This window comes from Corynebacterium sp. HMSC070E08, assembly GCF_001808895.1.
Classification (GTDB): Bacteria; Actinomycetota; Actinomycetes; order Mycobacteriales; family Mycobacteriaceae; genus Corynebacterium; species Corynebacterium hiratae.
On the sequence record NZ_KV794788.1, the window covers coordinates 1 to 41,870 of the forward strand.

Consider the following 41,870-nt stretch of genomic DNA (forward strand, 5'->3'; position numbering starts at 1 on the left):
TTCTACCTCACCCCGCTACGCACCCCGAAACCGGAAGAGCCTCTTTGGGTCTAAAAACGCCATCTGCACTGAGTAAAAGGCGTTTTTGGCCGCGAAAACGCCTTATGACAGATGCCTTTTGTCAGACGCCCTTTGTCAGTTACCTCCCGCATGTCGATGGAGTCACGCAGACGTTGCGCGCTGCGAGGGGAGTGACGAAGGTACACGCCTAGGCGCAAAACTGCCCTAACTGACGATTTTCCCCACGATCATTCGCTGGAAGGCGCTGGTTTCGTCAACTAGGGCAGTTGGGGCCCCGACTTATCGGGGCCCCGGTGGTTTTATTTGACCACCAGGTTGACCATGCGGCCCGGAACGTAAATCTCCTTGACCACGTTCTTGCCAGCGGTGAGTTCCGCAATGCGCTCATCGTCCTTGGCAATGCCCACGACGGTGGCTTGGTCGGCGTCGGCAGGCACCATGACGCGGGCCTTGACCTTGCCGTTGATCTGCACCGGAACCTCGATCTCATCATCAACCAGGTACTTCTCGTCGAACTCCGGGAAGGCCTCATAGGTGATGGTCTCCTCATGGCCGAAGCGCTTCCACAGTTCCTCCGCGATGTGCGGGGCAACGGGGGAGACCAGCTGGGCCAACGGCTCCACGGCGGCGCGCGGCGCGCCCTTCGGGTAGGCCTTGGTCAGGTAGTTCACGTACTCGATGAGCTTGGCCACCACGGTGTTCAGGCGCAGGTTCTCGTAGTCATCGCGTACGCCGGCGATGGTGCGGTTGAGGTGCTTCAGGTCATCGTCGGAAAGCTCCGCGTCCGTCGTGCACAGCTCGCCGCTGTTCTCATCGATAGCCAGGCGCCACAGGCGCTGGAGGAAGCGCTGCGCACCGACGACGTCCTTTGTTGCCCACGGGCGGGAGGTATCCAGCGGGCCCATCGACATCTCGTAAACACGCAGGGTATCGGCACCGTACTCGTTGCAGATGTCATCCGGGGCCACGGCGTTCTTCAGGGACTTGCCCATCTTTCCGTACTCCTGGTTAACCTCTTCGCCGTTGTAGAAGAACTTGCCATCCTTCTCCTCAACCTCGGCGGCTGGGACGTAGACGCCACGGGAATCGGTGTAGGCGTAGGCCTGGATGTAGCCCTGGTTGTAGAGGCGGCGGTAGGGCTCCTTGGAGCTCACGTAGCCCAGATCGAAGAGGACCTTGTGCCAGAAGCGCGAGTAGAGCAGGTGCAGCACGGCGTGCTCAACGCCACCGACGTAGAGGTCAACGCCACCCGGGTCGTTGGCACCGTGCTCTTCTGTGCGCGGGCCCGTCCAGTAGCGCTCGTTCTCCAGATCGCAGAAGACTTCATCGTTCGTCGGATCGATGTAGCGCAGCTGGTACCAGGAAGAACCTGCCCACTGCGGCATGACGTTGGTGTCGCGGTAGTAGGTCTTCGGGCCATCGCCTAGGTCGAGCTCCACCTCAACCCACTCGCGGGCCTTGGCCAGCGGCGGCTGCGGGGAGGAATCGGCATCATCTGGGTCGAATGACACCGGCTTGTAGTCTTCTACCTCCGGCAGCTCAATGGGCAGCATCGACTCCGGCAGCGGGTAGGCCTGACCGGCTTCGTCGTAGACGATGGGGAAGGGCTCGCCCCAGTAGCGCTGGCGGGCAAACAGCCAGTCACGCAGCTTGTACTGGATCTTCTCGCGGCCCACGCCCTGCTCCTCCAGCCACGGGATGATGGCGGCGATGGCCTCGTCCTTGGACATACCGTTGATGTCCAGGGAATCGTTGGCGGAGTTCACGGCCTTGCCGGACTCGGTATAGGCCTCCTTGGTGATGTCGCCGCCAGCGACGACCTCCGTAATGGGCAGGCCAAAGACGGTGGCGAACTCGTAGTCACGGGTATCGTGCGCCGGGACCGCCATGATGGCGCCGGTGCCGTAGCCGGTCAGGACGTAGTCCGCGATGAAGATCGGGACCTGCTTGCCGTTGACCGGGTTGGTGGCATAGGTGCCCAGGAAGACGCCGGTCTTTTCCTTGTTCTCTTGGCGCTCCAGGTCAGACTTCGCGGCGATGGAAGCACGGTAGGCCTCCACAGCCTCCTTCGGATCATCGTGGCCGAAGGTCCAGCGCTCGTCGACATCATCCTCGTATGGGATGGGGGAGAGGAGGGCGTCGACAAGCTCGTGCTCCGGGGCCAGCACCACGTACTCCGCGCCGAACAGGGTATCCGGGCGGGTGGTGAAGACGTCGATGTCGTAGCCCTCAGCGTGGAAGGTGACCTCCGCGCCGCGGGAGCGGCCAATCCAGTTGCGCTGCATGGACTTGACCTTCTCCGGCCAATCCAGAAGCTCCAGGTCATCGAGCAGACGGTCGGAGTAGGCGGTAATGCGCATCATCCACTGGCGCAGGTTCTTGCGGAAGACCGGGAAATTACCGCGCTCGGACTTGCCCTCCGCGGTGACCTCCTCGTTGGCCAACACCGTGCCCAGGCCCGGGCACCAGTTCACGGTGGAGTTGGACAGGTAGACCAGACGGAACTCATCGAGCGCCTTGCGCTGCTCTTCCTTGCTCAGATCCGCGTAGTAGCGACCATCCTTGGTGGTGCGCTTGCCCACCTCAAGTTCCTTGATGAGCTCAGAAATCGGGCGTGCCTTCTGCTGCTCCTCATCAAACCAGGAGTTATAAATCTGCAGGAAAATCCACTGCGTCCACTTATAAAACTCCGGGTCAGTCGAAGCCACCGAGCGGCGCGGATCGTGGCCCAGCCCCAGCATGCCCAGCTGGCGGCGCATATTGTTGATATTCGCCTCCGTGGTGGTGCGCGGGTGCGTACCAGTCTGGATGGCGTACTGCTCAGCCGGCAGGCCAAAGGCGTCATAACCCAGCGTGTGCAGGACGTTCTTGCCCAGCATGCGGTTAAAGCGGGCATAAGTATCCGTGGCGATATAACCCAGCGGGTGGCCTACGTGCAGACCCGCGCCAGACGGGTAGGGGAACATGTCCTGGATGTTCATCTTCTCCGCGGGAAGTTCCTTACCGTCCTCTGCGAGCGGCCCAACTGGGTTCGGCGCATTAAAGGTGCCGTTATCCTTCCAGTACTGCTGCCAGGCACTTTCAATCTGCGCGGCGAGCTCCGGCGTGTAGCGGTGGGTGGTGTTATCGCTCGGGTTAGTCATGGTTAGACAGTGTAGTCACCGCACGGACATCTCCCCAGTTAGACCCAGCTAGGCCGCAATTCCGTTCCGCAGCGCGGCCACGCAACTGACGACGCCCCCCTTGTCCCCTCTAAGCTCTGCCACTAAAATCACCATTGTTCTACTGTTCTACATTTAACTTTTTACAGTCACCAGCCAATAAGGAAAGGCGGTTGGAGCAATGACCAACATTTCTTTGCGCGAACTCAACCAGCGTTCTGGCCACATCGTTCGCGAAGTTGCCGCTACAGGTCAAAGCGTGGTCATCACCGACCGCAATCGGCCCATTGCTCGCGTTGTTCCCATTTCATCTCTAGATAGCCCCGTGGAGCAGTTAGTAGCTGCCGGAATCCTGAGCCACAACCCGAAGCCTTACTCACAGCCAAGCACCACAGACTATCTGCCTTCCGGGACAGACGTTGTATCGCTACTGGATAGGGAAGACCGCTTGTGATGATCTACGTCGACACTTCGGCACTAGCGAAGTTGGCCTTGCCCGAGCGCGAAAGCTCCGAAGTCGCTGCACTCCTTGAAGGCCAGCAACTGTTTTCTTCTGCACTCATTGACATCGAGTTATCTAAAGTGTGGCAGCGCAGTGGCCTCACCGGCGCCGGTTACCGGAAGTTCACGGAGGGGGTCTCCAAAGTTGGCATCAGCGATGAGGTCATTCGTCGAGCTTGCTCGCTGACCGGCGTTCGCTCCCTGGATGCCATCCACCTGGCGAGCGCCTGTCTTCTCCGCGACGCTGGCCTCACCCTGACCTTTTTCACCTACGACAAACAGCTCCACGCCGCTGCCCAGTCTCAAGGTTTTGCTGTCTTTCCCTCGCCACAGTGACGACCACCAATACAAGTCTTGGGGGTACCTCTACGTCGTCTTCACTACCAACCCGACTTAGGCCAAATTGGTGCGGAACAACTCCACCCCGCCGTCGAAAAATGCAAGGTAGCAGCGTCAAGAGTGACGTTGCGGCACCTGCCCGATGACCTAAGTCGGGACACAACGACCGTTCCCGTAGAACACTGTACGCATCTTCGCGAAGCGGATTACCTTCTTTGCTCCCCTCGCAGCGCGCAACGTCTGCGCGCCTCCATCGACCTGCAGGAGGCGTCTGACAAAAGGCAGCGGTCTCAAGCAAGTCGGTGCTCACCCACCCCATGACCCAAGTCGGGACCAGTAAAAGTCCTGGGGTAGCCCTACATCGTCTTCACTACTAAACCTTCTTCACCACAGCAGGCTTCAGCTTCATCGCGCCAAAACCATCAATCCGGCAATCAATGTTGTGGTCTTCCTGGCCGGTGCCGGCGTCGAAGTTCAGGCGGATGCCGCGCACCTTCGTGCCGGCCTTCAGCGGCTGCTGCGCGCCCTTGACCTTAAGGGTTTTGGTGATGGTGACCGTGTCGCCGTCAGCAAGCGCGTTGCCCACGGAGTCGACGATGGTCGGTTCGCTTCCTTCCGAGGCCGAAGCATCAGCAGAGTCGGCGGAGAACTCGTGCGCACACTCCGGGCAGACGATAAGCGGCGGCATCTCGTAGGTGTACTCAGAGGAGCATTCGGGGCAGGGCGGCAGAGTTGCGGCCGAAGTATCAGACATAGGGGAGAGTTTAACCTGCGTAGCACGAAAAGATGATCCTTCTCTCATTCCATTGATAGATACCCGGGTGGGGTATAGGCTTGAGTAAACACAATCAGACCCATTCGGAAGACTTATGAAACGCCTCATCGCCCTCACCACTGCCTGCGCCGCAGCCATCACCCTGTCCTCTTGCTCTACTGACAGCCCCGTACCGAGTGAAGCCTCGAAAAGCGCCGCTTCCAGCACCGACATCCAACAGGTGCCTGCCGAGGAGATCCTCGCCGAGTTCGATCTCGAAGGGTTGGATGGCCAGGAAATCGTGGACAAGCTGGACCGCCAGTCCAAGGACGAGCGCAATAGCGATCTCCTCGCATCCGTGCGCCCGAACGAGCTCATCCTCGCTACTGAACAGGGTCAGGCCTCCCTGCCGCTGCCGGAGGACAAGTTCTACCTCTCTATTGCGCCGTACCTCTCCCGTACGCACGACTGCTTCAACCACTCCCTGACCACCTGCACCGGTGAGCTCAGCCAGGAAGACATCCACGTCACCATCACGGATGACGAAGGAAATGAGCTAGTCAACGAAGACACCACGACGTTCGACAACGGCTTCATTGGCTACTGGCTGCCGGCCGACAAGAAGGGCACCATCACCATCGAGCAGGACGGCAAGACCGGCGAGGTTCCCCTGGATACCTCTGACGAAGGCGGTACCTGCGTGACCACGCTGCAGATGGCATAATCTGCCCATTCACTCACCACGGTGAATCCCACCTCCTGGGGTTCACCGTTTGTCGTTTTTATGGTGTCCACGCAGTGCTTGCCGACGTCAACAGTGTTCTGGGCAAGTCCCCATACGGCCACTCCCTGAAGAAATCTCCGAGCAGGCAATTGACCACAACAAGTCCGCTGGTGTCGTCCACTCTGTTCCTTTTAGCCACGCCACCCCGTCGGCGCCGGCTTCTTGGGCGCAGGCGTTGTGGCTGCCCTGCTCGGCGCCATCGCCGCATTCCTGCAGTCTGTCGGCGTGGTCAAGGCTGACTTCTCCGCTCTGCAGAAGATGTTCCGCTAAGCACTACAGCACTATGCACTAAAGGATGCGCTGAGCATTCAGCCCCCACGTAGGCCCTCCGCTTCGGAAGCGGAGGGCCTACTGCGCTTACTGGGAGGACTCCTCTAGGCAGTCATACAGGAAGTCCATCAAGGTCGTAGCGTCATCGGATCGGAACAGTTCATCGAGGGCAAGGTTGAATTCCAGCCTTCTCGCATTAGGGATATTAAGTGCTGCGTAGCCATTGCTCATCAAGAGGCCTGACGCCACAAGCCGTGCGGTTCGCTTGTTTCCATCGAAGTAAAACTGGCTACGCGTGGCAGAGCAGAAATAGGCCAACGCTTGCTCGACTGGGTTTTCAAGCCCTTGAAGGGAGACCAGCAAATCGGCATGAGCTTCACCCAATTCATCAGCAGAGTCGAAAGGGATGAACCCGCCATCCATGAGCCGCACTCCACCGCCATCTCCCTCCACATGGCCTTCACCACGGAAAAGACCAGCGTCCAGGGCCTCGTTCCTTGCTAGCACGGCATGGAGTGCGTTACTGGTGGCTTTATCCACCGCACATTCCTCTTTGAGGACCAGCTCATGGAGCAGGTTGAAAGCTCCTGACAAGTCCAAGATCTGTTGCTGTTCAGCAAGCGCCTTTCCACCCACAGTGATGCCATCTAGCAGGGTTCGAACTTCCGGGAGAGTGAAAGTGTTTCCTTCCAGCGCGGCAGCGTTCCACACCAAGTCAGGAAGTTGCTTGGTTAATCGAAATAACGCACGGTTGGTCCCTAACTCCGAAACGTGCGGCCGCTCATGGTGCTCCCAGCTCACTCGGCTCGTTGCTCTTCTCATCACCTATGCCCCTCCGATGTAGTTTTCTGCGCACACATCAATGGCAAGCTGATGCGGTGATACGTAGTGTATTCCGGCTTCATTAGTTGCGCCGGTGAGCTCTTCACCAGCGACAGGCACGAGGGTGATTCCTCCGGATACGGGCTCAGCACTCGCACGAATCCGAGTGGGCAACGAGGGCACGATGTCTGCTGGATTTGTGCACCAAATCAATGTTGATCGAGGTTTTTCTCCTCCACTGGCACTATGCGCCGAGCTGCGTTGAGCTGCAAAAGCACCCGACATCGCCCACGGTTGCCCGCTCGCATCAACCGCTGAGGCAAGCGTTATGGGATTTGACGGTAAGAAGTGGAGAGCCCCGTGGCGGCCATATGGGTTGGAGGCCCACGCGGCCCGTTCCATGAGAGCCTGGTAGCTGCCACCGACGGCCGCAGCGTCACCCCACTGCACAAAGCGGTCAATCCAGGCTTTAACGTCTGGTTCTTCGCTGCTGAGCTCCCCCAGGAGAACTCGGGCGGCTGTCGCGGCGGCGGCATCGCTCATGCGGTGTACCTGTACGGAAACCTCGTATCCGAGCACGCGCATTACCTTGGCCAACCCGGCCAAACTCGGTTGAGCTGCCCCACGCAACCACAGATTGAGCGTATTTCGTGACACTCCCGAGCGCCGCGAGATTTCGCTAAGGCTCAGCGGGCTTTTCTTGAGGAGTTGTAATGGGTCCATAGCCCCACTATAGCCAGCTGTCCTATGCTTAGGACACCTGTCCTACCGTTAGGACAATCAAGCCCTCTACCAGCGACATGGCAACAGGACCCCGCCGTGTCCTATGATGAAGCAAATGAGCGCGGAGATTTATTCACTTCCCACAACGCCGTTGGTCACTACCGACATCGCCGAGCAGGGTCCCCGGATTTCACTGCGCCGGGGGAGCAACATCCTCATGCTGGAGCTGCCGGCTACCTACCCTGAAGCGGACCTGACGGACCCACGATGGGTAGTCAAGTCCCATTTCATCGATCGCCCCCACTCGGTGCGTGAATTCGCCACCGAAGAGCCGCTGGAAGTCGGCATCCCCGGGCCTTTTACCCGCATCGAGGTAACCCTGCGCGATGGCGATGAGGACCTCATCGAGACCGTCACCTTCACCGGCATCACCGATGAAGCACCCTTCATCGTCTATGACCGCACCACCCTCATCGCGCCGCAGGGCACGCTCGAGGATGCCGAGCCGCTGGGCATCTGGGCCGGCTGGGAAGTCGGCCCGCTGCCGGAGCAGGTCCGAGTGCCGCAGAGGGAACCGGTGGACGTCGCCAAGCACGGCGATTTTGAGTGGGACTTTGACGTCGCCATCCTGCCCAACGCCCGGAGCCTCGACAACGAGCCCGTGTTCACCAAATCGCCGCGCGTGCACCTCATTGCGGAAGGGGAGTGGCGCATCGATCTCACCTACGCGCCCCTCGGCGGCGAACAGGAGGAGATTTCGGAGCAGACCTTCGACGCGGGCATCGCCGAGCCTTTCCCGGGTGACCTCTACGAAGACCCGTGGATGGGCCGCTACAAGGTGTCGCTGTGGCACGACGAGGAGCTTGTCGACGTCCGCTTCATCTCCCTCGCCGAGGGCCTCCACATGCGCGCCACCAACGACGGTCCGCGCGGCATGGATTTCCGCATCATCGATGCTCTCGGCGCGCACTCGGCCTTCAGCTACACGTTGGCTTCCCCGCCGAAGAAGCCCATCGCGTTGGAGAAGGGCCTGCGCACCTTCGAGGACACCGAAGTCTCGCGCCGCGAGGTCGTGGCCAGCGAGGCCGGCTATGAACTGGAATTCGATGTCTGGCCCGAGGCCCTGTTCAGCCGCGTCAAGCGCATCGGCCTGGAGCCCACCGAGCACTCCGATAAGCCGGTGATTTTTGCCGGCCAGCTCGATCAGGACGACATGTTCACCGTCCACTCGCCGCGCCCGCTGCCGCTGGCGAAGTTCGTCACCATCGACGGCCGCCAGAAGATCAAGGAGCTGGCGCGCACCTCAAAGACGACGCAGGCGGTCACCAGCCTCGCCGTTCCCAACGCCGCGCTGGCCAACGCCGTGCGCAAGCAGCCCTCTGCCGAACTTTTCCTCATGTGGTCCACGCTGTCCTACGAGGACTACCTGGATTCGCTCCCGGCGGAGGAGCGCGCGGCCCACGAGGCCCGCAGCCTGGAGCGGCGCATCGTCGAGTACGAGGCTTCCGCATCCACCAGCTTGATCTATGCGGCGCTGGCCACCGTCCGCAAGTCCCCGTTCGTCAGCCGCGGTCTGCTCAACGGCGATGAGATTATCATCGAGCAGAATGCAGAACCCCAGGCAGATTTGGTGGGCTGGGCCTGGCCATTGGCCGAACCCACCGTGGCACCCACCCAACTCACGCCCACCGAAGAGGGGTTTGAGCTGCCCGCCGACCTTGCCGAGCAGGGCTCGCTGCTTGTCGACGTCCGCGAGCTCCGCGCCTCCTCCAACCTCGCCGCCCCCGCTCGCCCATCCAGCGCCTCCATCGTGATCACGCCGGAAGGCTCGCCGGCCGCCCTGGCTTCGAAGGACTGGACCCCGGAGCAGCTCTGGGGCACCTTCCGCGCGCTTCATGTGCTCTCGCAGCGCAGCCCCAACCCGAAACTGCAGGCGATGTTCGACAGCACGATTGACCGCCTACGCGCCCAACCGGAGGACGCACTCCATGCCCTGGCACGCACCGGCGTCAGCGTGAACCAACAAGCCCGCTCGCTCGCGCGCACGCGCTTGTTCCACTCGCCGCTGGAGCCCACCGCCGAGTCCAGCGCCGATAGCTACCTGGATCTTCTCCTCGATCCTTCAGCCAGCGAGAACCCAGAGCTCACCGCCGTGCGCGAGACCGGCGCCGATGGCCTGACCCGCCCGATGCTGCTCAATGCTGCGACCATTCACAGCCCCACACCGCCCGTCGATGATCTGATGGGGGAGGCCGGCCGCGTCGCCGCGCTGCGCGAGTGCTTTGCCAACAACGGCGCCCTCGATGCGCTGGGCACCATCGAGCACCTGCGCAAGGACGCCACGGCACTGGCCTCGCTGGTGCAAAACGCGGGCGTTGACATGTCCGTCAACCACACCCTCATCGCGTTGGGCGCCTTTGCCAGCGGAAACACCGCCGACGAGCTCAATGCAGCGGCCTGGATGCCCTATATTTCCTATGCCTTCGCCCTAGCCTCCCGCGCTGCGGCGAATGACATCATCATGGAAAGCCCCCTGCTCAAGGAGGACATGCCCATGCTTGCCGACGTCCTCCCCCTCGCCCCCCGCCTCTTCTTCTACGACCTCGTGACTGCGGAGGCGCTCTTCCACGATCGCGACATGTGAGCGCGTGAGGTGTGCCACAATAGGTGAGCATGAAGGTTATCTCCACGAACGTCGCTGTCCGCCGCCCCGAGCCGCACGGGCGGCACGAGTACACGGGCATCGATAAGCAGCCACGCCCCTTCCTGGATCTGGAAATACCCGGGCCCAACTACGGTGACGGCTCCGGCGTGGTGGGGGATTCCATCGGTGACCACGCCCACCACGGCGGCGCTGAGAAGGCCGTGTATGCGGTGGCCCGTGAGGAGCTCGATTACTGGGAGGGCACGCTTAACCGCGTGCTGCGTGATGGCTACTTCGGGGAGAACCTCACTACTGAGGGGATTTCCTGGCCGAATATGCTCATCAACCAGCGCATTCAGGTGGGGGAGTGCGTGCTCGAGGTCTCCATCCCGCGCACGCCCTGCGCCACCTTCTCCGGCTGGATGGACGAGCCCGGCTGGCTCAAGTCCTTCACGGAGCGCGGTGATTGCGGTTCCTACCTGCGCATCATCGAGCCTGGCCGCATCAAACCTGGCGATGAGATTACACTTATCGGCCGCCCCGACCACGACATCACCATGGGCATGGCCTTCGCAGCCAAGATGGGGGACAAAGAGCTAGCCCGGCGCGTCGTGGACGCCGGCTGCCTCGCCCCAGTCCACCACGACCAGCTGGTTAAGCGCCTGCAGCCCCGCGGTTAGCTAGCCATTCATAGGTTGTCGCTTGTGAACCGCGCGTGCCATCCATACGCACGAATCGTGCCTTCACCAGTGACTTCAGCGCATATCGGACCTGCGCTCGAGTAAGGTTTGTGGCTGTTTCTATTTCGCCGATAGACAGCGGTTGTGCCGCCGTACGCAGCGCCTCCGCTACGCGCGGGGCGTTAACACCCAGGCGTTCCAAGGTCACTGGTGCATCCACTCGTCGTTCCGGGCCGGTGCCTGATTCCTCCTTGCGTAGTGGCTCCCAGCTACGGGCCTCTCCACGAGTGTCCGGCCGCCACATCTTCACCGTAAATTGCACGCCAGAATCTATCAGGTCAGGCTCCGGTAGTCCTTGCTCTCGCGCGGCATCCAGCATGAGCTGCACGCCGCCGCCTTCGCCCTCAATAACAAAAGAGCCATCGTCTGCTTTGAGATATCGGCACAGTCTATAGAGCCGCTGGTTAATCTCCTGGCGCGCCAGATCTCTCGACTTGAGCTGTTCAACCGTCAGATCCCGTAGGCCTCCTGGACTGGAGATAACCATCTTGTCCGGTAATAGGCGGACATCAATCGATTTACCCGCACCCAACGTATTTGGCCCAAGATCACGGTGCACCAATGCATTAGCCACGGCCTCTCGAATGGCCGGAAGGGGAAGTTCAGGAACTTCCACCATTGATCCGTCCTCTCGATATCGCCGTACGGCGGCTAAACGTTGCCTTACCCATCCCATTACCGAGTTCAACAGCACCGGAACGGGCCCCTCAAAGGTCTCCAACCCCAACACTCGCCCGTGCTTCGAACCATTTGGTAGCCTTTGCGCCACCGTTACTGCTAAGGAGGGAAAATGCCCTTGGGGATAGAAACCCAGCGCATACAGGCCAGCAAGCGTCAGCTCTCCAGTCGCGGTCGTCACCGCTAGCGCCCGTAAGACGTCCTCATCTTGAGTAAGTCCCGATAGTCGCCGATTCTTTTTCCGCGCCTGAACCAAGAAATCTTGCACCACGTCGCTATCTAGGTCTGCAAGGCTCGTGCCTTCCACAATCGTCGTGTCATAGGACACTGCCTCTTCGGCATGCAGCTTTGCCACGTCCATCATGCGCAGCTCCGAGGCACTCATACGGTAGTCCCCATCAGCCATTCGAAGATACGCTTCTCCCCTGTAGATAGCAGGCTTATCAATAATCGGAAGACCCGTAACCTCCGCAATCACGACATGCGTGCCATCTATTGCCACACTGTCGGTATGCACTGTGACTGGAGGGGTGATGGCATGACGCGCCTGCGAGGCCAGAGCAGCCTCCATCTCCGAAGGATTCTCAATGCCAGTGACAATGAATCCTTCCTTCTCATTGACACCGAGAATGATAAGGCCGCCACTCGGCATGTTTGCGAACGCGCACAATGTCTGCGGTAGAGAGTCCGGAATGCCCCCTTGAGCGGTTTTGAACTCGACTGTTGTTGAATCACCGCCGCGCAACTCAAGCTCAGCCAATAGCTCTCTCAGCTGATTCTCGGACCAATTGTTCACGATGAATACCCGCCCTCAATGTTAACAATGACGGCTCAATGCTAACTTCATTCCTCTTCAATGACAAGAGTTCTCATTGATCTTCCCATTGAGGTGTCATTAACATTCTCATTGAGGCCAAATTATGGCCCTGAAACCCCGTATGTTTAAGCTTTATCTAGCGCATAAACCGCAATGAGTGGTTGGATAAGAGTTATCCAACCACTCATTTGCTGTCTGACGAATGGATAGCCTCTACAAGCCTCACTACGTTACCGAGAGCTGGATCCCCGAATCAGGCTCCGGCATTCCCCGGCGCGATAAGGCCGGAGGCCCTTTTTAGGTCTATGTCCCTGACCATTTTGTAAATAAGGCATGGAGTTTTCCCCAGAGCTCACCAGCCGGGCAGCACGTATCGAGCGAGAGATCTTGGATCGCAACCGTCATGCTGCTTCTGGCCAGTTGGAGTCTGTGGCCCGCTTACTCATGCGTTCTGAGACCATTTCTTCCTCACGCATTAAAGGTATTGCGCCCAACGTCGACAAGGTTGTCCTCGCGGAACTCGCCCAAAAGGAGGAAGTCCGCGGCTTTAAGGAAAGCGCGGAAGAGGTTGCGCGTAACCTCACCGTTCTGTGTTCCATTGAGAAGAGCTTTGCCACCGAACCAACATCTCCATCGGCCTTCTTGAAAAGCTCCAAAGAGAGTTGATGGGGGAGAAGGGCTCTATCCCCACTGGTCTTCGCACTATTCAGAACTGGATTGGTGGAAGTAACCACACACCCATTGGGGCCGAGTTCATCCCAGCGCCCCCAGGCCTAGTCCATGATCTCGTGGACGACTTATGTCTTTACCTCGATGGCGCTTCGCACGGTGCTCTCATCCAGGCCGCAATTGCTCACGCTCAGTTTGAAACGATTCATCCCTTTGCAGACGGCAACGGGCACGTTGGCCCTGCTCTCATTCATGGAATTCTTCTGCGCCGCGGGCTTACGAAGTACACCATTCTGCCGGTAAGCCTCCTCCTCGGTACGCGGTCCAAATCGAAAGCTACCTGCCTTTTCGCACCATCAAGCGTGGTAAATTCCTCACCATGGAGCGCACGTATAAGTGGGAGCATGTCGAGACTCCCCTCATCCGGAACGAGGCCGCAGTTCATTTTTTAGGAGCCGGTTTGACCGCTTCCGGAGTGCAATACGGCGATGGATACGAGGCCACGTGGGAGCTGCGCGCCGCGGAGAACTGGGTGACCGAACGTGTGACGGTGAACGTTGAAGGCGACGGATGGGGGCGAAGCCTCGAGCTGTTTAGGTCCGAGCAAGGCGTGTGGTCGGCGGAAACCAATGAAGAGGGTGCCCAGCCTGAAGATCTGCCCTCCCCCGGTATCGTCCAGTCAGCCGACCTGAAAGCCGCACTCGATTGCGATCTCGGTCTGTGCCCTCTCACCAACACAATGCCTATTCGTCGCTTGACGCTGCTTGAGACTCAGGTTCCGAAAACGCAACTGATCATGGCTTGGATTGATATGCCGTCCCTCCAGGTGATCGCATCAGACCAGTACTACAGCTCCGTCGATGCTGAAACTGTCCGATACGAAAGCGGAACACGGGGAGTCGACGTCGAGTTGGAGGTCGACGGTGACGGAGTGGTCGTACACTACCCTGATCTCGCACGGCGGGTCTGATCCGGAAGCAACTCTAACTAAGCTGGGCGGTATGAACGACCTGACCATCGCGCCTGGCCCAGGGATCCCCGGGGGTCTGGTCATCGTCGCCGCCGACCTGACGGAGCGGTTCGCGAAGTCGTCGGGACCAGGTGGCCAAGGCGTCAATACTACGGACAGCAAAGTGCAGCTTTCCGTCGATATCGCTACGTGCTCATCGCTTTCCGACGCCCAGCGTCGCCGCGTCCTTCACAACCTCGAACACCGCCTGGACGGCACAGTGCTCACCGTGAGCGCGTCGACGCAGCGCTCGCAGGTCCGTAACCGCACCGAGGCGCGAGAGCGCATGGCCGCCCTCTTGCGTGAGGCGCTCGCTCCGCTTCCTCCCCCGCGGCGCAGGACCAAGCCGACGCAGAGCTCGGTGCGACGCCGTCTCGAAGCGAAAAAGCGGCGCTCGGAACTCAAGTCCACGCGACGGCAGCCCCAAATTTCCTAGTTCGAACCATCCGCGTGCATATCCTCACGCTGACGGACCTGGTTCGGGTAACCGCTACGCTGAGACAGCTTGGACCGGTTGAATCCGCTCGATTTCCGAGAGGATCTTGTCTTCCGCCACGTCCAAGTCATATTGAGCCTGTAACCCGAGCCAGAACTGGGGGCTCATTCCGAAGAACTTAGCCAAGCGAAGAGCAGTGTCCGCGGTTACAGCCCGCTTTCCGTGGACAATCTCGTTGATCCGGCGGGGCGGAACGCCAATGGAGACGGCGAGCTTGTGCTGGGTGATCCCCATTTCCTTGAGAAAGTCCTCCATGAGGATCTCACCGGGGTGAACCGGAGGGAGCTTGTCAGTGGTAGTCAACGATCTCAACCTCCTCTGGCCCCGCGGCGGACCACCGAAAACAGATCCGCCACTGGTCGTTGATTCGAATGCTGAACTGACCCCGCCGATCACGTCGCTCCCGCGTTGGGTGGCAGCCGAACCACAAAGGATCAGTCATCTGCTATCCCATCGACTAATTCCTGCAGGTCGCAGGACCTTCGCGGAACCGTCAGTTCAGTGCATTTTGAATAGTTCAACACACGTTGTATTGTTCAGCACATGCTGACTATTGCTTCGCGCCTCGACGTCATGAACCGGCTCGGCCGGGCCATGGCTGATCCGACGCGTTCCCGAATCCTGATGACCCTACTCGACGGTCCGGGCTACCCGGCCGAGATTTCGCAAAGCTTGGATCTGACCCGCTCGAACGTCTCGAACCACCTGTCCTGCCTACGCGATTGTGGCATCGTCGTCGCTGAGCCGGAGGGCCGTAAGACCCGCTACGAAATTGCCGATCCGCACCTCGCGGCGGCGCTCGAAGCGCTGGTCAACGCGACGCTGGCCGTCGACGAGAATGCCCCCTGCATCGACACCGAGTGCTCGGTGCCCGGCTGCGGCGAGAAAGGAACGGACGCATGAGTTCAGCATGTGGATGCGAACACGAACCCGCCACGGAGATCGAAGAGCTCGATCGGCCATGGTGGAAGGACCCCGAGCTACTGCTACCGATCTTCTCCGGCGTAGCCCTCATTACAGGACTGGCGCTGGACTGGTCCGACTTGGAGACGCCCGCAACGGTACTGTATTGGCTTGGCCTGCTGTTGGGCGCTTACACGTTCGCACCTGGAGCGATCCGGAACCTTGTCACGAAGCGCAAGCTCGGCATTGGCTTGCTTATGACGATCAGCGCGGTCGGCGCGGTGATCCTTGGTTTCGTCGGAGAGGCCGCGGCGCTGGCGTTCCTGTACTCGATCGCCGAGGCGCTTGAAGACAAGGCGATGGACCGGGCCCAAGGCGGACTGCGGGCACTGTTGAAGCTGGTACCGCAAACCGCGACCGTGCTGCGCGACGGTACGACGGCCGAGGTCGCTGCGAAGGACCTTGAGGTTGGCGAGCTAATGGTCGTACGCCCCGGGGAGCGGATCGCCACGGACGGCATCATTCGGTCCGGACGCTCCAGCCTTGACACCTCAGCGATCACCGGAGAATCCATTCCGGAGGAGGTTGCGCCCGGCGACGAGGTACCCGCGGGAGCGATCAACTCCGCCGGTGTGCTGGAGGTCGAGACGACCGCAGCTGGAACGGACAACTCGCTGACCACACTCGTCGACCTCGTCGAGCAGGCGCAGGCGGAGAAGGGTGACCGCGCCCGGATCGCCGACCGAATTGCCCAACCCCTAGTGCCCGGGGTGATGATCCTGGCGGTGCTGGTCGGCGTGATCGGCTCGCTGTTGGGCGACCCCGAGACTTGGATCACCCGTGCGCTGGTGGTCCTGGTCGCAGCGTCGCCGTGCGCGCTGGCAATCTCCGTGCCGCTGACGGTCGTGGCCGCGATCGGCGCGGCCAGCCAGTTCGGAGTAGTCATCAAGTCCGGCGCGGCGTTCGAGCGACTCGGCGGCATCCGTCACCTAGCGGTAGACAAGACCGGAACCCTTACCCGCAACCAGCCCGAGGTTACCGGAGTGGTCCCGGCAGACGGATTCGATCGGGCGCAGGTGCTTTCCTTCGCGGCGGCGGTTGAGCAGCAATCGACGCACCCCCTCGCCGCGGCGATCGTGGCAGCGGAGCCCGAAGCGCCCACCGCCTTGGATATCAGCGAGGAAGCCGGTCATGGCATCGGCGGCACCGTCGAAGGCCGACGGGTGCTGGTCGGCAGCCCCCGATGGATCGACGCCGGGCCACTGAAGGCGGACGTTGAGCGCATGGAGTCCGAAGGCCAGACCTGCGTCCTAGTCACCGTCGATGACGCTCTCGCCGGGGCGATCGGGGTGCGCGACGAGTTGCGGCCCGAGGTGCCCGATGCCGTGCAGTCCCTGCACGACAACGACGTGGAAGTGAGCATGCTCACCGGCGATAACACTCGCACCGCCCGGGCGCTGGCTGAAATCGCCGGAATCGACGACGTGCGCGCCGAGCTGCGACCGGAGGACAAGGCAAGCATCGTCGCCGAACTCTCCTCCAAGACGCCGACGGCGATGATCGGCGACGGCATCAACGACGCGCCGGCACTGGCGGGCGCAACGGTGGGCATTGCGATGGGAGCAACCGGCTCTGACGCCGCGATCGAGTCCGCTGACGTCGCCTTCACTGGCCACGACCTCCGGCTGATCCCGCAGGCGCTGCAGCACGCCCGCCGAGGCAGCAGGATCATCAACCAAAACATCGTGCTGTCTCTGGCCATCATCATCGTGTTGATGCCACTGGCGATCAGCGGTGTACTGGGCTTGGCCGCCGTCGTGTTGGTACACGAAGTCGCCGAAGTCATCGTGATCTTGAACGGCCTGCGGGCTGCACGAGCGAAACGCTGAGGCTGTGACCGGCAAGTCTTATAAGGGTTAAACCACGCGCCGAGCGCACACACGTTGGACCAGGCGAGTCATTCGAGTTCACCACCTGGTCCTTCTCGATGCGTGCAGGCACGGGAACTGTGGGGGAACCTAATAGTTCAACGGTTCGATACCGCTTGCAGATTCTTCACACGAGGTAGCGGAATGGACCGAGGCCGAACGAAAACCCGAGTTAGAGACAGCGCTCTTCAACCTACCCCCAATAACGCGAAACGTCATTAACGCCTCGCGTTACACGTTGAACTTGAACTCGACGGAGTGTCGTCGATAAATAACCATTTGATGCGCGCGTGCGGAATTAACAACGAAATACCGCTAAAACAGACAACATATGGGGTGCACAGAAACACATATAAGTTCTGCGGAAAACCTATAGGGTGCGTCGCTAAAAACCGCTGTGCGCGAAAAACATAAAGGGTTTACGGACCCGGTCCCAGACCCCTCAATACTCTGAGCCGGAAGAATGGAAAGTGGAAGGTTGATGTATCCCCACTATTTATTTTTTCCGTTTTTCGGAGTACATCGGGAGCTACAACTGCGGACCAGCTCTGTGTGAACTAGATGAGAAGGCGCAGCAGCGAATCATCGACGCTGGACAGTTGGTGCTGCGGGCACGCGAGCGGCACCCCCAGCGGTCACTCGCGGAGCACTACAACCCGTTATCGATGGACCCAATTCTGCTCAAGGCTCACAACAACTTGGACCGGGAAGTCGATAAGGCTTTCGATGTGGCACGCAAACTCACCAACGAGCGCCAGCGCCAGGAGCTACTGTTCGCCAGCTACGGGGAGTTGGCGAGGGGCTATGTCTCCTCGCTTTCATCAAAATCGAAACCACCAGCAGGGTCGTTCCCCGTGCGGGTGATTTTGATCGGTCCCGCTGCTGGGTGTAGAACCCTGTCGCTGGCAACGCCGGGAACTATGACTGTGCCCGACGAGAACACGTCACTGCCATAACGCGGCTCACGGTAGACGAACATGGGTCGTTCACTACTACTGGTGGATTTCGGTTTTGGTGGTGGGGGGATTACCGCCGCCGGCCTCGATTTTTCCGTTGAGGAGGTCGTTGACTACTTCCCGATGGTGAAATGGGCCGATGGTGAGGTAGAGAGGAACCAGTCACCTGGAAGAGATCGATCCAGTCGCTGGTGTGCAATCTGGGAGGCAGGGTCGCGGGGTCGATTCCTCGCGAGCGCAACCATGATTGTGTCTCTGAACGTGATGAAAACAACCCTGCCCTTCGGAGAATTTCCCCTATCCCGCGTCCCCGGGCAGTGAAAACGGTGTGCACCATCGCCTGAAAGGCTTTGCGCTGCTCTATCGGAATCTTCGGGTCACCCACCCGGCGGATCACTAAGATCCCCCCCGTCAACGTTTGGCTGTGGCCGGAAAGCAGACCTTGGTACCCGAGAACCCAGGTGAAACGTGAACCATGGGGACCACTGAGCCGTCATCATCGTGCTTGCACCTACCCCGGCCCGGCGGCGAGCGACTTCCCACTGCATGAGGAGTACAGCGTCAGTCCATGCCGGCGCATGCAACAACTTTCGAAGAATGGCAGTGGTGAGGTGAAAGGGAATGTTTCCCACAATGACGCAGGGAGTGGCGGGTAACCGGAAGTTAAGGAAATCATCATGGACCACTTCGACCGCCGCCGAGGCGGTCTTTTTTGTGAGTTTGGCAGCTAGTTTTGCGTCTACCTCAACTGCCGTTATCGCCCTCCCCAAGTGGGCCATCGGGTGAGTGAGGGCACCGCTTCCTGGCCCGATCTCAATGATGGGGCCGGAGGTTTGTTTCACAAGATCGACGATGGAGTTGATGATCTTGTGGTCTGTGAGAAAATTTTGGCCATGCTCGTGACGGCCGTATCCGTATGCAGACATCAGGTGTGCTCCTTGGAGTTGAAACGGAGCCGGGCATGACAAATAGCCGCCCGGCTAAAGGACCGGAGCGGTTTCTAACCTGCGGGAGGGAGAAAACCGCCTTAGCGGCTGGTGAGCGGCCGCATGAAAACGGAACCTGAAATCAACATGGGCCTATCGTATCCAATTAATTTCGCAGGGTCCAATACGGTGAGAAAGAAGACAACCGCACCGCAACAGTGCAAGACCTCTCTGGATTGGAATTTGTCCTACCTTCGGCTCGTCGTACAGACGCCACTGGCGTATTTTGTCTCTGGGCAACGAGGGGGAGTTACCCCCACCTCCGGATGTTTTTAAGGTGCACCCCTTATTACGCTGTGGTGCGGGAGTAGTTTTGTCCGACTGATCGGACTACCCACCGACGTGGGGCGGGTAGTTCGAGGTCCCAGCAGATGATCGCGTCGATTTCGCCGCGTTCAAAGGATGCCACCATGGCGTCGTAGTCGGGGCGAGCCACATTCTTCTTTGACGCGGAAATGGACTGATCGACGTAGTTATGTCCTATGTCCAACGTCCAAGCCACGCTGCTTTGCAATGGCTTCACAGTCCTGACGCTGCCGGTCGATGGTGAGGCCATCCACGTCAGCGTCTCGCGAGATACGAAGGTAAATAGGAGCGCGTGTTGCCAAACGCTTTTAATAAGGCCCTTAGCTAACATTGAACTTAAACTCGACCACGTTCCGTAGCCGAATAACCTTTGGAGCCGCGCCGTCAGTTAGCAGAGATGTGGCACCGCAGCGCCTAGGCAAGAGGAGGCAGATGAGTATCGACGATATCGCGGACCACGTCGATGTCGACGCCGAAATACTGGTGCACCAGGATGTTGCGGAAATCCCGAATCTGAGGCCAGACGATCTCAGGGTGCGCGCCGGTGATCTCATCGGGAAGATGGTTCACGGCTTCGCCGGACTGCGACTCACAGCGGCACCGCCTCGGCGAGCGTCGAAGCGGATACCGGGTGCCTGAGCAACTGGGCAGGAAACACGTCGATGCCATCGCGCCCGAACAGAGCGCGACTCTCCTCGAGCAGACCAGACGCACGCATCAGGAGACGTCCCTCCGCAGGGTCCATCCCGACGAGGATGTCGATGTCCGATCCTGCAGACGCGGTGCCGCGCGCGACGGACCCGAACAACTTCGGGTTGGTCGCGCCGTACCGATCGATGAGCACCTGGAACTAGTCAAGACGCGCAACGAGAATCCCGCGTAGGGCAAGCGTCTCAGGCGTCATGACGGTCTCAGACATGCTTCCGGGGGAAACGGGCCCGGCAGCACGTCGACATGGAGCTTTGACATTGAAGCGGAACTCCACCGCGTTCTTAAGGGCCGACGACATTCTCCCGTCTCACCGCCGCACCAGGCGGCACTGACGCGCTGCCACCACTTACAGCCGGTCGTCTCGCCCGCCCGCCATGACGCACTCAACGAACGAGCGATAGAGCAGGCTTACACGCGTCTCGCACTAAACGACCGGGCAGCAGCGTCACGGAGGTTCCGAAGTAGCGGCTATCGCAGTGCACCTAAGGGTTTGGTGAGGGAACCAGCCATTCGGCAGCGGTACGGAACGTAGCCCTCAGTTGCGGGTGCTCCCGCACGATCTCTCGCTGCCGCTCCGCCGGCAACCCGAGCTCGTGCAAGACGTTGAGGATTACGACCGCGGTCGTCACCTCGACGACGGCGATCAGCTCCTCGATGGAATGGTTGGGCGTTCTGCCCTCGTGCGCGAGGTCATTGCGGGCGCGCGTCGTCCACTTCGCCCAATGGTCGACATCCGGTAAGAGCTGTGCGATCGCTTCCTGATCGGGTCGCGCGGCGAGGGCATGGAGCCGATCACGGAGGGTCGGGTCGTTGCGGATCGCCCCCTTGAACCTGTTTCGGTGCTCATCGGGAACCTGCGCCAGCATCGCCTCTCGCATCGCCCTGAACTCCGCGTTGGGGAACGGTTTCTCGTCGATGCGGAGGTTGCGGTGCAACACCTCGGCAGCATCGACTGCCGTCAGAAGATTGTTCTCAACAAAACGGGCCGGTGCGTAGCGCAAGCCCAAGATCATGTTTGTCGCTGCCTCCAGGCGGCCATGGGCCTCGCACCATCGGGGCATGACCTCCTCAAATGGGATCGAGCCGCAGGTGAAGAACATTCGGTGGTGATCGACGACTTTCGCGTCGTGTTTTCCAAGCGCGGCCGGTGAGTAGAGCACATCGGCACGTCGGCGCGGCAGCGGGCGGCCATCAGGGAAGTGCGACTCGGTCCCGGCAACTTCCAGTCGGAGCCAGATCACTCCGGCCGCGCGATGCGTCGCCAGGGAGATCAGGTCCTGCACCAGGCTCGCCTCCTGCAGAGCAACACTCAGAGAGAATGGTTCGGCTGGCACGACGCAGATGGACACCGTGTCCCGCATACGTCCGACGCTTCCTCCCTTGCGCTGGTCGAAGAATGGAAGCGTGTGCGTGTGCTGAAGGCGATACTCAGTGTCGTCGACCACGACCGATTGCGCCTCGACCGGCTTCACCGAGATACGCCCGGTCCCATCGATCTTGCCGTCGGGAGCCCCGAGGGATCCTTCGAACACAGAAGACGCCGCCCAGAGACTCAGATCCTCGACTGAGACTTCTGCCCTAGCGAACGCCGGATCCGCGTCACCGCTGACATGCGCGCCGATGATGGCGACCGTCGCGGTCACGGTCTGCTTATCAGGGCTCGCCACTCGCGCACCCATGGTCCTTCTGGTGCTCCTAGGAACACAGCCAAGCAGTGTGATCTCCCTGAGCTCGGCCACACCGTGCATGACTTCCCAGGTGCGGGTTCCTTCGTGAACAGCAGTCCATCCAGACGAGTCCGTCGTCAAGATCCGATCCTCGAAGGTGCCGATCAGCGACAGAGAGAGACCATCTTCCGGGTCGTACCGTAGGACACCCGGGACCTTCTCGCTAGGGGCTTCCGGCAGCCACCACACGCCAGCCCACTCGCCGGCCTTGTCGAGGTTGAGAGGATCATTAGGCATCGTACTCCCGGTCCCGGGCTCCTTCCTGTCTTGCGGCCAGATGTCAGGTCGAAAATCTTTACTCCACCACATGCCCCCCACGTAGGACAATCTACAGCGAGATCATGGTCAACTGAGATCGGATGCGGCGACTGGCACACAATCGCAGTTCGACGCGACGGCACAGCCCTCGCAACTGGCAACAATCAGCGAGGGCAGACCGACGTCGCCCGGTGGACACACGTGTCCGGGGTCTTTGCCGGCTACCTACACACCGTCGGCTTACACGAAGACGGCACCGTCGTCGCCGTCAGCGACGACAGCAGAGGCCAGTGCGATGTCCAGTCATGGACCGGCATCACAGCGATCGCAGCCGGAGCGAGACACTCGCTCGGGCTGCGGGCGACCACACCGAGCAGCAATGCAATGTCAACGCCTGGGCCGCTCGACCACAGATGAACTGAAGTCCAGCGTGCCCGATAATCGGCGGTCGATCACACGTTGAATCTAAACTCCACGCAGACGACATCCTCAGCCTGCTAGACCTCGCAGACCGCCAGCTCGCCAGCAGCCGCTTTGACACGAAGCTCTCACCGCCTACCGGGCGCGCAGTTCCACGGGCACAGCCTTAAAGCTTGCGGATAAGCTCTGCATCAGCCACGAGGTTTTGCGTGAGCTTCTCAGCTTCAAGCCCACTCAAGTCACAGCTGTCGAAACGGGCCAGCCAGTCGGCCCGAACAGCGGGGGAGTCGAACCAGGTTGCGCGCTCAGCCTCAATATCCTCGATGCCGCTCAAAGTACGGCCGTCGCGGGTGCGGATCTCGAGGTCGTCGACAAGCGGGGCAATCGCTTGAAGCCCTGGGACGATGGCCTTAAAGCCCGACGTATGGGAAACCTCATTGGTCCAGCGCGGGTAGCGGCTCACACGCTGCGCCTCCAGGTAGCGCTGGACGACACCGAGCCTGGAGACCTCCTGCGCCACCGCCAAGCCCACGACCCTCACGCGGAAACCCGCGGAGCGAAACTTGGCTATCTCTCCTGCGATGAATTCCGGGTTGGACAGCGTGTTCTCAATGATGAGAGAGTGCCCGTGCTGCCGGCCATACTCAATCAGCGAGGACATCCAATAGGGCACCGGTCCATTGGTGAGCACGTCCATGCGCAGGGGGTCGCGCTCCATGATCTCGTCGAGGGCGGGGTGCAGCTTCCGAACCTCATCGGAATCAAGGACCGCGTGACCATTCTTTACAGATTCAATAGCCGTTGATTTGCCTGACGCTGGCTGCCCCGCCACATAAATGACCTCTGGAACAGCCGGACCATGAGCATTCGACCGACCAAAATAGCTAGTTTGCAGAGTCTTTAGCCGTTGCTCCATGACCTGCGGATCAACGGGGAAGTCAGCGGCGGAAAGCATAGGCTATGCCGCTTTGTGCTCGGAGGAGAGGGCTTCAAGCCGCTGCGCAAAGAGAGCCGCAGCGGCGCGGATGGCTTCAATGTCGGTTGAATCAACACCACTGACTATGTCCTCTACCAGCCAATTCTGACGAATCCACCATTGTGATTCAACATCGTTGCCTGCTTCAGCGGCCCGAGTGAGGTAGGCAGCTTTCAGCGAGGACGCAACCTCCTTCATGGCGTCGAAGGCTGCGTACTCGATCTCCGGGACTTTGGCGGTGCTCATGGCGCTAAGAATAGCAGCGCCACAGCGGTTTTAGCCGTTGATGATCTGCGGGTAGGCCAGGCCCTTGAGGCCCTCGGTACCGAACTCCACACCGTAGCCGGAGGACTTGATGCCGCCGAACGGCACGCGCGGATCCACAGCACCGTGGCTGTTGATCCAGGTGGTGCCAGCCTCCAGCTGCGCAGCAACGTCCAGTGCACGCTCGCGGTTGGAGGACCACACGGAAGAGCCCAAGCCCACGTCAAGCTTGTTGGCCTGCTCGATGGCCCAATCCAGGTCTGTGTACTTCACAATCGGCAGTGCCGGGCCGAACTGCTCCTCGACGACCAACGCGTTATCCGGGTCGATGTCCGCCACCAGGGTGGTGGGGTAGAAGTAGCCCGGCGCGTCGTAGTCCGGGTCTCCACCCAGCAGCACGCGGGCGCCGGAATCCTTGGCGGCGGTGACGAGCTTGTCCACGATGTCGAACTGCTGCTTGTTCTGCAGCGGACCGAGCACGTTCTCCTCTTCCAAGCCCACGCCCATCGGGGAGGCCTTGGCCACCTCGACGAGGGCGTCGCAGACGGCGTCGTACAGCGACTCCGGCACATACACGCGCTTCATCGCCGCACAGGTCTGGCCGGTGTTGATGAATGCACCCCAGAAGAGATCGCCGGCGATCTCCTTCGGGTCGGCGTCGTCCAGCACGATGCCGGCATCGTTGCCGCCGAGCTCCAGCGTGAGGCGGGTGAGGTTGTCGGCGCTGGCCTCCACGATCTTCTTGCCGGTGGCGGTGGAACCGGTGAACATGATCTTGTCGACGCCCTCGTGGGTCGTCAGCGCCGCACCAACCTCACCGGCACCGCTGACGACCTGGAGAACACCCTCCGGAAGCACGGAGTTCACGACCTTGAGCAGGCCCAGTACGGAAAGCGGGGTGTACTCGGAGGGCTTGACGACGACCGCGTTACCCATACGCAGCGCCGGCGCAATCTGCCAGATGGTGATCATCATCGGCCAGTTCCACGGGCCAATAGCTCCAACGACGCCGAGTGGGCGGTAGTTAACGGTGGCGGTGATGTCATCATCAACGGCCGTGTAGTTGGGGTGCTCGAAGGAGGCGGTAGCATTCAGCCACGCAGAGCAGGCGCCGACCTCGAAGCGGGCGTTCGGGCCGTTGAGCGGCTTACCCTGCTCACGGGAGAGAAGCTCAACGAGGGCTTCAGCGTTGGCGTCGATGGCGGCGGCGGCCTTGGTGAGCAGCTCGCAGCGCTCTTCGTCGCTCAGCTTGGCAAAGTCCTTTTGTGCCGCGCGTGCGGTCTCAACTGCAGCGTTGAGGTCCTCTACGGTGTTTTCTGGGGCGCGGCCAACGACCTCACCTGTGGCGGGGTTGAGGATGTCGCGTCCATTCTCGTCCGTGATGGCGTTGAGCAGATCAGCGTACGTAGCGAACTGAGTCATGAGATCTCCTTCAAGGAAGTCGAGGGCCCCGCGAGCAAAGCCCAAAAGATACTTTTGTTTAGGATGTTACCTGCACCACACATGTCGTCTTGACTCTGCGTGCACACAATTTGTCCAAAAATGTGCCAGTTCTCACGATATGATTCCAGTTATGTCTTCCTCCGCCGTTGAACATTTCGATATCGCGTCGTGGCGCACCGCGTCATCCGATTCTTTTGGACAACTCGACGTGGACGCCGAAGACCCCTCTTCCTTTCACGCCACGCTGCGCTCAACGAAGGTGGGGGACATATCCCTCTTCGATATGCACACCTCCCCGCACACCGTGAACCGATACAAGGTTTCCACCGACGAAGTCCCTTTTTGCAAGCTCAGTCTGCAGATCACAGGCTCCTCAACCATGAGCCAGGACGGGCGAACCTGCGAGCTTCGCCCAGGGGACCTAGCGCTATACGTCACCCAGCGGCCCTACACCCTGCGCTATCCGAAGGAACAAAACACCCTCATTGTTCACTTCCCGCAGAGCTTCCTCGACATCTCACCCGCGCAGATCCAACGCCTCACCGCGAATCCGATCTCACGCTCACACGGCCTCGGCGCGGTGGCCGTGCCCCTCTTTGAACAGCTTGCCAAGAACCTGGACCTATTGAAGGGCCCGCATGCCACGGCCCTAGTCCGCTCGGCGCTGACCATGCTGGTGTCAGTCTTGGCCTCCGACGTCGCCGACGAACCCTCTGCAGGCACACTTCTGTTCAACCAGGCCACCGCCTACATCGAGAAGCACTTGGGCGACCCGGACCTAGGCCCCAGCACCATCGCCCAAGCACTCTTCGTATCAGTGCGCCACCTCCACGCCAAGTTCTCCGAACAGGGCCTCTCTGTAGGCAGCTACATCAGAACGAGGCGCCTAGAGCACATCCGCAGAGAACTCGTCGACCCGCGGCACTCCGGGGAATCAATCAGCCACATCAGCGCCCGCTATGGCCTGCACGATCCCTCGCACCTCTCACGCATCTTCAAGGCGGAGTTCCACAAGTCGCCGAGTGCGTACCGAGCGGCGGCCAGCGACTAACCACGCAGCTTATTGATGACCTCGCGTGCGGTGGAGATTCCGGTTTCGATGGCTCCATCAACAACCACTCCACGCCAACCGGAAGCCCAATCGGCTCCTGCGAAGTGCAACGAGGAAGTGGAAGTGCGGAAGTGGTGCCACCCCTCCGTGAACTGGCCTCGCCGCAGTGTGGCCCAGGCCTGGCCGGAGTACTCGTCGGCTACCCAGTCATGACCGGTGACACCAACAACCTCAAGATCTGGGCGCCACTGGTCAACGACCTTTTGGGCATCCTCAATGCTTTCCAGATCAATCTTCTCGTGATCGGAGCCGAAGGCGACACAAATGGTCGTGTCGTCATCTTCGAAGTACTCCGAACGCAGCACAGACACAACGGCCGGCTGAGGCGCGTAGCCGAAAATATTGTGGTGCCCCTTGATCTTGATCCACGCCTTGAAACCAGTTGAGTTCCATTTCTGCTCGACAGTCTTCTGCGCGCCCTCGGGCAGCCCTGGCGTAAACGTAATGTTCCCCAACGCACCGACCGGAACCGTGACAATCACCGCGTCTGCCGTTTCGGAAGTACCGTCCGCATATGTAACGGTGGCTGAGTCTTCTCCATGCTCAATCGCCGTCACCGCAGTGTTTAAACGAATTTCTCCGGTCAGATCTTTTGCAATGTTGCCGTAGATACCCCGCATGCCATTGACGAGCTTGTATCGCAGCGTTTGCTCATCCACCAAGGAAAGACGGTGATCGCACAAGGCTGCCCACTGCTTGGCCATCAAAGAGGAGCCCTGTTCTGGGTACCCGATGTACCCGGCCGACCAGTAAGCATTGCACAAGTCCTTTTCTTCTTGTGTGAAGTCACCGTCTTCTAATGCGTCGAGAACTCCAGCCTGATCTGCAGCGAGGAAAGCATCCTTTAGCTCTTGGGATGCACCGAATTTCTCATCCAGCACAAGCAGCGGCTTGTGCGGCTCTGGGAAGAATTCGCGAGAATTCTCGAATATCTTCTCCATTGGCCGAGCCAATTTGGCATCCATTTCTGCCTCCGTGCCAGACTTCAGCTCTCCGCCGGCATACCAGTAGGCGGTGTCTACAACGGGCGAAGCGATAATATCCTGGCCATAACGAGTGATTTCGGACCAGACATGCGGCTGATGCCAGTGCACCCAGGTTGCACCGATCTCCAACGGACGTCCGAGCCTGTCATCCGTCCACGCACGGCCACCAATGCGGTCGCGTGCTTCCACGATGTGATAGTCAATTCCAGCGGTTTGCAACTCGCGCGCTGCCGTTAGACCTGCGAATCCTGCACCAACGACGATTACACTCTTCTTTTCCATGATTGCCTTCCTCAAGTTTTAGATTTGGTCAAGATTGTCTTGAAGACCTGCGTAGATATGCGGCTTCTTATGTTTCAAGTATTCGCCCCAGACAAGGCCAAGGATTCCGGATGCGATGATGATTCCCGGCATTACCCACACGAGGGCATCCGGGCCGGTGTCGCCAATCATGAGCGGGAAATTCATCAGCACCAGTACGAAGACAGCTGAGAGTCCGCAAGCCGAGACGAGCGGTGCCATAACCCTTGTAAAGAGGCTGTAGCCTTTCTCTTCCTTGTTCAGCCAAACCATGATGGACACGCTGACCACCGCAAGCAGGAAGACCAAGCCAAATGCCGCCGCGTTAGTAAGCCACGTAAAGAGAGTAAGAACTGGGAACAGCTCGCCCATTTCACTCCCATTTCCAGCCACTGCGAAGCCAGCTACTACAACGACTGCAAGTGTTGTCTGGGTAAGAGACCCAGCTATAGGCGCGCCTTTAGCAGATGCTGTAGCGAACTTCTTAGGAAGAACGCGTGAGCGCCCGAGGGAGAAAAAGTATCGCGCTGCGGCGTTATGGAACGCCACGAGAGCAGCAATAAGCGAGGTTACAAACAAGCAGTTCGCTATGTTGGCAGCAAACACTGAATAGTCGCCCAACCACACGAAGACTAGGTCGGGACCAAGCTCAGTTGCCTTGTCGATGACGACGGACGGCCCCACTCCCTGAGCAAATGCCCATGCCGAAAAGGCGTAGAAAAGGGCAATAGTTCCAACAGCGATATACGTGGCCTTTGGAACCGTCCGCTCCGGATTTCGCGCTTCTTCCGAGTAGATCGCACCAGACTCGAAGCCCATGAAGGCCGCGATTCCGAAAGCAAGAAGCACGCCAATGCCGTTAGTGAAGAACTGGCCTGGACGCATCGTCTCCGCGGTGATTCCCTCGGGAGCAACGCCTAGCGACAACATAGAAACACCGGCAACGACGAGGAATTCAAGCGCTACCAAAACTCCCAAGACCTTGGCCGAGAAGTCGACGTTGCTGACTCCCATGACTGCTACCAAGACCCAGCCAACCAAGGCGGCCATCCACCACGAAATGCTCGTGCCGAACCAACCATTGATCAGATTGGCGAGGGAGAAACCGAAGATTCCGTACAGGCCAACCTGCATCATGTTATAAGAAACCAGCGCTAGAATCGCCGCTGCGATTCCTTGACGGTTGCCCAGCCCCTCAGACACATAGGCATAGAAGGCTCCTGAGTTCTGAATCTTCGAACTCATAATTCCGTACCCGACTGCAAAGAACACGAGGATGATCCCGAGCACTAAGTAGCTCCAAGGGACCCCCAACAATCCAGATACCGCAAAGTTGGTCGGTACGCCTCCCGCGAGCACAGTAAGGGGGGCGGACGCCGCAATAATCATAAAGACTAGCGACGTTGTCCCTAGGCGCCCGGCGCCCAGGCCGCCCTCTTGGTCGTTGGGAGCCCGGTGCCCGGGCTGTACGTTTCGAGCGGGTAGCACTGGTGACTGCGTCGATGTGTCCACGCCAACTCCTCCTTACTAACTATGTCGGCCCGAAATGCCTTGGAGCGAGCCCAACGCATCTCGGTGTGTAGTTAGTAATTGTGTCCCGTCGCACAGAGTTATTGTTGTTTGTGCGTGATCACGATTTGTCTATGAGTGCTGTCACACCACACCAGCGCGAATACTATGCGCAAAAGACAATGCTGGCACCTCCCACAAAGGAGATGCCAGCATCATTATCAGCGGATTTAATGCACTATTTATGCATTCGCGTACGGGTCACGCATAGCGATGTACTGCAGCGAGGTGTACTCGTCCAGGCCCTCAGCGCCGCCCTCGCGGCCCATGCCGGACTGCTTCACGCCACCAAATGGGGCAGCGGCGTTGGAGATGACACCAGCGTTGAAGCCCATGAGTCCGAACTCGAGGCCATCACCGATGCGCCACATGCGATCGGAATCCTCGGTGAACACGTAGGAGGCCAATCCGTACTCGGTGTCGTTAGCAATCTCAATTGCTTCCTTCTCATCAGAGAAGGTCAGGATCGGAGCAATCGGGCCGAAGATCTCCTCCTGTGCCACGCGGGCATCACGAGGAACGTTGGTCAGAACGGTCGGGGCGTAGAAGTAGCCCTTGCCCTCACCCGGCTTGCCGCCGACGATGGCCTTGGCGCCTTTCTCCACGGCGTCGTCGACAAGCGCGGTGATGTTATCCAGCGCCTTCTGCTCCACGAGCGGACCACAAGTAACGCCCTCATCGAGGCCGTTGCCCACCTTGAGCTCACCGATGCGCTTGGCGAACTTCTCCGCGAACTCCTCAGCGACGGACTCGTGGACGATGAAGCGGTTAGCGGCGGTGCAAGCCTCACCGATGTTGCGCATCTTGGCGCCCATTGCGCCCTCGACGGCCTGGTCAATGTCGGCGTCCTCAAAGACGATGAACGGAGCGTTGCCGCCCAGCTCCATCGAGGTGCGCAGGACGTTGTCGGCAGCTGCCTTGAGCAGAGTCTTGCCCACCGGGGTAGAGCCGGTGAAGGAAACCTTGCGCAGGCGAGAATCCGCCATGATCGGCTCGGAGATGGCAGATGCAGACTTACCGGAAACCACGTTGACCACGCCTGCCGGAACGCCGGCATCAATCATGGTCTGTGCGAAGTACTGAGTAGTCAGCGGCGTGAGCTTGGCCGGCTTGACCACCATGGTGCAGCCAGCGGCGATGGCTGGGGCAATCTTGCGGGTAGCCATGGCCAGCGGGAAGTTCCACGGAGTAATGAGCAAGCACGGACCCACCGGCTTACGACGGGTCACCATGCGCAGGGTGCCCTCCGGCGCCGGCAGGGTACGGCCGTAGTCACGAACGGCCTCCTCGCTGAACCAACGCAGGTACTCAGCGCCATAAGTAACCTCACCGTAGGACTCCGCCAGCGGCTTGCCCATCTCCAGGGTCATCAGCGCGGCGAACTCGTCCTTGCGCTCCTGCACCAGGTCAAAAGCACGGCGTAGCAGGTTAGAACGCTCGCGGGTGGACGTGCGTGCCCACTCGTCCTGCACGGCGCAGGCGGCGTCCAAAGCCTTCTTCGCATCCTCAGAAGTAGCGGAAGCAAGGGTGGCGATGACGTCACCGGTCGCCGGGTTTTCCACATCGAAAGTGGAGCCATCGGAGGCGTCTACCCACTCACCGTTAATCAGCAAGCCAGTCGGAACCTTGGCCAGCAGCTCGTCAATATTGACCTTGTTGTTTTCACTCATGGTTCTTTTTTACCCTCCCAAATGGAATTTGTCTGCCAGTTGGCGTGCCGCACCCGAAAGAAGTTGAACATCCGCCCCAACCAGGGCAAATGATGCACCGGAAGCTATGTATTTCTGGGCCTGTTCAAGGTTGAAAGCGTTGACGCCTACCTTCTTTCCGGAAGCGCGCACGGCTTCAAATGTGTGATTAACCGCCTCGATCACATCCGGATGGGTCTGCTGGCCCAACAGCCCCATGGAGGCCGCCAGGTCCGAGGGACCGACGAAGATATTGTCCACCCCGTCAAGAGCCACGATTTCTTCCACGTTCTCTACCGCGGTCGCAGACTCAATCTGCACCGTGAGGCTCACCGTATCTGAGGCATTGGCGAGGTAGTTCTCCACGCCGTTCCAGCGTGAGGAGCGGGCCAGCGCCGAGCCCACGCCGCGCACGCCGCGGGGAGGGTAGTGCATGGCTGCTACGGCCGCCTCGGCTTCCTCGGCGGTATCAATCATGGGCACCATCAAGTTTTGTACACCCAGGTCAAGGTACTGTTTGATGAGTGCCGTGTTGTTTACTGGCACGCGGACCACGCGCGTCAAGCCGTAGGCGTCGGTAGCCCGCAGCAGAGAGAGGATGGTTTCGAGGCCATAGGGCGAGTGCTCGCCGTCGATCAGCGTCCAGCTAAAGCCAGCCGAGGCGATGATCTCCGCTGCAGCCTCCGAGCCGGAACAGATCCAGGCGCCAACGAGCGGCTGCTCGGCCTTTTCTAGGACGTCCGCGAAAGTGGGCGGCAGCTTTACTGGAATCGGCATGTGATGGACCCCAACTTTCCATAGTCTGCATGGACGGTATCGCCCGGTTCAACCCACATGGGCTTGGTGAAGGAACCGGCCAGGATGATGTCGCCGGCGGCAAGGCTATCGCCGTGCGCGTGAAGCTTGTTGGCAAGCCAGGCCACGCCCATTGCCGGGTGGTTCAGCACGGCCGCCGCCACACCCGTATCTTCGATGGACTCGTTGCGGTAGAGCAGCGCGGACACCCAGCGCAGGTCGACGTCCGCGGGTTCCACCGGGTTGCCGCCGTAGATCATGGCGCCGAGGGCTGCGTTATCCGAAATGGTGTCGACAATGGTGCGTCCCTCCATCTCGATGCGGGAGGAGAGGATCTCCAGAGCAGGGACAACATACTCAGTAGCGCGCAGCACGTCGAAGATGCTGCAATTCGGCCCCTTTAGCTCCTCCTTGAGCACGAAGGCCAGCTCAACCTCGATGCGGACGTTGGAGAACTGCGCGTGCTCGATAGTGGAGCCGTTCTCATAAACCTGGTCTTCAAAGATTGCGCCGTAGTCTGGCTCGGTGATTCCCGTGGCCTCCTGCATAACCTTGGAGGTCAGGCCAATCTTACGGCCGACGAGACGGCGCCCGTCTTCGATGCCGCGGCGCACCCACTCGCGCTGCACCGCGTAGGAGTCCTCAATGCTCATCTCCGGGAAACGGGCGGTCAGCAGCGGGACCATTGAACGGTCCTTTTCGGCTTGCGCCAGTTCATCTGCAATAGCGATGTGCTGTTTCTCATCCAGCATGTTCTTCGCTCCTTACTGTGTTATTGAACGTGACTGTGGTGTTGTAATGGTTGTTAAACGTTGCGGTTTCACGTGAAACGACAACGCGGCCCCGCGTTATGTGCGCATTATCGACGCCGCGGGACCACGTTAATCAACCTGAGTGCTTAGGCCGTTTTAGAGCTGGTTACCCAGCTTGTACTCGCCCTGCTTCCACTCCGGCATCTCCTCCGAGTCTTCCTTACGGGTGTAGGAGAAGCCGTCCGCACCAATGGTGGCCTCGAGCTCGGACTCATCCTCGCGAGCGACCAGCGGCACCGGGTTGCCATCCAGGTCGAGGACGGTGGAGCCATCGCGGTACCAGGACGGAACAACCGGGGTTCCCCACCAGTCACGACGCTGGTTATCGTGAACATCCCAGGTCACGACCGGGTTATCCGGGTCGCCGGTGTAGTAGTCCTGGGTGTAGATCTCTACGCGGTGGCCGTCCGGGTCACGCAGGTACAGGTAGTACGCATTGGAAACACCGTGGCGGCCCGGGCCGCGCTCAATACGGTCGGATTCGCGCAGCGCACCCAGCTTGTCACAAATCGCGATGATGTTGTGCTTCTCGTGGGTAGCGAAGGCGATGTGGTGCATACGCGGGCCATCGCCACCGGTCATGGCGGTGTCGTGCACCGTCGGCTTACGGCGCATCCATGCAGCGTAAACGGTTCCTTCCTCATCGCGAATGTCCTCTGTGGTGCGGAATCCGAGCTCCTCCATGTACTGCACGGCGGCAGGGACATCCGGGGTGATCTGGTTGAAGTGATCGAGGCGAACGAGCGCACCAGGGATGTGGGCGTCGTATGCCCAGGCCAGACGCTCACGGTGCTCAACCTCGTAGAAGAACTCGTACGGGAATCCCAGCGGGTCCTGAACACGCACGGAGTCACCGATGCCCTTGACGAAGCCATCCTTGTTACGGCGGACCTCGCAGCCACGTGCCTTGTAGAACTCCTCGGCGAGGTCCAGGTCCTCCGGCGAACGAACGCGGAAGGAGAATGCAGCGACGGCAGCAACGGGGCCCTGACGCAGCACGAGGTTATGGTGGATGAACTCTTCGTAGGTGCGCAGGTAGATTTCGTTCTCGTTTTCTTCGGTCACGACGAGACCGAGGGTGTCAACGTAGAACTTACGGGATGCAGCGAGATCGGTAACGATGATCTCCATGTAGGCGCAACGCAGAATGTCGGGGGCCTGAATGTCAGCCATGATGGCTCCTTAGTGTGAATTAGTAATGGGGGAGTGAAGGGGGCGTGTAGACGTTACTGGTCCTGCTTGCCAAAGACCGGGTTGTGCACCTTGTCCAGGTTGATGTGGACGGCCTGCTGATCGGTGTAGAAGTCGATCGAGCGGTAGCCGCCCTCGTGGCCCAGGCCGGAAGCCTTCACGCCGCCGAAGGGGGTGCGCAGGTCGCGGACATTGTTGGAGTTGAGCCACACCATGCCGGCCTCAACGTTCTGGGCAAAGTTGTGGGCACGCTTCAGATCCGAGGTCCACACATAGGCGGCAAGACCATACTTCGTGTTGTTCGCCAGCTCGAGTGCCTCTTCGTCGGTATCGAACGGGGTGATAGCAACGACGGGGCCGAAGATTTCTTCCTGGAAGATTCGTGCGTCCGGCTTGACGTCAACGAAGACGGTCGGCTGAACAAAGTTGCCTTCCGGGAAGCCTTCCGGACGCTCGCCGCCGGCGGCCAGGGTGGCCTCCTGCTTGCCGATCTCGATGTAGGAGGTGACCTTCTCGTAGTGCTCCGGGTGCACCAGGGCGCCGACCTCGGTGGTCGGATCGGAGGGCAGGCCCACCTTCACGCGCTTAGCCTGGGCGGCGTAGCGCTCCACGAACTCATCGTAGATATCGCGCTGAACCAGGATGCGGGAGCCGGCGGTGCAGCGCTCACCGTTGAGGGAGAAGACGCCGAAGATGCAGGCGTCAATAGCTGTCTCCAGGTCGGCGTCGCTGAAGACGATGGCCGGGGACTTGCCGCCCAGCTCCATCGACAGGCCCTTGAGGTGCGGGGCTGCGTTGCCGAAAATGATCTGGCCGGTGCGGGATTCACCGGTGAAAGAGATCAGCGGGACGTCCGGGTGCTTAACCAGCGGGTCGCCGGCGTAGCCTTCCTCGCCGAAGCCGTTGACCAGGTTAAAGACGCCCTTCGGGAGGCCGGCCTCCTCGAAGATGCCTGCCCACAGCTGTGCGGAGAGGGGAGTGAACTCAGCCGGCTTGAGGACGACGGAGTTACCGGTGGCGATGGCCGGGGCGAGCTTCCAGGACTCCAGCATGAACGGGGTGTTCCACGGGGTAATCAGGCCCGCCACGCCAATCGGCTTACGGTTGACGTAGTTGATCTGGCGGCCCGGTACCTTGTAGGCGTCGTCAGCCTGGGCGACAATCAGGTCAGCGAAGAAGCGGAAGTTCTCCGCAGCGCGCTTGGCCTGACCGTTGGCCTGGGTGATCGGCAAGCCGGAGTCGAAGGATTCCCAAGCAGCGAGCTTGTCTGCGCGGCTTTCGACGATGTCCGCGATCTTGTTGAGGACGCGGGCGCGCTCGCGCGGCAGGGCCTTGGACCACGGGCCGTTCTCGAAAGCGTCCTTCGCGGCAGCAACAGCCTTGTCAATGTCTTCCGGCTTGCCAGAAGCGGCCTTGATGTAGGCCTTATTGGTTACCGGGTCGAGGACCTCGAATTCATCTCCGTCAATCGACGGGACAAACTCGCCGTTGATGTAGTGAAGAATCTTCTCTGGAAGGTCGGTGGGCTTAGCAGCATCGTTGTTGATAGCCATGAGTACTGTGAACTCCTTAATCGTTTTTCTTGCGATAGGTGTTGAGGGTGGCCAGTCGGTGTTGCCTGGCCACTTTTTCTATGTAGGCGGGTTCCGCGCCAGCCTCAATGAGGCTGACCAATTGCTCGTGCTCGCGCGTTGACTCTTGGGCTCTCTCCGGCACGTAGCGGAAGGTCGAGACGCGGTGGTATTCCAATTGCTTCCATTGGTCCACCACCAAGTCCTTCAACCTCTCGTTCGGGCACTTGGAGAAGAGAACGCTATGAAATTCTTTGTTGAGCTGGGTAAATTCTTCTGGATCGTGGTGGATATCGAGCTCCCGCATGCGCTGGTTGATCTCCCGCGCCCGGGCAATATCCTCCGCGTTGAGATACGGGGCGGATTGGGCCGTGGCATTGGCTTCCACGGTGGCCACGATGTCCATGGATTCGTAGTAGGCCTCGCGATTGTAGGTGGTCACGCTGGCACCGACGTTGCGTTCGTAGGTGACCATCCCTTCCGCTTCGAGTTGCCGAATAGCCTCACGGACGGGAACTACGCTGATCCCCAGTTCATCCGCGATTGTTGCCAACACGAGGCGATACCCGGGCTCATAGTCGCGAGTCCGAATCCTTTCACTTATCCAGTTATAGGCTTGTTGGGATTTACTTTCCCCGGCTGGTGCTGCGGTTTGCGTCATTGACCACCTGCCTTTCCATCACGGAAAGCGATGTAGGCTTCCTTGTTCGCTCCGGTCGGCGGGAAGAGCCCATCCAAGCTGGCGCCTTCCTCCACCTGGGAAGCGACCCATTCGTCCTCGTGCTCCTTGGCGAGGGCACCTTCGGCGACTTCGGCTGCGATATCGCGGGGGATGACCACGACGCCGTCATCATCACCAACGATGATGTCACCTGGGAGGACGGTGGCGTTTCCGCAGGAAACAGCGATATCGCTATCCCACGGGACATGCTTACGGCCGAGAACGCACGGGTGTGCGCCCTGCGTGAAGACGGGCAGACCAATCTCCTTAACGGCCTCGTAGTCACGCACGCCGCCGTCGGTCACGACGCCTGCGGCACCGCGGACCTTCGCGCGGAGCGCCAGGATGTCGCCGAGCGTTCCGGAGCCGGATTCCTGGCGGGCCTCAATAACGATGACCTCGCCTTCCTTGACGGTGTCGAAGACCTTCTTCTGCTCGTTGAGTCCACCGCCATGAGACTTAAACAGATCCTCACGGCCAGCCACAAAGCGCAGCGTGCGGGCAACACCCACCATCTTGGTTCCCTTGGCCTGCGGGTAGACGCCTTCGATCACGGATTGGTTGATTCCGCGCTGTCGCAGCTGGGCGGACAGGCCGGCGGTCGGTGCCTTCTCCAATGCTGCCTTGAGCTCTGGGTCGAGCCCGCCCTCATCCTTGGGGGGAAGGCCGGCGGATTCGCGGTCACCGTAGGCGTCCTCGCGCTGCTTATCGTCCACGTAGGGCAGGTTGCCCAGCTGTGGATCGAAGGAAGCGGGGACTTCCTTCACGGTGGTCTTCAACCTGCCGGAGCTCACGCCACCCGGCACGTCAACCTCGACCTCAACGACATCCCCCGGCTCGATAACGGAGGAACCCGCCGGGGTGCCGGTGAGGATGATGTCACCGGTCTCCAGCGTCATGTGCTGGGACAGGTCGGCCACAAACTGGGCGAGCGGGAAGATGAGATCCTCATCAGAAGAGGTTCCCTCCTGAACAACCTCGCCATTGACCCAGGTGCGCAGGCGCAGTCCCTTCGGGTCGATCCCTTGGGCGTCGATAAGCTCCGGCCCAATGGGGGTGTACCCGTCACGGGACTTGGAGCGGGTGTTGGAGCCTTTATCCTGCACCTTGTAGTCATACAGGCCGATGTCGTTCGAAGCCGTCACGTAGGCGACGTGCTTCCACGCATCCTCAAGCGATACGTTGCGGGCCGGGGTTCCGATGATGAGCGCGATTTCTCCCTCGAAAGCCAGCAGCTCCGTTCCCTCGGGGCGTTCAACAACCCCGCCCGATTCAGCCAGCGTGCTGGTCGCCTTGAGGAAGTAGCTCGGGGTCTTGGGCCAGCGACCGCGCTGAGCTGCGCGGGACTCGAAAGCCACATGGACAGCGATCATTTTGCCCGGTTTAACCGGCAAGAACTCAGGTACAGCCATGAAGAATCCTTAATTGTGAACAAATCCTTGCCCAGATCGTATATTATCCCTACCACCACCGCAAGTGGTTCAACTCACACGCATTTCCATATATGGCACACCGCATGCCGAAAGGAACCAGAATGTCGCACACATCTGTCACGCCGGCAATTTCGACGGCCGAACGCCGCCGCGTCGTCGCCGCGACTACCATCGGTACCGCCATCGAGTGGTACGACTACTTCCTCTATGCCGCAGTGGCCGGACTCGTGTTCAACCAGCTCATGTTCGGCCCGCTCGAGGGTGGCCTAGCCACCATCATTTCCTTCCTGACCGTGGGATTGTCCTTCCTGTTCCGCCCGGTCGGCGCGTTTCTGGCAGGACACTTTGCCGACCGTCTTGGCCGCCGCGTGGTTCTCATGGTCACGCTCATCGCCATGGGCGGTGCGACCACCCTCATCGGCCTTCTGCCCACCTACGAGACCGCTGGAATCTGGGCGCCGATCCTTCTCATCACCCTGCGCATTATCCAGGGCATCTCCGCAGGTGGCGAGTGGGGATCCGCCGTGCTCATGGCTGTGGAACACGCGCCGAATGACAAGCGCGGCCTCTACGGCGCAGGCCCCCAGATCGGCGTTCCTGCCGGTCTGCTGCTTTCTTCCGGCGTGCTCTCCATCATGAACACCATCGCGCCTGGCGACGCCTTCATGAGCTGGGGCTGGCGCGTACCTTTCCTGCTCTCCTTCGTTCTCATCCTGGTGGGCTACCTCATCCGCATGGGCGTCGACGAGTCCCCAGTCTTCGAAGAGATTGCAGAGCGCGAGGAGGAAGAGGCCACCAACCCCATTGGCAAGCTCTTCAAGAATTTCACCCCGCTGGTCCTGGTCGCGGCCCTCGTTTTTGCAGGTAACGGCACCGTCGGGTACATGACCACGGGCGGCTATATTCAGCGCTACGCCACCGATCCCGACGGCCTCGTTGCCCTCGACCGCGGTGACGTCCTCAACGCCGTGACCGTCTCTGCGGTCACGTGGGCATTGATGACGTTGTTCGCGGGATACATCTCCGATTACATCGGCCGCCGAAACACCTACCTCATCGGATTCATCCTGCAGGGAATCGGCGCTGCCGCCCTTTTCCCGCTGGTCAACACCGGTAGTCTGGGGCTTCTCTACGGCGCACTTATTTTCCTGACCGTCGGCCTGGGCCTGACCTATGGGGCACAGTCCGCGATGTACGCCGAGCTCTTCCCCGCCTCCATTCGCGCTACCGGCGTGTCCATCACTTATGCGCTTGGCTCGGTGTTGGGCGGCGCCTTCGCCCCCATGATCGCCGCGTCGCTCGTGGAGGCTACCGGCACCACCTTCGCGGTGTCGGGCTACCTCGTCTCCGCCTCGATTGTCGGCTTCATCTGCGCCTTCATCCTGCGTGAGCGCAAGGGAATCGCACTTGGCGCAGAGCACGAGGCCGAGCAATCTCAGGGGCACTTCATCTTCAGCCCGCGCTAGGCGACGTCCCGTGCGCAGATCATTGTGCAGGAGACGCGCATCATATATGATTCTAGAAATAAGACCCAGCTCACATCCTCCAGACGCCTTGAACTGAGTCACCACCTCCACGAGCAAAGCTCACAGAGCGATGGGGGAGTAGCTACCACCCCCATCACTCGCTTTTGTTCTCGACCACGACAACCCGCTGACTAAGGAGTCCACAGTGCAGTTCCACCACAACGGCTACGTTTCGGAAGATCCCCGCGTGCACGAGCCCGCCGGGTATGGCATCGATCGCGCCTCTGAGCTTCCCGATGAAATGGACGTCCTCATTGTCGGCTCCGGCCCGGCCGGCATGATCGCGGCCGCGCAGCTAGCAATGTTCCCCGACGTCAACACGCGCATCATTGAACGCCGTCCTCACCGCCTCGAGTTGGGCCAGGCCGACGGCATCCAGTCCCGCTCCGTAGAAACCTTCCAGGCCTTCGGCTTTGCCAAGGAAATCACGGAAGAGGCCTACGAAATCACCGAGATGTCCTTCTGGAACCCCGATCCGCAGGACCGCTCCAAGATTGTTCGCGGCGCCCGTCCGATTGACGACGAACACGGAATCTCCGAGTTCCCCCACCTCATTGTGAACCAGGCTCGCGTGTTGGACTACTTCGCCCGCTACGCACGCCGAGCACCCGGCCGAATCACCCCGGATTACGGCTGGAACTTCGTCTCCCTTGAGGTAGGGGAGGGCGAATACCCCGTGACGGTGCACCTCGAGGATGTCGACGGCAACCCGCGCGACGTACGCGCTAAGTACGTCGTGGGCTGCGATGGCGCGAAGTCCCGCGTCCGCAAGTCCATTGGCTGCTCGCTCAAGGGTGACCAGACCAATCACGCATGGGGCGTCATGGACGTTGTCGTCGATACCGACTTCCCGGACTGGCGCACCAAGTGTGCCATCCACTCGCAGGCCGGCTCAATCCTGCACATCCCGCGTGAGGGCGGTTACCTCTGCCGCATCTACGTCGACCTTGGTGTCGTGCCCGAGGATGACAACCACAAGGTCCGCTCCACCCCGATTGAGAAGATCATCGAGAAGGCAAACGAGATCTACTCGCCCTACTTCATCGACGTCAAGATGGTCGCTTGGCACTCCGTGTACGAGGTGGGGCACCGCCTCGTCGATGCCTTCGACAACAACGATGAGGACCCGCGCGTCTTCCTCACCGGCGATGCCTGCCACACCCACTCCGCCAAGGCCGGCCAGGGCATGAACGTCTCCATGCAGGATGGCTTCAATATCGGGTGGAAGCTCGGCCACGTCCTCGATGGCCGCGCGCCGAAGGAACTCCTGGCCACCTACCACGGCGAGCGCCAGCCAGCCGCGCAGAACCTCATCAACTTCGACCGCGAATGGTCGACCCTCATGGCCACCCCAACCGAGGAGCTGGATGATCCCGAGGCAGTCGAGAAGTACTACGTCTCCGCAGAGGAGTTCGCCGCCGGCATGATGACGCAGTACGAAGAGAACCTCATCGTCGGCAACACCGAGCACCAGAAGTTGGCCGTCGGCTTCCCGGTAGGCAAGCGTTTCAAGTCCTACGAGGTTCTGCGCCGCTGTGACGCGTACCCCCAGCACCTGGGCCACCAGCACACCGCTGACGGCCGCTACCGCATCTACGCCTTCGCTGATGCCCCCAAGGCCGGCGAGACCTCAAAGCTCAGCGAGTGGGCTGACAAGATGGGCCCCATCCTGGCTAAGTTCACGCCCGAGGGTGCCGATGAGAACACCTATTTCGACGTGAAGGCTATTTACCAGCAGACGAACCATCACGAGTACGAGATCCTGGACGCTCCGCTCCTGTTCCGCCCCCGCAACGGCAAGTTCACTATCCCGAACTGGGAGAATGTTTTCAATGCTCTGCCGGGAGACAAGGACATCTTCCACACCCGCGGCATTTCTCGCGACGGTGCCGTCGTCATCGTTCGCCCGGACCAGTACGTGGGAGCGGTCCTTCCGCTCGATGACCCAGCTGCCATCGAGGACTACTTCTCTTCCGCGCTCATCAAGCTCAAGTAGTTCGTTTCAAGCTCTAGGAGCTTGAAACTGAAAGGGGCCCAGCACAACGCTGGGCCCTCTTTTAATGCCGCCGCTAAGCCCCCACAGAAAGAAAGAAACCTAGCAAAAGAAACCTAGATGTGTGATGTCTAGCGACTTTTTGGACACGGAGTCCAGGATGTTTTTGGACGGGATGTCTAGTGGCTTTTTGGACGTTTGCGGCGGTGGAATAGCCGGATGGCTATTCCATTGCATAAGCGTAGAAAGGTCGCAGATTTCGATCCCGTTCGTGACGGCAAGACGGTCACACAGTTTTGCAAAGAATTAGGAATCTCGCGGCAGACGTACCACAACATCAAACACCGGATAGAGCAGAAGGGTCGCGCAGGTATTGTGCCTGATTCGACTGCCCCGAAGAATCCGATGAAGAAATTTGACGAGGCCGATAAAATCGCAGTCGTCCACGCCAGACAGGAGTTGATGGAGCAAGGCTTGGATTATGGGCCTTGGTCGATCTACTACTTCTTGTTTGACACTTCAGGCCCAGATTCCACCCCATCGCGTTCTACAATCGCCTCGTGGCTGCATGAACTGGGATTTGTTGATGCCAATGCCCGCAAACGGCCACGCAGCTCCTATAAGCGCTTCGCCCGTGATCACGTCGGTGAACTCTGGCAAATCGATGGACTGGTCTATCGCCTCTTTGACCATGCCCACACACATGTCACGATTTACCAGATTATCGATGATGCCAGCAGATTCGATGTCGGAACCACAGCATTCGCTCTGCCAGAAAACGGTACTGATGCGCGCGCCGTACTGGCCGCAGCGTTCGCCGCCTACGGCAAACCTCAAGAAATCCTTTCCGACAATGGCGATGCGTTCG

General features: G+C 60.0%; 39 protein-coding genes and 2 pseudogenes. 17 read left to right on the plus strand and 24 right to left on the minus strand.

Annotated features, from left to right (window positions below; all coding sequences use genetic code 11):
- Nucleotides 1-320: 320 nt before the first annotated feature.
- Nucleotides 321-3,164, minus strand: a complete 2,844-nt coding sequence (gene leuS / locus HMPREF2526_RS09500; protein ID WP_070547149.1) for a leucine--tRNA ligase — start codon at nt 3,162-3,164, stop codon at nt 321-323.
- 199 nt (nt 3,165-3,363) lie between these two features.
- On the opposite strand from leuS, the gene HMPREF2526_RS09505 reads away from it, so the two are divergent.
- Entirely contained in the window at nt 3,364-3,636 is a 273-nt protein-coding gene (locus tag HMPREF2526_RS09505) for a type II toxin-antitoxin system Phd/YefM family antitoxin (protein ID WP_049154824.1), read from the plus strand.
- Entirely contained in the window at nt 3,636-4,019 is a 384-nt protein-coding gene (locus HMPREF2526_RS09510; RefSeq protein WP_070510079.1) for a type II toxin-antitoxin system VapC family toxin, read from the plus strand. Before HMPREF2526_RS09505 ends, HMPREF2526_RS09510 begins: the two co-directional genes overlap by 1 nt.
- A gap of 376 nt (nt 4,020-4,395) precedes the next feature.
- On the opposite strand, the gene HMPREF2526_RS09515 is transcribed toward HMPREF2526_RS09510, so the two are convergent.
- Entirely contained in the window at nt 4,396-4,776 is a 381-nt protein-coding gene (locus HMPREF2526_RS09515; RefSeq protein WP_049154826.1) for a zinc ribbon domain-containing protein YjdM, read from the minus strand.
- A 115-nt stretch (nt 4,777-4,891) separates the two neighbouring features.
- On the opposite strand from HMPREF2526_RS09515, the gene HMPREF2526_RS09520 reads away from it, so the two are divergent.
- Nucleotides 4,892-5,500, plus strand: coding sequence for a CueP family metal-binding protein (locus HMPREF2526_RS09520; RefSeq protein ID WP_070517622.1), 609 nt, complete (start codon nt 4,892-4,894; stop codon nt 5,498-5,500).
- 417 nt (nt 5,501-5,917) lie between these two features.
- Here HMPREF2526_RS09520 and HMPREF2526_RS09525 read toward each other — a convergent pair whose 3' ends face one another.
- Nucleotides 5,918-6,631, minus strand: a complete 714-nt coding sequence (locus HMPREF2526_RS09525) for a Fic family protein (protein WP_246819886.1) — start codon at nt 6,629-6,631, stop codon at nt 5,918-5,920.
- A 24-nt stretch (nt 6,632-6,655) separates the two neighbouring features.
- Nucleotides 6,656-7,375 carry a helix-turn-helix domain-containing protein gene (locus HMPREF2526_RS13270; protein WP_146003870.1) on the minus strand — a complete coding sequence of 240 codons (720 nt, stop codon included), beginning with the start codon at nt 7,373-7,375 and terminating at the stop codon, nt 6,656-6,658.
- A 115-nt stretch (nt 7,376-7,490) separates the two neighbouring features.
- Here HMPREF2526_RS13270 and HMPREF2526_RS09535 point away from each other — a divergent pair, with 115 nt between their 5' ends.
- Nucleotides 7,491-10,019: a hypothetical protein gene (locus HMPREF2526_RS09535; RefSeq protein ID WP_070547166.1), complete on the plus strand. Its 2,529-nt coding sequence runs from the start codon at nt 7,491-7,493 to the stop codon at nt 10,017-10,019.
- 29 nt (nt 10,020-10,048) lie between these two features.
- Nucleotides 10,049-10,699: an MOSC domain-containing protein gene (locus HMPREF2526_RS09540; RefSeq protein ID WP_070547151.1), complete on the plus strand. Its 651-nt coding sequence runs from the start codon at nt 10,049-10,051 to the stop codon at nt 10,697-10,699.
- Here the strand turns inward: HMPREF2526_RS09540 and HMPREF2526_RS09545 are convergent.
- The gene (locus HMPREF2526_RS09545) at nt 10,674-12,233 is read right to left on the minus strand and encodes an ATP-binding protein (protein WP_070547152.1); all 1,560 of its coding nucleotides are present in this window, start codon (nt 12,231-12,233) and stop codon (nt 10,674-10,676) included. The genes HMPREF2526_RS09540 and HMPREF2526_RS09545 overlap by 26 nt on opposite strands.
- A 354-nt stretch (nt 12,234-12,587) precedes the next feature.
- Between HMPREF2526_RS09545 and HMPREF2526_RS13650 the strand changes: the two genes are divergently transcribed.
- The 4 genes from HMPREF2526_RS13650 to arfB are packed head-to-tail and all read left to right on the plus strand — an operon-like array spanning nt 12,588 to nt 14,368.
- A complete protein-coding gene (locus tag HMPREF2526_RS13650) occupies nt 12,588-12,920 on the plus strand; it encodes a hypothetical protein (RefSeq protein WP_070547153.1) in 333 nt (110 codons plus the stop codon).
- Complete coding sequence (locus HMPREF2526_RS13655) at nt 12,920-13,375, plus strand: Fic family protein (RefSeq protein WP_118783645.1); 456 nt, start codon at nt 12,920-12,922, stop codon at nt 13,373-13,375. Before HMPREF2526_RS13650 ends, HMPREF2526_RS13655 begins: the two co-directional genes overlap by 1 nt.
- The gene (locus HMPREF2526_RS09555) at nt 13,303-13,893 is read left to right on the plus strand and encodes a putative glycolipid-binding domain-containing protein (RefSeq protein WP_198531135.1); all 591 of its coding nucleotides are present in this window, start codon (nt 13,303-13,305) and stop codon (nt 13,891-13,893) included. Before HMPREF2526_RS13655 ends, HMPREF2526_RS09555 begins: the two co-directional genes overlap by 73 nt.
- 31 nt (nt 13,894-13,924) lie before the next feature.
- Entirely contained in the window at nt 13,925-14,368 is a 444-nt protein-coding gene (gene arfB, locus HMPREF2526_RS09560; RefSeq protein WP_070517628.1) for an alternative ribosome rescue aminoacyl-tRNA hydrolase ArfB, read from the plus strand.
- Between the two features lie 54 nt (nt 14,369-14,422).
- On the opposite strand, the gene HMPREF2526_RS09565 is transcribed toward arfB, so the two are convergent.
- Together HMPREF2526_RS09565 and HMPREF2526_RS12995 are read right to left on the minus strand one after the other, a co-directional pair.
- Nucleotides 14,423-14,731 carry a HigA family addiction module antitoxin gene (locus HMPREF2526_RS09565; RefSeq protein WP_083279048.1) on the minus strand — a complete coding sequence of 103 codons (309 nt, stop codon included), beginning with the start codon at nt 14,729-14,731 and terminating at the stop codon, nt 14,423-14,425.
- A pseudogene (locus HMPREF2526_RS12995) lies at nt 14,718-14,822 on the minus strand (type II toxin-antitoxin system RelE/ParE family toxin); the annotation flags it as partial. The pseudogene HMPREF2526_RS12995 and the gene HMPREF2526_RS09565, both read right to left, overlap by 14 nt.
- Before the next feature lie 149 nt (nt 14,823-14,971).
- On the opposite strand from HMPREF2526_RS12995, the gene HMPREF2526_RS09570 reads away from it, so the two are divergent.
- From HMPREF2526_RS09570 to HMPREF2526_RS13820, 3 genes are all read left to right on the plus strand, one after another.
- Entirely contained in the window at nt 14,972-15,331 is a 360-nt protein-coding gene (locus HMPREF2526_RS09570; RefSeq protein ID WP_005530797.1) for a Cd(II)/Pb(II)-sensing metalloregulatory transcriptional regulator CmtR, read from the plus strand.
- Nucleotides 15,328-17,220 (plus strand): heavy metal translocating P-type ATPase, encoded by a 1,893-nt coding sequence (locus tag HMPREF2526_RS09575; protein ID WP_016423157.1) that lies wholly within the window; start codon nt 15,328-15,330, stop codon nt 17,218-17,220. Before HMPREF2526_RS09570 ends, HMPREF2526_RS09575 begins: the two co-directional genes overlap by 4 nt.
- Nucleotides 17,221-17,861: 641 nt before the next feature.
- Nucleotides 17,862-18,215, plus strand: a complete 354-nt coding sequence (locus HMPREF2526_RS13820; RefSeq protein WP_016423158.1) for a type IIL restriction-modification enzyme MmeI — start codon at nt 17,862-17,864, stop codon at nt 18,213-18,215.
- A 70-nt stretch (nt 18,216-18,285) separates the two neighbouring features.
- On the opposite strand, the pseudogene erm reads toward HMPREF2526_RS13820, so the two are convergent.
- The 5 genes and pseudogenes from erm to HMPREF2526_RS09605 all read right to left on the minus strand — a co-directional run bounded on the left by erm (nt 18,286) and on the right by HMPREF2526_RS09605 (nt 22,182).
- Nucleotides 18,286-19,141: pseudogene (gene erm, locus HMPREF2526_RS09585) on the minus strand (23S ribosomal RNA methyltransferase Erm).
- Between the two features lie 349 nt (nt 19,142-19,490).
- A complete protein-coding gene (locus HMPREF2526_RS09590) occupies nt 19,491-19,724 on the minus strand; it encodes a recombinase family protein (RefSeq protein WP_224784272.1) in 234 nt (77 codons plus the stop codon).
- A 197-nt stretch (nt 19,725-19,921) separates the two neighbouring features.
- A complete protein-coding gene (locus HMPREF2526_RS13735) occupies nt 19,922-20,176 on the minus strand; it encodes a HepT-like ribonuclease domain-containing protein (RefSeq protein WP_081636726.1) in 255 nt (84 codons plus the stop codon).
- A complete protein-coding gene (locus HMPREF2526_RS13665; RefSeq protein ID WP_232745419.1) occupies nt 20,097-20,351 on the minus strand; it encodes a nucleotidyltransferase family protein in 255 nt (84 codons plus the stop codon). The genes HMPREF2526_RS13735 and HMPREF2526_RS13665 overlap by 80 nt, the downstream gene beginning before the upstream one ends.
- Before the next feature lie 349 nt (nt 20,352-20,700).
- Nucleotides 20,701-22,182 (minus strand): ApeA N-terminal domain 1-containing protein, encoded by a 1,482-nt coding sequence (locus HMPREF2526_RS09605; RefSeq protein ID WP_070512995.1) that lies wholly within the window; start codon nt 22,180-22,182, stop codon nt 20,701-20,703.
- Between the two features lie 30 nt (nt 22,183-22,212).
- On the opposite strand from HMPREF2526_RS09605, the gene HMPREF2526_RS13005 reads away from it, so the two are divergent.
- Nucleotides 22,213-22,620, plus strand: coding sequence for an RCC1 domain-containing protein (locus HMPREF2526_RS13005; RefSeq protein WP_232745421.1), 408 nt, complete (start codon nt 22,213-22,215; stop codon nt 22,618-22,620).
- A gap of 169 nt (nt 22,621-22,789) precedes the next feature.
- On the opposite strand, the gene HMPREF2526_RS09610 is transcribed toward HMPREF2526_RS13005, so the two are convergent.
- The 3 genes from HMPREF2526_RS09610 to HMPREF2526_RS09620 are packed head-to-tail and all read right to left on the minus strand — an operon-like array spanning nt 22,790 to nt 25,285.
- A complete protein-coding gene (locus tag HMPREF2526_RS09610) occupies nt 22,790-23,578 on the minus strand; it encodes a zeta toxin family protein (protein WP_070547154.1) in 789 nt (262 codons plus the stop codon).
- Between the two features lie 3 nt (nt 23,579-23,581).
- Nucleotides 23,582-23,845, minus strand: a complete 264-nt coding sequence (locus HMPREF2526_RS09615) for a hypothetical protein (protein WP_070524133.1) — start codon at nt 23,843-23,845, stop codon at nt 23,582-23,584.
- Nucleotides 23,846-23,875: 30 nt separating this feature from the next.
- The gene (locus HMPREF2526_RS09620) at nt 23,876-25,285 is read right to left on the minus strand and encodes an aldehyde dehydrogenase family protein (protein WP_070547155.1); all 1,410 of its coding nucleotides are present in this window, start codon (nt 25,283-25,285) and stop codon (nt 23,876-23,878) included.
- A gap of 151 nt (nt 25,286-25,436) precedes the next feature.
- On the opposite strand from HMPREF2526_RS09620, the gene HMPREF2526_RS09625 reads away from it, so the two are divergent.
- Nucleotides 25,437-26,357 (plus strand): AraC-like ligand-binding domain-containing protein, encoded by a 921-nt coding sequence (locus HMPREF2526_RS09625; protein WP_070547156.1) that lies wholly within the window; start codon nt 25,437-25,439, stop codon nt 26,355-26,357.
- Here HMPREF2526_RS09625 and HMPREF2526_RS09630 read toward each other — a convergent pair.
- From HMPREF2526_RS09630 to HMPREF2526_RS09670, 9 genes are all read right to left on the minus strand, one after another.
- Complete coding sequence (locus HMPREF2526_RS09630) at nt 26,354-27,685, minus strand: flavin monoamine oxidase family protein (RefSeq protein WP_070547157.1); 1,332 nt, start codon at nt 27,683-27,685, stop codon at nt 26,354-26,356. The two genes, HMPREF2526_RS09625 and HMPREF2526_RS09630, sit on opposite strands and share 4 nt — an antisense overlap.
- 18 nt (nt 27,686-27,703) lie before the next feature.
- On the minus strand, nt 27,704-29,215 hold the full coding sequence (locus tag HMPREF2526_RS09635; RefSeq protein WP_070547158.1) for an APC family permease: 1,512 nt from the start codon (nt 29,213-29,215) through the stop codon (nt 27,704-27,706).
- Between the two features lie 239 nt (nt 29,216-29,454).
- Nucleotides 29,455-30,942 carry an NAD-dependent succinate-semialdehyde dehydrogenase gene (locus HMPREF2526_RS09640; protein ID WP_070547159.1) on the minus strand — a complete coding sequence of 496 codons (1,488 nt, stop codon included), beginning with the start codon at nt 30,940-30,942 and terminating at the stop codon, nt 29,455-29,457.
- 9 nt (nt 30,943-30,951) lie between these two features.
- A complete protein-coding gene (locus HMPREF2526_RS09645) occupies nt 30,952-31,737 on the minus strand; it encodes an HpcH/HpaI aldolase family protein (RefSeq protein ID WP_070547160.1) in 786 nt (261 codons plus the stop codon).
- Nucleotides 31,722-32,507, minus strand: a complete 786-nt coding sequence (gene hpaH / locus HMPREF2526_RS09650) for a 2-oxo-hept-4-ene-1,7-dioate hydratase (RefSeq protein ID WP_070547161.1) — start codon at nt 32,505-32,507, stop codon at nt 31,722-31,724. Before hpaH ends, HMPREF2526_RS09645 begins: the two co-directional genes overlap by 16 nt.
- A 156-nt stretch (nt 32,508-32,663) precedes the next feature.
- The gene (hpaD, locus tag HMPREF2526_RS09655) at nt 32,664-33,740 is read right to left on the minus strand and encodes a 3,4-dihydroxyphenylacetate 2,3-dioxygenase (protein WP_070547162.1); all 1,077 of its coding nucleotides are present in this window, start codon (nt 33,738-33,740) and stop codon (nt 32,664-32,666) included.
- A gap of 53 nt (nt 33,741-33,793) precedes the next feature.
- Complete coding sequence (hpaE, locus tag HMPREF2526_RS09660; protein ID WP_070547163.1) at nt 33,794-35,311, minus strand: 5-carboxymethyl-2-hydroxymuconate semialdehyde dehydrogenase; 1,518 nt, start codon at nt 35,309-35,311, stop codon at nt 33,794-33,796.
- Between the two features lie 16 nt (nt 35,312-35,327).
- Entirely contained in the window at nt 35,328-35,990 is a 663-nt protein-coding gene (locus tag HMPREF2526_RS09665; protein WP_046648738.1) for a GntR family transcriptional regulator, read from the minus strand.
- Nucleotides 35,987-37,462 (minus strand): fumarylacetoacetate hydrolase family protein, encoded by a 1,476-nt coding sequence (locus HMPREF2526_RS09670; RefSeq protein WP_046648737.1) that lies wholly within the window; start codon nt 37,460-37,462, stop codon nt 35,987-35,989. The genes HMPREF2526_RS09665 and HMPREF2526_RS09670 overlap by 4 nt, the downstream gene beginning before the upstream one ends.
- A 122-nt stretch (nt 37,463-37,584) precedes the next feature.
- Between HMPREF2526_RS09670 and HMPREF2526_RS09675 the strand changes: the two genes are divergently transcribed.
- The 3 genes from HMPREF2526_RS09675 to HMPREF2526_RS09685 all read left to right on the plus strand — a co-directional run.
- Complete coding sequence (locus tag HMPREF2526_RS09675; protein WP_070547164.1) at nt 37,585-38,949, plus strand: MFS transporter; 1,365 nt, start codon at nt 37,585-37,587, stop codon at nt 38,947-38,949.
- 205 nt (nt 38,950-39,154) lie between these two features.
- Nucleotides 39,155-41,005: an FAD-binding monooxygenase gene (locus tag HMPREF2526_RS09680; protein ID WP_070547165.1), complete on the plus strand. Its 1,851-nt coding sequence runs from the start codon at nt 39,155-39,157 to the stop codon at nt 41,003-41,005.
- 216 nt (nt 41,006-41,221) lie between these two features.
- A partial coding sequence (locus HMPREF2526_RS09685; RefSeq protein WP_148139564.1) for a helix-turn-helix domain-containing protein occupies nt 41,222-41,870 on the plus strand: 649 nt, incomplete at its 3' end.

Coding starts and splice junctions, on each gene's coding strand:
- HMPREF2526_RS09670 (WP_046648737.1), bottom strand. CDS start 37,462: ATGGCTGTACCTGAGTTCTTGCCGGTTAAACCGGGCAAAATGATCGCT.
- HMPREF2526_RS09630 (WP_070547157.1), bottom strand. CDS start 27,685: ATGGAAAAGAAGAGTGTAATCGTCGTTGGTGCAGGATTCGCAGGTCTA.
- HMPREF2526_RS13655 (WP_118783645.1), top strand. CDS start 12,920: ATGGGGGAGAAGGGCTCTATCCCCACTGGTCTTCGCACTATTCAGAAC.
- HMPREF2526_RS09640 (WP_070547159.1), bottom strand. CDS start 30,942: ATGAGTGAAAACAACAAGGTCAATATTGACGAGCTGCTGGCCAAGGTT.
- HMPREF2526_RS09665 (WP_046648738.1), bottom strand. CDS start 35,990: ATGACGCAAACCGCAGCACCAGCCGGGGAAAGTAAATCCCAACAAGCC.
- HMPREF2526_RS09505 (WP_049154824.1), top strand. CDS start 3,364: ATGACCAACATTTCTTTGCGCGAACTCAACCAGCGTTCTGGCCACATC.
- HMPREF2526_RS09610 (WP_070547154.1), bottom strand. CDS start 23,578: ATGCTTTCCGCCGCTGACTTCCCCGTTGATCCGCAGGTCATGGAGCAA.
- HMPREF2526_RS09510 (WP_070510079.1), top strand. CDS start 3,636: ATGATCTACGTCGACACTTCGGCACTAGCGAAGTTGGCCTTGCCCGAG.
- HMPREF2526_RS09675 (WP_070547164.1), top strand. CDS start 37,585: ATGTCGCACACATCTGTCACGCCGGCAATTTCGACGGCCGAACGCCGC.
- HMPREF2526_RS09540 (WP_070547151.1), top strand. CDS start 10,049: ATGAAGGTTATCTCCACGAACGTCGCTGTCCGCCGCCCCGAGCCGCAC.
- HMPREF2526_RS09570 (WP_005530797.1), top strand. CDS start 14,972: ATGCTGACTATTGCTTCGCGCCTCGACGTCATGAACCGGCTCGGCCGG.
- HMPREF2526_RS09535 (WP_070547166.1), top strand. CDS start 7,491: ATGAGCGCGGAGATTTATTCACTTCCCACAACGCCGTTGGTCACTACC.
- HMPREF2526_RS09520 (WP_070517622.1), top strand. CDS start 4,892: ATGAAACGCCTCATCGCCCTCACCACTGCCTGCGCCGCAGCCATCACC.
- HMPREF2526_RS13735 (WP_081636726.1), bottom strand. CDS start 20,176: ATGGCATCGACGTGTTTCCTGCCCAGTTGCTCAGGCACCCGGTATCCG.
- HMPREF2526_RS09575 (WP_016423157.1), top strand. CDS start 15,328: ATGAGTTCAGCATGTGGATGCGAACACGAACCCGCCACGGAGATCGAA.
- HMPREF2526_RS09625 (WP_070547156.1), top strand. CDS start 25,437: ATGTCTTCCTCCGCCGTTGAACATTTCGATATCGCGTCGTGGCGCACC.
- HMPREF2526_RS13270 (WP_146003870.1), bottom strand. CDS start 7,375: ATGGACCCATTACAACTCCTCAAGAAAAGCCCGCTGAGCCTTAGCGAA.
- hpaE (WP_070547163.1), bottom strand. CDS start 35,311: ATGGCTATCAACAACGATGCTGCTAAGCCCACCGACCTTCCAGAGAAG.
- HMPREF2526_RS09515 (WP_049154826.1), bottom strand. CDS start 4,776: ATGTCTGATACTTCGGCCGCAACTCTGCCGCCCTGCCCCGAATGCTCC.
- HMPREF2526_RS09605 (WP_070512995.1), bottom strand. CDS start 22,182: ATGCCTAATGATCCTCTCAACCTCGACAAGGCCGGCGAGTGGGCTGGC.
- HMPREF2526_RS13650 (WP_070547153.1), top strand. CDS start 12,588: ATGGAGTTTTCCCCAGAGCTCACCAGCCGGGCAGCACGTATCGAGCGA.
- HMPREF2526_RS09645 (WP_070547160.1), bottom strand. CDS start 31,737: ATGCCGATTCCAGTAAAGCTGCCGCCCACTTTCGCGGACGTCCTAGAA.
- hpaH (WP_070547161.1), bottom strand. CDS start 32,507: ATGCTGGATGAGAAACAGCACATCGCTATTGCAGATGAACTGGCGCAA.
- leuS (WP_070547149.1), bottom strand. CDS start 3,164: ATGACTAACCCGAGCGATAACACCACCCACCGCTACACGCCGGAGCTC.
- HMPREF2526_RS09555 (WP_198531135.1), top strand. CDS start 13,303: ATGGAGCGCACGTATAAGTGGGAGCATGTCGAGACTCCCCTCATCCGG.
- hpaD (WP_070547162.1), bottom strand. CDS start 33,740: ATGGCTGACATTCAGGCCCCCGACATTCTGCGTTGCGCCTACATGGAG.
- HMPREF2526_RS09620 (WP_070547155.1), bottom strand. CDS start 25,285: ATGACTCAGTTCGCTACGTACGCTGATCTGCTCAACGCCATCACGGAC.
- arfB (WP_070517628.1), top strand. CDS start 13,925: ATGAACGACCTGACCATCGCGCCTGGCCCAGGGATCCCCGGGGGTCTG.
- HMPREF2526_RS09615 (WP_070524133.1), bottom strand. CDS start 23,845: ATGAGCACCGCCAAAGTCCCGGAGATCGAGTACGCAGCCTTCGACGCC.